At 39.3% G+C, this 46663-nt stretch carries 37 protein-coding genes, 1 tRNA gene and 2 pseudogenes; 17 read left to right on the top strand and 23 right to left on the bottom strand.

Features of this window, described 5'->3' with window-relative positions; genetic code table 11:
• On the top strand, nt 1-2518 hold a 2518-nt coding region (locus tag DSM106972_RS04775; protein ID WP_233787868.1), incomplete at its 5' end, for a PAS domain-containing hybrid sensor histidine kinase/response regulator.
• 44 nt (nt 2519-2562) lie between these two features.
• Here DSM106972_RS04775 and DSM106972_RS04770 read toward each other — a convergent pair.
• The 3 genes from DSM106972_RS04770 to DSM106972_RS04760 form a co-directional block, all read right to left on the bottom strand.
• The gene (locus tag DSM106972_RS04770) at nt 2563-2865 is read right to left on the bottom strand and encodes a hypothetical protein (protein ID WP_325052155.1); all 303 of its coding nucleotides are present in this window, start codon (nt 2863-2865) and stop codon (nt 2563-2565) included.
• 59 nt (nt 2866-2924) lie between these two features.
• Complete coding sequence (locus DSM106972_RS04765) at nt 2925-3248, bottom strand: hypothetical protein (RefSeq protein ID WP_325052148.1); 324 nt, start codon at nt 3246-3248, stop codon at nt 2925-2927.
• A gap of 83 nt (nt 3249-3331) precedes the next feature.
• Nucleotides 3332-3808, bottom strand: a complete 477-nt coding sequence (locus DSM106972_RS04760; RefSeq protein ID WP_233787867.1) for a hypothetical protein — start codon at nt 3806-3808, stop codon at nt 3332-3334.
• 233 nt (nt 3809-4041) lie between these two features.
• Here DSM106972_RS04760 and DSM106972_RS04755 point away from each other — a divergent pair, with 233 nt between their 5' ends.
• From DSM106972_RS04755 to DSM106972_RS54770, 3 genes are all read left to right on the top strand, one after another.
• On the top strand, nt 4042-5865 hold the full coding sequence (locus DSM106972_RS04755) for a hypothetical protein (RefSeq protein ID WP_127079363.1): 1824 nt from the start codon (nt 4042-4044) through the stop codon (nt 5863-5865).
• Between the two features lie 1432 nt (nt 5866-7297).
• Nucleotides 7298-8812, top strand: coding sequence for a group II intron reverse transcriptase/maturase (locus DSM106972_RS04745; protein ID WP_127079361.1), 1515 nt, complete (start codon nt 7298-7300; stop codon nt 8810-8812).
• Nucleotides 8813-8816: 4 nt separating this feature from the next.
• On the top strand, nt 8817-9128 hold the full coding sequence (locus tag DSM106972_RS54770; RefSeq protein WP_325052154.1) for a CTB family bacteriocin: 312 nt from the start codon (nt 8817-8819) through the stop codon (nt 9126-9128).
• A gap of 87 nt (nt 9129-9215) precedes the next feature.
• On the opposite strand, the gene DSM106972_RS04735 is transcribed toward DSM106972_RS54770, so the two are convergent.
• Nucleotides 9216-11513 carry a site-2 protease family protein gene (locus DSM106972_RS04735; RefSeq protein WP_127079359.1) on the bottom strand — a complete coding sequence of 766 codons (2298 nt, stop codon included), beginning with the start codon at nt 11511-11513 and terminating at the stop codon, nt 9216-9218.
• Nucleotides 11514-11851: 338 nt separating this feature from the next.
• Between DSM106972_RS04735 and DSM106972_RS04730 the strand changes: the two genes are divergently transcribed.
• The gene (locus DSM106972_RS04730) at nt 11852-12298 is read left to right on the top strand and encodes a cupin domain-containing protein (RefSeq protein ID WP_127079357.1); all 447 of its coding nucleotides are present in this window, start codon (nt 11852-11854) and stop codon (nt 12296-12298) included.
• Between the two features lie 178 nt (nt 12299-12476).
• On the top strand, nt 12477-12932 hold the full coding sequence (locus DSM106972_RS04725) for a hypothetical protein (protein WP_233787866.1): 456 nt from the start codon (nt 12477-12479) through the stop codon (nt 12930-12932).
• A 564-nt stretch (nt 12933-13496) separates the two neighbouring features.
• Here DSM106972_RS04725 and DSM106972_RS04720 read toward each other — a convergent pair.
• A complete protein-coding gene (locus DSM106972_RS04720) occupies nt 13497-14381 on the bottom strand; it encodes a LysR family transcriptional regulator (protein ID WP_233787583.1) in 885 nt (294 codons plus the stop codon).
• Between the two features lie 125 nt (nt 14382-14506).
• Between DSM106972_RS04720 and DSM106972_RS04715 the strand changes: the two genes are divergently transcribed.
• From DSM106972_RS04715 to DSM106972_RS04705, 4 genes are all read left to right on the top strand, one after another.
• On the top strand, nt 14507-15373 hold the full coding sequence (locus DSM106972_RS04715) for an NAD(P)-dependent oxidoreductase (RefSeq protein WP_127079351.1): 867 nt from the start codon (nt 14507-14509) through the stop codon (nt 15371-15373).
• A 141-nt stretch (nt 15374-15514) separates the two neighbouring features.
• Nucleotides 15515-15641: transfer RNA gene (locus DSM106972_RS51175), tRNA-Phe, on the top strand.
• A 337-nt stretch (nt 15642-15978) separates the two neighbouring features.
• A complete protein-coding gene (locus DSM106972_RS04710; protein WP_127079349.1) occupies nt 15979-16971 on the top strand; it encodes a hypothetical protein in 993 nt (330 codons plus the stop codon).
• 254 nt (nt 16972-17225) lie between these two features.
• A complete protein-coding gene (locus tag DSM106972_RS04705; RefSeq protein ID WP_186538786.1) occupies nt 17226-17987 on the top strand; it encodes a hypothetical protein in 762 nt (253 codons plus the stop codon).
• A gap of 42 nt (nt 17988-18029) precedes the next feature.
• Here DSM106972_RS04705 and DSM106972_RS04700 read toward each other — a convergent pair.
• A pseudogene (locus DSM106972_RS04700) lies at nt 18030-18641 on the bottom strand (IS4 family transposase); the annotation flags it as partial.
• Between the two features lie 391 nt (nt 18642-19032).
• Here DSM106972_RS04700 and DSM106972_RS04695 point away from each other — a divergent pair.
• From DSM106972_RS04695 to DSM106972_RS04685, 3 genes are all read left to right on the top strand, one after another.
• Entirely contained in the window at nt 19033-20154 is a 1122-nt protein-coding gene (locus DSM106972_RS04695; protein WP_127079347.1) for a site-specific integrase, read from the top strand.
• Between the two features lie 219 nt (nt 20155-20373).
• Nucleotides 20374-20562, top strand: a complete 189-nt coding sequence (locus DSM106972_RS04690) for a hypothetical protein (protein ID WP_127079345.1) — start codon at nt 20374-20376, stop codon at nt 20560-20562.
• Between the two features lie 291 nt (nt 20563-20853).
• Nucleotides 20854-21642: a plasmid mobilization protein gene (locus DSM106972_RS04685; protein WP_127079343.1), complete on the top strand. Its 789-nt coding sequence runs from the start codon at nt 20854-20856 to the stop codon at nt 21640-21642.
• A gap of 167 nt (nt 21643-21809) precedes the next feature.
• Here the strand turns inward: DSM106972_RS04685 and DSM106972_RS04680 are convergent, their stop codons facing one another.
• The 11 genes and pseudogenes from DSM106972_RS04680 to DSM106972_RS55670 all read right to left on the bottom strand — a co-directional run.
• A complete protein-coding gene (locus tag DSM106972_RS04680; RefSeq protein ID WP_127079341.1) occupies nt 21810-22490 on the bottom strand; it encodes a hypothetical protein in 681 nt (226 codons plus the stop codon).
• Between the two features lie 72 nt (nt 22491-22562).
• Nucleotides 22563-22925 carry a hypothetical protein gene (locus tag DSM106972_RS04675; protein WP_127079339.1) on the bottom strand — a complete coding sequence of 121 codons (363 nt, stop codon included), beginning with the start codon at nt 22923-22925 and terminating at the stop codon, nt 22563-22565.
• Between the two features lie 569 nt (nt 22926-23494).
• Nucleotides 23495-23767: a hypothetical protein gene (locus DSM106972_RS04670; RefSeq protein ID WP_127079337.1), complete on the bottom strand. Its 273-nt coding sequence runs from the start codon at nt 23765-23767 to the stop codon at nt 23495-23497.
• Between the two features lie 443 nt (nt 23768-24210).
• The gene (locus DSM106972_RS04665; protein WP_127079335.1) at nt 24211-25653 is read right to left on the bottom strand and encodes a VapE domain-containing protein; all 1443 of its coding nucleotides are present in this window, start codon (nt 25651-25653) and stop codon (nt 24211-24213) included.
• Nucleotides 25654-25763: 110 nt separating this feature from the next.
• The gene (locus DSM106972_RS04660; RefSeq protein ID WP_127079333.1) at nt 25764-25976 is read right to left on the bottom strand and encodes a hypothetical protein; all 213 of its coding nucleotides are present in this window, start codon (nt 25974-25976) and stop codon (nt 25764-25766) included.
• Between the two features lie 4 nt (nt 25977-25980).
• Nucleotides 25981-26133, bottom strand: a complete 153-nt coding sequence (locus DSM106972_RS51170; RefSeq protein ID WP_158632767.1) for a plasmid mobilization protein — start codon at nt 26131-26133, stop codon at nt 25981-25983.
• A 136-nt stretch (nt 26134-26269) separates the two neighbouring features.
• On the bottom strand, nt 26270-26467 hold the full coding sequence (locus DSM106972_RS04655) for a hypothetical protein (protein WP_127079331.1): 198 nt from the start codon (nt 26465-26467) through the stop codon (nt 26270-26272).
• A gap of 160 nt (nt 26468-26627) precedes the next feature.
• On the bottom strand, nt 26628-29546 hold the full coding sequence (gcvP, locus tag DSM106972_RS04650) for an aminomethyl-transferring glycine dehydrogenase (protein ID WP_127079329.1): 2919 nt from the start codon (nt 29544-29546) through the stop codon (nt 26628-26630).
• Nucleotides 29547-29704: 158 nt separating this feature from the next.
• The gene (gene gcvH, locus DSM106972_RS04645; protein WP_127079327.1) at nt 29705-30094 is read right to left on the bottom strand and encodes a glycine cleavage system protein GcvH; all 390 of its coding nucleotides are present in this window, start codon (nt 30092-30094) and stop codon (nt 29705-29707) included.
• Between the two features lie 95 nt (nt 30095-30189).
• The gene (gcvT, locus tag DSM106972_RS04640; RefSeq protein ID WP_127079325.1) at nt 30190-31326 is read right to left on the bottom strand and encodes a glycine cleavage system aminomethyltransferase GcvT; all 1137 of its coding nucleotides are present in this window, start codon (nt 31324-31326) and stop codon (nt 30190-30192) included.
• Nucleotides 31327-32242: 916 nt separating this feature from the next.
• Nucleotides 32243-32575, bottom strand: a pseudogene (locus DSM106972_RS55670) (restriction endonuclease subunit S); the annotation flags it as partial.
• Nucleotides 32576-32863: 288 nt separating this feature from the next.
• On the opposite strand from DSM106972_RS55670, the gene DSM106972_RS04630 reads away from it, so the two are divergent.
• The 3 genes from DSM106972_RS04630 to DSM106972_RS04620 all read left to right on the top strand — a co-directional run bounded on the left by DSM106972_RS04630 (nt 32864) and on the right by DSM106972_RS04620 (nt 40067).
• Nucleotides 32864-38275 carry an ATP-binding sensor histidine kinase gene (locus tag DSM106972_RS04630; RefSeq protein WP_127079323.1) on the top strand — a complete coding sequence of 1804 codons (5412 nt, stop codon included), beginning with the start codon at nt 32864-32866 and terminating at the stop codon, nt 38273-38275.
• A 380-nt stretch (nt 38276-38655) separates the two neighbouring features.
• Nucleotides 38656-39291 carry an iron-containing redox enzyme family protein gene (locus tag DSM106972_RS04625; RefSeq protein WP_127079321.1) on the top strand — a complete coding sequence of 212 codons (636 nt, stop codon included), beginning with the start codon at nt 38656-38658 and terminating at the stop codon, nt 39289-39291.
• A gap of 32 nt (nt 39292-39323) precedes the next feature.
• On the top strand, nt 39324-40067 hold the full coding sequence (locus DSM106972_RS04620) for a DUF554 domain-containing protein (RefSeq protein WP_127079319.1): 744 nt from the start codon (nt 39324-39326) through the stop codon (nt 40065-40067).
• 136 nt (nt 40068-40203) lie between these two features.
• Here DSM106972_RS04620 and DSM106972_RS54765 read toward each other — a convergent pair whose 3' ends face one another.
• Nucleotides 40204-40332 carry a hypothetical protein gene (locus DSM106972_RS54765; RefSeq protein WP_267901058.1) on the bottom strand — a complete coding sequence of 43 codons (129 nt, stop codon included), beginning with the start codon at nt 40330-40332 and terminating at the stop codon, nt 40204-40206.
• 2 nt (nt 40333-40334) lie between these two features.
• Here DSM106972_RS54765 and DSM106972_RS04615 point away from each other — a divergent pair, with 2 nt between their 5' ends.
• Entirely contained in the window at nt 40335-40784 is a 450-nt protein-coding gene (locus DSM106972_RS04615) for a DMT family transporter (RefSeq protein WP_186538788.1), read from the top strand.
• 102 nt (nt 40785-40886) lie between these two features.
• On the opposite strand, the gene DSM106972_RS04610 is transcribed toward DSM106972_RS04615, so the two are convergent.
• From DSM106972_RS04610 to DSM106972_RS52460, 5 genes are all read right to left on the bottom strand, one after another.
• Nucleotides 40887-42317, bottom strand: a complete 1431-nt coding sequence (locus DSM106972_RS04610) for a right-handed parallel beta-helix repeat-containing protein (RefSeq protein WP_127079315.1) — start codon at nt 42315-42317, stop codon at nt 40887-40889.
• A gap of 355 nt (nt 42318-42672) precedes the next feature.
• Nucleotides 42673-44265 (bottom strand): B12-binding domain-containing radical SAM protein, encoded by a 1593-nt coding sequence (locus DSM106972_RS04605; RefSeq protein ID WP_127079313.1) that lies wholly within the window; start codon nt 44263-44265, stop codon nt 42673-42675.
• Nucleotides 44266-44560: 295 nt separating this feature from the next.
• Nucleotides 44561-45097, bottom strand: a complete 537-nt coding sequence (locus DSM106972_RS04600) for a Uma2 family endonuclease (RefSeq protein WP_127079311.1) — start codon at nt 45095-45097, stop codon at nt 44561-44563.
• A gap of 684 nt (nt 45098-45781) precedes the next feature.
• Nucleotides 45782-46033 carry a hypothetical protein gene (locus DSM106972_RS04595; RefSeq protein WP_127079309.1) on the bottom strand — a complete coding sequence of 84 codons (252 nt, stop codon included), beginning with the start codon at nt 46031-46033 and terminating at the stop codon, nt 45782-45784.
• Between the two features lie 189 nt (nt 46034-46222).
• Nucleotides 46223-46663 (bottom strand): calcium-binding protein (locus tag DSM106972_RS52460; protein WP_325052147.1); only part of this gene is annotated, 441 nt, incomplete at its 5' end.

The following is a 46663-nucleotide window of genomic DNA, read 5'->3' as shown; positions in this document are numbered from 1 at the left end:
CTTCATATTCAGCGTTTTATTCACCTTGCACGTAGTTACGGTTTTGACATTCAAATTTCCAGGTGCAAGATATGAGTTAATTTACGGCGCCGCAATAGATGTTACCGAGCGTAAAGAAGCAATTGAAGCAGCCGAAGAACAGCGTCTTCTTCTTAAAGCTATAACCGATAACGCTTCTGTTGCTCTGTTTATTATGGACGAACATCAGCACTGTGTGTTTATGAACCCTGCTGCTGAGGAACTTACTGGGTTTTCGTTGCATGAAGTACGAGGTCGGACACTACACAATATTATTCATCATACTCGCCCTGATGGTAGTCATTACCCTCTCGAAGAATGTCCTATTGACCGCGCATTTCCAGAAAATAATCAGGAGCAAGGTGAGGAGGTATTTGTTCACAAGGATGGTCACTTCTACACTGTTGCTTACACTGCCAGCCCAATACGCTCGGCAGGTAAAATTCGTGGGACGGTCATCGAAGTTCAAGATATAAGTGTTCGTAAACGCGCCCTTGAAGAGTTACAAGAAAGTGAAGAACGCTTTCGTACACTCGTGGAGCAAGTACGCGACCATGCTATTTATCGTACAGATACCCTTGGGTGCCCAACAACTTGGAACGAAGGTGTACGACGAGTACTTGGCTTTGAGGAACACGAATTTATTAACCAAGAAATAATACCAATAATTTTTACTCCCGAAGATTTACAAAAAGACATTCCCAAACAAGAATTAGAAGAAGCGAAAACAACAGGAAGCGCAAGCAATGACCGATGGATGCGGCGCCAAGACGGCACGCGAATTTGGATTTCGGGTATGACCTATGGGGTTTATAATGAGAAGGGAGAAATTAGCGGCTATGGTAAGGTGATGCGAGATATGACCGATGCCAAGCGAGCAGAAGAAGCACTAGAAAGAGAGCAAGTACGCTTACGTGCTGTACTCAATAATATTCCTGTCGCCGTTGTACTTGCCGAGGCGCCATCCGGAAAAATTGTCATGGCGAACAAACGTACAGAAGAAATTTTCCGCCATCCAGTATTTTATTCAAATGATTATAATTCCTATCATGAATGGGAAAGCTACCATGCGGACGGACGAAGAACAGAAAGCCATGAGTATCCCCTTGCCAAAGTGTTTGCTACTGGTGAGTCACACCAAAATGAGTATCATTATCAACGTGGCGATGGTACAAGAGCATGGGTTCGGATAATGGGGGCGCCAATTAAAGACCGTGATGGCAACCTGATAGCAGCAGTAGTTGCTATTACAAATATAGATGCAGAAAAGCAAGAGCAGGAGCGGCGAGAGCAACTTCTTGAAACTGAGCGTTCAGCTCGTGCAGAGGCAGAAAGGGTTGGAAAGATGAAAGACGAATTTTTGGCGACACTTTCGCACGAACTTCGCACACCGCTTAATGCAATACTTGGCTGGTCACAAATTATTCGTAAAGGTAATATAGATGCAGCGAGAATGCAGCAAGGATTAGACACGATCCAACGTAACGTTCGCGCGCAGTCACAGCTTATCGAAGACCTTCTGGATATGAGCCGCATTATTTCCGGTAAAATACGGTTAAACGTGCAGCAATTTGATATAAAAAGTGTTATCGAAGCAGCGCTTGAAACAGTACGCTTGTCAGCAGAAGCGAAGGGAGTTCAATTACAAACGGTTTTTGATCAATTTATTGGTGTAATATCAGGAGACCCAGCGCGCTTGCAGCAAATTATTTGGAATCTCCTTGCCAATGCGATTAAATTTACTCCTAGAAACGGGAAAGTGCAAATTGTTTTAGAGCGTGTAGACTCTCGCATGGAAATAAGCGTTATTGACACAGGGTTAGGTATAAAGCCTGAATTTCTGCCGCATGTGTTCGAGCGATTTAGCCAAGCAGACGGGTCAATTACACGAAAACATGGGGGTTTAGGACTTGGGTTATCTATTGTTCGAGGACTTACCGAACTTCACGGTGGTACAGTACGAGTAAAAAGTGATGGCGAAGGAATGGGCACCACGTTTACAGTATCATTACCAATTGCCGCAGTAATACCCAATGTAACAGAACAAAACAAAGCGCATCGTGATATAGCTAATAGTAGCGAAGAGTTTGATGACTTCGAGCAATTAACACTTACTGGGGTAAAAATTCTCGTAGTCGATGACGAACCCGATGCTCGTGAACTGATACGATGTGTACTTGAAGATGCTTCAGCTAATGTTATTACCGCAGGTTCCGCACACGATGCATTAAATTTAATTACACAAGAGGCGCCGGATATATTAATTAGTGACATCGGTATGCCAGACGAAGACGGGTATGAATTTATCCGCAAAATACGCTCACTACCTTCAGAAAAAGGTGGAAAAATACCTGCGGTTGCACTTACCGCTTACGCAAGAGCAGAAGACCGAAAACGCGCAATGATAGCAGGTTATCAAATGTATCTCACCAAACCCGTTGAACCATCAGAACTGCTCGCAGTTATATCAAGCCTCACAAACCTCATCCAAAAAAATTAATTGTAGCACAGGCATCTTGCCTGTGCAGTAAATTAAAATAATACCTATAAAATAGGGTCATCTTCAGGAGGATGCCAACCTACACTTACCCACAAACGGCGAGATTGTTGAATAAACTGACTACCTAAGCGTTCATCATTTAAATCAAGTCGATTACAAGTAGCTCTACCTGTTGGAGTTACACCAATAATTTTTACACCATCCTGTGACCAAATAAAATGCTCAGACCATCGCTGTGTACGAGGATTAAAAAGGGGTTCTTCTTTCTGGGTTTCTGGGTCGATACCGACTGTAAAGTTGTAACGACGCTCATTGCAACGACGACAACATAAAGCTAAATTTTGCACTTTATCAGACCCACCCAGAGATTGCGGGACGATATGATCTACTGTGAAACGGTCAGAATTTATGAATTCTGGAGAGTGACAGTATTCACAGAGGTATTTTGCCCTTTGAGCGATAATTTTTCGGATTGCGTTGGAAACCATCTTGATTCAGCGGCTAAAACGGAATTAGCATAGGTAAAAATCTGTGCTAATTGAGATATACCATCTAACTCTGCTTTTTCTTCTTTCGTTATTAAACCCGACTTGGTTTTCTCCAATAGCTCATCGGAACGAGCTTGAAGTTCATCGGTAAGCCTAAAAAGATTAAGATTATTAACTTTTTCAAGCTTTATGCCTGTCTCTAACCAATATGAAGGCTCTATCATCAATTTTGGATCAATCATAGTTTGAAAATAGAATGCAGTATATATTTATCTTAGCTTTTAGGTTGTGTATGGCGCCAATAAAAAACCCGGTTTCCAAGAGTTTAATTTGTCAACGATGAGCATAAATACTTATTAATGAACCAACCTTTGATTATGCTTCCGACAGAATAAAGAAGAAGTATTAAGGGAAAAAAACTACCGAAATACATACCAGCAAAACCAATTACCCATGAAATAACACCGAGAAACAGCCATAAAATGTTTAGGGGAATTGTTTCTAAATTGGGTTTATAGCGATTTCGGATGAGCCAAAGTTGAGCCAAACCTAATATAAACCCACCCGAAAGTGCTAAAATAGGCAGACTCAATATCAGAATAAGTACTCCTTGTCCTCTCGTATCAGTTTTCATTACATTTAGTATAATAAAGTCATGTAAAAACATTACGATAAACCCAGTTATGCTTGTTGTAAAAAACCATTTATAGGCAACTGCTTTATCTTGAAATTTCCAGAAAAGTGCTGCCCCTTGTAAAATTGCTAATAAGACCCAATAAATCGAATAAATTGCAATCGACATCAGTATATTATTGTAATCAGCTGGGCGCCAGCTAATCGAGTTAAGTAGAAGCCCACTTACAACCAAGCCCATGCAAAGAGTACTTATTAACCCCCAAACAATCACAAATCGATTTATCATTACTTTAAATTTAGCTATACGTACTATTTTTTATAATTAAAACTCACTAAGCTATATAATAGTATGATATTGCCCAGCAACCTGGTTCACGGCGCCTTATTTTTACTACTATATTGATTGAAACGGAAATTTATAGTAAGTCAGTATTAATAGAAGATATCGAACGCTTCAACGAGATAGCAGGTGAATCAAATTATGCTTATTGGCTTTATTGTTTCTTTGGAGCGTTGAAAAAGGGAATTTCTGTAGATTATATATTGGCTGGTTTTAAGTTAGCTTCTAAGTTTCAGCCAGATTATCACTGTTTTCATGATTTGAATGAGGATGCATGGTTCACTGATGAAGCAGTAGAGAGACTGGTTGATATTGGGAATGCGATGAAGTGGGAAGAAAAAAAATATCTATCTATTTGGAAAGACTGTGGAAAGCTTGAAGGGTTGATTGATATGATTTTGCATATTGATTGGCAGCATTACGCTTATGATATAAAAAATGAATATCTATATTTTTATTTGTTCGCCATTGATTTATATTGTGATGATGCTCAGGTTAAGTTACAAAAAGCTAAATGGGAATTTATTCGAGGACAAGTTGATGTAATTGATACTTTACTAAGAGAAGTCGAACCAGAATTTCAGAGTCAAGCGATAAAGGATTTAAAGCAGTATTATTGGCACTGGGATAAAATCCAAGAACTTGAGTTATATTTACCTTATGCACACGTAATGGTGCAACGTTTAGCTCAACCTCCTTTTAGTCAAGAAAGTCATGCTGTTAAAGTTATAATAAGTTTTATTAATTATTTGGACACCAAAGCGCGTGACTTATTCCTCAATGCACCAAATACAAGCTTCTTACATCTTGAACAAGCTTGCCACTTGGACAATAATACTTGGTTAATTGCAGAAGGAATTGAAGCAATTACTAAATATCTCAGCGATTTTAGCCTACAATGCTTTATTAATTATCCCAACAAACTATTCAAAATTGCAAAGTTATTAGGAAGTCTTAGCACTCCCATAAGTGAAAGCATTGTAAAAACGTTCAGCAATCATCCTATTATAACTCAAGATATTACTATATTATCTCTAAAAGATGCCTACGATTTTATTAATAGTCAATGCAACACAAAATTTAGTAATCCCATTCCTCGCAAAATACGAGACTATCTACAAGGAAAACGTTCTTTAAGCGAACAGCAAATAAATCGCGGTTTAGGAGTAATATATAAACAGATACAACTTACTCAGCTTGATATATTAGAAAATCTGACCCTTAATATCTTAAAACGGGAGTTTGACGTTAACCCCAAACAAGAGAATATCAAACACGCACTCTCTATGCTTGGAACTATTCAACGAAACAACCGTTGCTTTAGAAAGTTTTTAAAAGCTTATTGGAACAACCAGCCAAATTATATAATAACTCATCCCCTCACACAAACTTGGTTAAAACAGCATAGCAAAATTAATCTTAATCTATGGACGAAGGGAATTGAATATACAGAACTAGTTGACTTTCGAGGCGCCGTTGAGATTAAGCTAGAAAGCGAACCGTTGGAAGTATTAAAGCTAGGTACTTATGTAGGGACTTGTTTAGGACTTGGAGGAATATGCTCAGACTCCGCAGTTGCCGTACTCCTAGATATAAATAAACAAGTTCTCTATGCTCGAAACAAAGAAGGTATAATAATCGCGCGTCAACTAGTTGCAATTTCCTCTGAAGAAGAACTAGTTTGTTTCTATATATATCCTGATGGAGTTAGCGCTAGTATCAAAAAAATATTTCGCGAATATGACATTAGATTTGCTGAAGCACTTGGTATAAAACTTTATCAAAATTCCATAGGTAGCAACTATAACGTAGAAAACATTATCTCCGAATCATGGTGGGATGATGACGCTTGGGATTTTACAGTCGATTTTTTGGCACAGTAAATTTATTAGTTACACTCAGGAGGTGATATAGCAGTCCTAAATCATTCGTAAAAATTATATAGGACTGCTATAAAGGCGCCTATCATAAATTAGCCATATAGTAAAATTAACCACTCACGTGGCTAACTTTGTACGTTTGCAAACAACAATACCTATTCCAGTACAAATAGGGTATTTGAGGCGCCTGTAACTAATCGACCAATCCAAATGTGAACCAATGGTTCACATTTGAGATATCCAAATTCAATCTAAAATAAATAATATTTCTTGCCCGTCGATATAAATATGTTTAATGCTAGCTTTGTTTGAATTCATAAGTTTACATTGTTATTTTGACGCAAAGAAACAAAAAAACCTGGTTTCGGGAGCAAAATCTTTATTTTTATTACATGATATCAACGTATATTCCAGGTTTCTAAATTTTCAAAATAGCAACTGGTATATACTACTATATCATGGGTATAATCCGCTTCATGCAAAGCACACAACTTATGTATCTAAATTTTAGAAGAGATGTATGAACATGTATAAATTTATATATCTATGAAATTGAAGTTAACTGTATTTTTGATGCTCTCGCGTTCAGACCAAGTAACGGCAGTTAAAGCTATCAGAAAAGAACGCGGTTCTGGGCGCCAGAGATGAGGTCCTCAAACATTTATATTAAACACTTCTCCAACTTTAGTAGGATGCGCTCCTCAACAAAAAGCATTGCCGTAATTCCAGCTTTATTCCGATGTATCTGGACAAGCAAATTTTATATTATGTGGACATGAAAGCAAACAGCTTACTTCGCTGCTTTTCTTTCACATCTAACAAATATACTTAACGGAGATAAAGTAATGAGTAACGAAAGTGCGGTTCGTTTCTAGTGGGAACCCCTAGCAACTAGGGACGTATAACTAGAATATGTTTTGAAAGCCACTTTCAAAATATATAACTGTTCCTTTGATGTGGGTGAGCATAGTAACCGCTGAACAGCAAGTCCCACCCGTTAAGAGATACGTGACTCCCTATCTGCCCAGAGTGACCGAATTCGGTTTTCGGAGGCTAAAGCTGGGAACAGGGCGCAATCAGTTGTAAAACAAGCAGGTGACAACACTGGCGCTAAAGGGGGGATGGCATGGGTAAACAAGTCCTAGAAAAGTGTCTTAACTCAAAGCTACAACCTGAACAAAAGATGTAGACTTCATCCTCTATACTCTCACAGCATCGTTTTCGTAATAGCTGTAATCTCTGAGAAGAGGATAGGCAAAATGGACTGCCCTAAACCATCAAAATAATCAAGGGATGGAACGAATAAAAACGATATAAAGGTCTGTGAGAAGGTCGAACCCACAGTAGGTAGGACGAAGTACGGAACCCCTGTATGTCGGGTAGGATGCGAAGTAACTTTCGCAAGGTGTTCAGAAAACACAACTTGGAGCAGAGCATGATTGGACACGATAGAAATATCAGTGAATCTTGGAAATCACTACCCTGGAAGAAATTCCGGGCGAACATTTTCCGCCTACAAAGAAGAGTGTTCAAAGCGGTTCGAGTTGGTGACATGCGAAAAGCGAAGTCCCTACAAAAACTTATTCTGAAATCCAACGCGGCTAAATTACTGGCTATCCGTCAAGTAACACAGTTAAATGCTGGAAAGAAAACGGCAGGAATAGATGGTAAAAAATCCCTTACATTTAAGGAACGTTTTGAACTTCTTGAACTACTAAAAGCAAAAAGTAATGATTGGAAACACCAAAAGTTACGAGCAATTCCAATCCCTAAAAAAGATGGATTTACTACTCGATTGCTTAAAATTCCTACTATCGCAGATAGAGCTTGGCAATGTCTCGCAAAATTTGTAATAGAACCAGCACATGAAGCACTATTCCATGCAAACAGCTACGGTTTCCGACCAGGACGCTCGGCACATGATGCCCAGAAAATCCTGTTCTTAAACCTCAAATCTGATAGAAATGGAATCAATAAACGAGTCATAGAACTGGATATTGAAAAGTGTTTTGATAGGATTTCACACACCACAATTATGAACAACCTTATAGCCCCAGTGGGCATCAAATCAGGAATTTTTCGCTGTCTAAAAGCAGGAATAAACCCTGAATTTCCAGAACAAGGTACTTGCCAAGGTGGTGTTGTGAGTCCACTCTTAGCTAACATTGCTCTCAATGGAATAGAGGAAATCCACCAATCAGTACGCTATGCAGATGATATGGTCATAATCCTTAAACCTAACGACGATGCAACACAAATACTTGAAAAAATTAGCCAGTTTTTAGAAGCAAGAGGACTAAAGGTAAGTGAAAACAAGACAAAGTTGACCGCTACGACAGATGGATTTGACTTCCTCGGCTGGCACTTTAAAGTGCAAAGCAACGGTAAATTTAGAAGTACCCCCTCAGTGGATAACTATAAAAAGTTCCGTAAGAAGGTAAAAGCTATTGTTAACAACTCGAATTATGGTTCTAAGGTGAAAGCTCTTAAGTTATCACCAATAGTTAGGGGATGGAGAAATTACCATAAGTTCTGTAAAATGGATGGGTCGCGGTTCTCACTATACCATCTACAAAATAGAACATACAAGGTATTTAATAAAGAAGCTAAACAAGACCGATATTCTAGCAAGAAATTACTAGATAAAGCGTTCCCAACGGTTTCTTACTCTGAAAACAAATATGTCAATGTCAAAGGCAATAAATCACCTTTTGATGGAGATTTGGCGTACTGGAGCGAACGTAATAGTAAGCTCTACGACGGAGAAACCTCTAAAGTCTTAAAAAGGCAAAACCATACATGTGGACATTGCGGATTAAAGTTTACAAGCGAAGAACGAGTACACTTACATCATATAGATGGGAATCATAACAATTGGAAAACCAAAAATCTAATTGTTATTCATCAATCCTGTCACCAATATGTTCATATGAGCAAAAACGCAAGTTAAGAATATCGAGAGCTGGATACACGGAAACGGGTACGTCCAGATCGAACAGAGAGGTGCCCCGGATAATACCGGGCATCGACTCTACCTTAATGCAGTTGAATTATCTAATGATGAACTTGATACTGTAGCTGGTGGTTTAGCGATTAGCTTAGGTGATATCGGTGGGTTTGCGTCGGATGCATCAAACACCTTTTCACAAAAGAATTTAACTGTAGGACAACAAACCTTTACTGGCCCCGGTGGTAGCTACACAGCTTCTGTAACTAACCTACAAGAAATTATCAGTACTGCTGGTCAAGCAATTGCTGTTAAATAATAAAAGTTTTCAAACCCTAATCACTTAGGTATAATTTTGCACAGCGCCTATGTTAATTATAGATATAGGCGCCATTTTTTATTACTTTTAATCTTGCCGTGTTTCTTCCCAAACTTGTTCAAGTGCTATTGCCTTTTGTTTATCTGTATTAGCAGCTTTAGAATTTCCTAACTTGCTATGCACTTGACTTCGCAATGCATAAGCGTCATGTAGTTGAGGTTCGAGTTGTATTGCTTTGTTTGCATCAGCTAAGGCGCCTTTGTAATCTTTCAACTGAATACGAACATAACCACGGTTAATATAATTCCAAGCGATTTTAGGCTTAAGTTTAATAACTTCATTATAATCGGCAATGGCGCCTTGATAATCGCGTAACTTTGTTCTAGCTTCTGCCCGTTGATAGTAAATAAAATGAGGTTGATGATTTAGCTTTAATAAATCATCGTATTCTTGTATTTCAGCTTTGATATTGCCTAGTTGAGAATTTAAATAAGCACGGGTAAAACGATGTTGAGTATGATTCGGTTGTAATCGCACAATTTGATTGTAGTCTGCCAAGGCGCCTTTATTGTCTCGCAGTGTTTTAAATGCTTTAGCACGTTTTATGTATGCATTTATATCATTAGGGTTTTTTTGTAATATTGCTGTTGCTTTTTCAATTTCATGCTTCTGCATACTGAGAAAACGTTCGCGTCGCTGCTGTGGTTTCTCGAACATATGTGGAATTTGACTTATAACTGCACGTGGTGATATTGCATACAAAGAACCCGTTAATCCCCCAAGGAGACTACCGCAGTAAAGAAAAATTAAAGAAATTCGCGTTATCCATTTACCCTGTGATTCGTTATAACGTCGAATTATATCTTTAACCAGAAAATTTCTAGTAGCGACAGGTAATTTATTATACCCCAATTCTTGAAAATATATATAAATATTATTAATCAGATTATCTTGATTACTGGGTTTACTCTGTTTAAGCAGTCGCTGTAATTTAGAATTGGCTTTAGCTGCACGAAAGCTCTGAGGTATACTTAAAGATGTTAAAATAACAAATATCAATAATATAGGTTGAGAAATAGAGAGACATCCTAATACAATTAAACCAAATAATTTAAATAAGACATCAATATAAGCAAAGCGTGAAAACACAAGTAAATTTGCTATTTTACCACCATCAAGTGGATAAATAGGCAGTAAATTTATTGAATTTAAACCAATTAACATCCAAGCAGTGTCTTGGACCCAAAATAAATCACTAGTACTACCAGAGATAAAAGCCAAAAAGATTCCCAAAATTAATCCAGGCAAAGGTCCAGCAAGTAAAACCCAGACATTCTGAGCAAGTGTAGTATCATATTTCTGACTTGCTGTTGCAACGGCGCCTAAAAAGGGTAAAAATAACATTGAAGTATCACGATAACCGCATAACTGCATGGCAATTAGGTGTCCAGCTTCGTGTAGCATTATCACCAGCACAAAAATTGCCAAGCGATGTATTTCAAACATGTGCATAAAAGATGCTACAAACAAACCAAAACTTATAAATAGCATCCAAGCACGAAATTTACCATCAACCAGTCCCTTATTCTGACTTTCTGCACGCTTAAACCCTTCAACCTCCAGTTCGACAGGAATATCAACCCGCATTTCAGGATTAGTTTTAGCTGCTAATAAGCGTTGGTTGAGAATTTTTGTAACTTTATGTTTTCCATCAACTAATTTCTTAGCAACTTTCCATGCAACTTGTAATGTAGGACTATATTCTTTTTCTCTAACTAATCGTAGTTTGCCTGCTTTAAATAAATAATCTAAATGTTTCTTGCTAAACTTTTCTAAAGCTGTGGCAAATTTATCAGGAGATAAACCAATTGCAGGTTTTGTTATATTTATTTTTTCGACAGTATCTTGATGTAACTGCCATTGTACCAGAGTTTCTGCTGTGTAAGGATCTTGAATAGTAAAGTTAGGCGTTTCACCAAATACTCCATCAGCTTTACCATTCATCGTCAATAATAAACTACCGTCTTGAAAAAATGTATAAAATTCAATATCAAATAAATTAACAGCTTCCAACGGATAGCGAATTCCTACTTTTGCATACGACTTTAGCGCTTGGTTATACAACAGTATTTCTACCATTGTTGGTGGGTGAATTTGAATTATAGGTTCTACTTGTATATAGCAACACGCTTTAAAACCAAATTCCTCTAGTTCAGAAATGGCGCCTTTAAATAGTTGTTCGAGGTACACTGGTACTTGATTACTATTAATGATATCGTATTTAGGGCGCCGAAAAACAGACTTGAAAATAAACAAAAACGCCACTAAATAGTTGATAGCAGCTAAAAGCACTAAAATAGCGATGGGGTAGAGAATATATTGCATAGCAGTGTTAAAGAGCAAACTATGCTTAGTATTCCCATTTTTATTGTCATTAGATTAACATGTGTTTTTTGATTTCATCAGTAAATATACGAAGTTTAAGAGGAATATAAGCACGGTTCGTATAAACTAGCCAAGCTGCTGTGTTAATTCTTCTCTAGCTTGGTCGCGGCAGTATGTAGTCATATATTCCTGTATAGTTTTTAACTGAGAATGATTATTCTATACAGTTAGGATACCCAGGACTAAAACAAAACTAACGGAGCGGCGCCTGCATAAGTTAATTTTTACGCGCGTGAATTATTTGAGGAGGTCTCAAATTATCTTTATGAGAGTTTGTAATGATAGAAAAAACAGTATCTGATCATGATTCCTATGGTCAACTTGATCAAAAGCCAACAGAACTAATTATTGTACGTCCCGATGCAGAAACGCTCAACAGCCAAAGTTTGCCTGGTTTTGTTGGTATTTGTGCAAGTACAACAGGCGCTCTTAGAATTGCCATGTATTTAACGATTATTCCTCCTGGTGGTATTGCTGAACCACACTTCCACCCAGAGCATGAGACAGCAATTTATTTGCTTAAGGGTCAAGTTGAAATTTGTTATGGGCAAGGACTCAAGCAATGCCAAGTGTGTGAAACTGGGGATTTTATTTTTACTCCCCCTGGTGTTCCGCATCAACCACGGAATTTGAGCGCAACAGAGCCAGTTTATGTGCTAGCCGCGCGCAACGACCCAGATCAAAAAGAGAAAGTTGTACCCTATGACCCAACGTTGGAAACTTAGTTTTGTTAAAGTATTTTACCCTGAAATTATCAGTTCTCTGCATAAGTTGAATTTGCATAAATCTATTAACTATCAACAAGTAAAAACAATCTTGACCTTCGATAAAATCAACAACTGAAGTTTTACATGAATTTCAGGTGTAAGAATATATCAGCTTTCTTAACATTATTAACTACAAATGAGACTTAATATTATGAAGAACAAAGTCATCGCAGCTACACTAGCTTTAAGCACATTCTTTGCTGGAACATTTGCCTTTGCTGGTTCGAGTTATGCTCTACACTCCAGTCCACAAGAATCGGATGTCTCACAAGCGGGACATCGCGATAGTTTTAGCGGTTCGACAGCACATCCAAAAAACGATTCGGGTATTGACGCTGAATCCATTCAACTCATCGCTATACTAGCTTTAAGCGGATTCTTCATTGGAGCATTAGCCTATGTTAGTTCGAGTCATGCTCGAAACTCAAACTCCAATCAACAAGAATCTTTTGCCTATCAAGCGGGACATCGCGATGGTTATTGCGGTTCAAAAGGACGTCCAGAAAACTATCCGGGACAGGAAACTGAATATATGCGAGGTCATCGTTCGGGTTGGTCTGATGGACAAGGACAACCAAGAATAACGTTTTAGCATCAGGGACTTTAACCAGTCCTCAACCCTTATTTAGAGTGCCTCAAATTACCGACACCCCTACATCTGAAGCTACCGTTACCTCACAAGCAACATATAAATACGGTGTAAATCTTGCCATCTTTTATTTAGTACAAATGCCCAAATCTTATAGAACAAGTTTTTCGCGTTTTTATCGCCGTCAAAACTCTAGTTCAGCTAGCATTTTGAATTGTCCGCTCTGCGATTGACGGTAGCCTTTCTTGGAGTAAAATTAGTCTTTGGGATGGAAAAGAGCCAATTTTAAAATGCTTACTTACTGCTGTTCGCCGAATCAGAAATAATTTATTCCACGGTGGTAAATTTCGTGGGAGGCCTTTAAATAGTTGTTCGAGGTATACTGGTACTTGTTTACTATTAATGATATCGTATTTAGGGTGCCGAAAAACAGACTTGAAAATAAACAAAAACGCCACTAAATAGTTGATAGCAGCGAAAAGCACCAAAATAGCGATGGGGTAGAGAATATATTGCATAGCAATGTTAAAGAGCAAACTATGCTTAGTATTCCCATTTTTATTGTCATTAGATTAACATGTGTTTTTTAATTTCATCAGTAAATATACGAACTTTAAGAGGAATATAAGCACGAGAAGGATAAACCAGCCAAGCTGCTGTGTTAAAGTCTGTTGCTGTAACTTGGAAATCTGGAAACAGGTTTAAAAGTTTACCATCAATTACATCTTTATGAATTAGCCAGTGAGGAAGTAACGCTAAACCCATTCCTGCACGCGCACATTGTTGAAGTGCGAGTGCGTTAGAAATGATAGTACGTCCACGAACTGAAATTTCTTTTATATCTGCATCTTTATCCTTAAATATCCATCTTGTTCTAAAACCTGCCAGTGGAAAAAGAAGACAATTATGTTGCTCAACATCGCTTGGAGTTTTCGGTTGTCCCCATTGCTGTAAATAATTTGGACTAGCACAAACCAAATAACGAGTTCGCATCAGTTGTTGAGCAATTAAGGTAGAGTCAGCTAGTTGTCCAAGACGAACAGCAACATCAATTCTTTCGGCAAACAAATCTACAACAGCATCTGTAAGTAAAAGTTCTACTGTCAGTTCTGGATACATTGCTTCAAACTTAGGTAATAAAGGCACAATGCATTTAAGTCCGAATGAGACAGAAGCGGTAACGCGCAGAGTTCCCTTTGGTTGTCCAGAAATATCCTTCGCTGCAATAATTGCCTGTTGCATCTCTTCAACAAGTGGCTCAACTCTTTGAAAATAGGTAATGCCAGCTTCGGTTGGCGCCAGTTGTCGTGTAGTTCTCTGAAATAACCTTACACCAATTTCTGACTCCAAACCCGCAATAGTTCGGGAAACAGAAGATGGGTCAATATTGCGTTCACGTGCGACAGCAGCAAAACTACCCTGTCGCATAACTTCTACAAAAATTTCCAGCACAGATATGTCCATGTATTGAATGATAGGCGATTCATGTAAAAAATGCACGAAAGTAATTCATAAATTGCTCTTTATTGCTGCTTTTGCAGGAGCTACAGTGTTGTCAGTTAGAGGAATTATTTATTATGAGTCAAGTAGCAATGTTAGGAATAGGGGCAATGGGTTCTCGAATGGTAGAAAACCTACTCAATGCCAATTACCAGGTAGTTGTTTATAATCGCACAGAAGATAAAGTCAAACCCTTACAAAAGCTGGGAGCTAGTTATGCAGCAACACCCAGAGAAGCTGCCGAACAAGCGGATATTGTTATTAGCATGGTTACAGACAGTGATGCATCGCGTACAATTTGGTTAGATACAGAAACTGGCGCCATATTAGGACTTCGCAAAGATGCAATTGCGATTGAGTCAAGTACTTTGACTGTTAGTTGGGTGAAAGAATTGGCGCCGTTATTATCGAGTCGTGGCGTAGCATTTCTTGATGCTCCAGTTATTGGTTCTCGTCCCCAAGCGGATGCAAGAAAACTTATATATATAGTTGGAGGTCAAGCAGAAACCTTAAAGCAAGCTGAACATATACTTTTGTCCGCAGGTGGTTTGGTAATTCATCATGTAGGAGATATTGGACAGGGAATGGCAATGAAACTTGCTGTCAATGCACTATTTGGTATTCAGGTCGCAGCATTAGCAGAAGTTATAGGGATGCTAATGAAAAACGGATTAGAGTTAGAAAAAGCAATTCAATGTCTTAGTGAATTACCAGTTATGAGTTTAGCAGCAAAGAACGCGGCGAATTTAATGTTGACAGAGAATCATGCGCCGATGTTTCCTATCGATTTAGCTGAGAAAGATTTTCGCTATGTTATGCAAAGCGCGCGGGAAGTAGATGCTCTAACCCCTGTGTCTACAGCTATTCATAATATTTATTTAGATGCTATTAAGCTTGGGTATGGAGGTAATAATATTACAGGTGTTGCTCGGCTTTTTATTTAAAAGGTAATGGCGCATTGTAGAGACGCGATTTATCACGTCTCTAAATTTATGTAATGCATTCTAGACATTTATATTAAAAGTTGCTTAGGGGAATGAATCAAGGCTAATGTATACTCATAGCACTGAAATATCAAATTTATGTGGTGGATAGCCCAATTGGTAGAGGCACGTAAAATTCCTTGTTCACTTTTTTGCCTTCACAGGACGACAGAATGAGGGTTATCGACTGAAAATCGCGTAGTTGCAGGTTCAAATCCTGCTCCACCACCTTTAATTATGTACTACAATGTAATATTATGTATGCCTAGTGGTATTTTAGAACATCCTCTAACAGTGCAGGCGCCTATAATGTCATTAAGCGTCAGCAACTTGATGACTTGATAGTGGCAATGTTTAATTGGCTACAACTCATTTCTGCCTTGAGTGGACGACCATATTTAACGAGTCGATAACGAAGCTTAAAATTACATCAAAATTACATCGGTTACTGATGTGAGGAACGTTTAATTTTGGTTATAATCTCTTTTCAGAAATTAATTCCTCTCATAGAAAGTGAAAATTACTATCACAACATGAGAGCTACGGCAGGGGCTAAATAAATTGAAATGTCTCAATACAAACACGACCGCTTCTTCAAGTTTTACATCCAATCATTATATAAAACTAAAGGGAATACTCTGCAAAATATCCAAGTCCGTAACGATGAAGACCTGGAAATAGATTTAATGTTCATGGCAGAGCGAGAAAAAGCCGGATGGCTTTCTGAAAACTTAGGTTTATTCGATTTATTAATGCAAGAACATCCCACACTAATTATCGAGCATTATAGTTCGTACTTAGAAGAAACAGATATTGATAAATCGATAACCCGCAAAAATCTGTACTGGTATAGAAAGCAAAAAGAACTGATAGAAGGTGCCAAAACCCAACAGAAATCAGCAAATACTCAAAGATTATCAAAAGAAGCAAAACAACAAATAGAAAATCAAAACCCATTTACTTGGATTATCACGGTAAATTGCAGTGAAAAACTCTTGAAAATGTGTTGCGCTCAAAAGGCAACTGACTTAGGAAAAGGTGTATATCGACTACCACCAATTTTGCGGATGGGAATTGTGATTATTGACCAATTGGAAGATAGTCCACAAACGATATGGTTAAAAATGTTGGGAGGTAGAGAAACAGCGAAAAGTGCTTTTGAATTAATCAAGCAGTTATCACCGGAGCGCAGGGAGAAAAATGATATAATAAACGCATGTATAAAATATTGTGTTTATCTAAAAGACATACCCACCGAGAACTTAACCCCAGAGGATAAAGACTTTATGAGAACAATGGAACAAATCGATGCTTGGTACGAAGCCGAAATGAGCAAGGCTAGGTTAGAAGGCAAAACTGAAGGCAAGACTGAAGGCAAGATTGAGGCAGCAACTAATATAATTGAATTCAAATTTGGGTCATCGGCTCTGACACCACAAATAGCTAGTCAACTCGAAGAGCTAAACAATCAGCAACTTGATGAGTTCATGGTAAGAATGTTTAATTGGCAACAACTTGGTGAGATGGAAGAATGGCTCTCTGGGATCGAAAAAGTCTGAACGCTCACTGCCGTGCTTAACTCCAGATGAGGACATTCTGATCCAAAAGTCCGTTTCGGTAGAGACGCTCCGGTTCCTCGCGTCTCTACAACGAGTCGATAACGAAGCCAAAATTACATCAAAATGACATCGGTTACTGATGTGAGGAAAGTTTAATTTTGGTTATAATCTCTTTCCAGAAATTAATTCCTCTCATAGAAAGTGAAAATAACTGTCACAACATGAAAGCTTTGCTAAGGGCTAAATAAATTGAAATGGCTCAGTACAAACACGACCGCTTCTTTAAGTTTTATATCCAATCATTATATAAAACCAAAGGTGATACTCTGCAAAATATCCAAGTCCGTAACGATGAAGACCTGGAAATAGATTTGATGTTTATGGCAGAGCGAGAAAAAGCCGGGTGGCTTTCTGAAAATTTAGGTTTATTTGACCAGTTAATGCAAGAACACCCAACACTAGTTATCGAGCATTATAGTTCGTACTTAGAAGAAACAGACATTAATAAATCCATAACCCGCAAAAATCTGTACTGGGATAGAAAGCAAAAAGAACTAATAGAAGGCGCCAAAAACAAACTACAATTAACAAGTTCTCAAAGACTGTCGAAAGAAGCAAAACAACAAATTGAAAATCAAAACCCATTTACCTGGATTCTCACGGTAAATTGCAGTGAAAAACTTTTGAGATATTGTAACGCTCAATCAGCAACTGAATATGGTGTAGGTGTATATCGACTTGCTCCAATATTTCGGTTGGGGATTGTGATTATCGACCAATTGGAAGATAGTCCACAAACGATATGGTTAAAAATGTTGGGAGATAGAGAAACTGCGAAAATTGCTTTTGAATCAATCAAGCAGTTATCACCGGAGCGTAGGGAGAAAAATGATATAATAAACGCATGTATAAAATATTGTGTTTATCTAAAAGACATACCCACCGAAAACTTAACCCCAGAGGATAAAGACTTTATGAGAACAATGGAACAAATCGATGCTTGGTATGAAGACTGAAATTCCTTTTATGAACTGGATTGTCTACGCACGCACTTAGCACTATGCACAACTAGTAGCAACAGTTTTAAAAACTTTAAAAGATAACTGCTGTTTAGTAGTACCATTACCTCGATGATGTCGCTTTTTACTCTTAAATTTACAACGAGTTTTTTTCACTACTCTTGGATTACTTCTCTGCTGTGGTGGTGGTATTTCTAAGTCTGAAATTTCCCAAATTAACCAGCTATAGTATATATCAACTAGTTCTAAATCAGTTTTATTTTTAATTTTCTGGAACTCTGGAACCGCGCGCTTCAAAACTTGTAGGCTTCCAGTGAAGCTTAAGCGTAAAGGAGAGATACCAGCAACCGTAGCACTTTGAAACATCAAAGAACGTATACAGTAATGTCCTAGCAACCAACCATAAATTTCCTGAATTACTTCACGAGGGTTTTTAGAGCGTATAGGTGTTTTGCGACCATTCAAATGAACTTTTAATTCATCTAAAGTATTTTCTGCTTCCCAACGTTGATGGTATTCACGTGCTAAAAGCAAAGCTGGAAAAGTCACAACATCCATTAAATCAGTTATCAAACGGTAAACCTTTTCTACTCCATTCTCTTCAACAATATATTCAATTACACGAACTTTCTGTCGAGTGGCGCCCTTTTTATGACCAGGTATAGCAAAACGACTATTAATGTTTAACATATAAACAAAGGACTTACGATTCCAGATTTATCAGAACGCAGCAAAGTAAATAGTTATTAAATTAGGTAAAGGGTATGAGCAACAACATATAAATGTAGCCAACTGTCTCTTTATCAACCTCGATACTTTATGAATAATGGGACGGGCAAGGATGCCCATCCCACAAGATTCATGTTACAAGATTAATTGTTTAATTTTGGGAATTTGGGTTATTCGCTGTATGCTTCCATAGGAAGGCAAGAGCAGACGAAAGTCCTTTGTGCAGGCTCAGGGACGGTACTACAGGCATTTCAGACCCCTTCTAGCAGCCTAAAACAGCCATTTGGTTAGTATATGGTTAGTAAGGTTTGATATGAGTTTCAATGTTGGCATAGGCATAGATAGGGGCAAACTAAGACTAATACTACCTAGGTCATTGCGGGTTAGTTCTAGATACATTAGTACTGGTCTAGTGGATACCCCAGAGAACTACAAAAGAGTACAAGTAGTAGCATGGAGTATAGAAAATGACCTCAGAGGTGGCAAATGTGATATTGACAGCTACAAAACAGCATTCAGACCTACCATAAATACCCTCCAAATGGTGGTTAACTTAGTGGAACTTTGGCAACAGTATGCAGAGTTTAAGCAGTCTCAGGTAGCAGCTACTACTTACCGCAAACACTACCAAGTTAAGTGGTACAACCATATCAAAGCATTACCTAGTCATGACTTATCTGATGCAGTAGCTATCCGAAACCACATAGTTAAGACTAAAACACCTGATACAGCTAAAAGACTACTTACCTACCTTAGTGCCTGTTGTCGATGGGCTATGAAGTCCGAGTTAGTACTTAGTAACCCCTTTGATGGTATGGCATCTGATATAAAAGTACCCAAGTCAGCTAAGGCTATTGACCCCTTTTCTAGGCTAGAAAGAGACTCTATTATAGAAGCATTCTCAGTACATCCTTATCACCATTACTATACCAACTTTGTTAGTTTCCTATTTCTGACTGGTTGCCGACCGGGTGAGGCAGTAGCTTTGAGATGGGATAGGGTTAGCTCTGACTGCTCTGTGATAACCTTTGATACATCCTATGACAGTCAGTTTGATGTTTGGACTGATACCAAGACTCACCGTAGTAGGAAGTTCCCATGTAACCAGGTACTTAGAGAGATATTGTTAAATATCAGACCTAGTAGTTACTCCAGCACTAGTTTAGTGTTCCCTAGACCTAATGGCAAACCTATTAACATGTCTAAGTTTACTCGGAATATCTGGAAAGGTACTAGTAAGTACAAAGGAGTAGTCAGAACACCTCTGGTAGAGCGCTATAGATGCCCTTACAACACCAGACATACTTACATCACTATGGCACTAGAGGCAGGTGTTCCTGTGGCATTACTAGCTAAGTGGGTTGGTAATAGTCCTGAAGTCATTATGAAACACTATGCTGGTACATTAGTATCTATGGATAGTCCTGTAACCTAAAGGTTAGTCGATATAACTACATAACTATCTAGCTATAACTTAGTGATGACTGAGTGCAGCTTAAGCAGGTACTAAATGGCTTTTACTTACCAGAGGTAACTTATCGGAGATAACACACACTTTCGTATACATCCTTGCCAGATAAGGGTTTTAGTTGTATACCTGTTGGTAAATAGGCAGTTAAGATGTTATACTTAAGGAAATGCTTAAATATATGCCATGAATAACTGTCCTGATAAACCCAACCGTAGCATTGACCGCTCCAAGCCTCTGGTATATAAGACACATGGTAACTTAGAACTACATCAAGACATATTCACTACTTACTCAACATATGGTAACTGGATGATAGGCACTGCCAAGGATACTGGTCGAGCTATGGCTATCCTTCTCAATGTTCCGAGATAACCGCTATGTATAACCTATAACAACCCTGGTACTTAGCCGGGGTTTTTTTAATGGCTATAGCTAGCGCGGGTGATGTAGTTAGTTAGAACTAGATACAAAGTAGAACAACTACGAAGTACTAAACACCCCCTCCCCCCCCTATTTGGTACCAATGGCTGTAATACAGTCTGGGTAATACTTTAGATGGCTAACCACAAGGCTAACCACATTGACAGAATAGTTGTATAGCAGTGCCAGAGCGACTTTTCATGGCTAACCATGTTATAATAGTAGCAATAAAAGGAGATGACAATGAGAACTAGAGCAGAGCAGTTAGCCTTCAGAGCAACAGCAGAGGAGAAGCAACAGATATTACGAAATGCTGAAGCTGTTGGTATGAAGTTACAAGACTATTTACTATCTGTAGCAATGGCTAACCCTGTGGCTAACCACATAAACCCAGACACAGTAGGTACTTCCGTGGCTAACCATGAGGGGGAGGGGGTAGTCATAAAAGGTATTGAAGCTCGTACTATTCTGGCAAAAGCAGATAAACAAGATGACACATGGGTACTCTATGAAGGTAAACTCTACATCAAGCATAAGACCTCCAAAGGTACAGTACAGTTAGCTTATGAATGTGATGTACCTGCCAAAGTAGCCATACTACACCCCCTACAAGAGCTACATCGAGTAGCTAAGAAACATACAGCAGTCTGGGATAAACTGAACCAGTTACTTGGTATTGAGCTACTGACAGATAAACAACAGCAATGGTTACAGCAAGAAATAGACAGAGATACCCCTTATAATGTCATTGCTGATGAGGCACTAGACTACATCCAGCAACAACAACCGGAAGTTACCTCACAACTACAGGTTGACCTACCCACTACACCAACCTATACCAAGTACGAGTTTAAAGCAATGTATCCTGAGCTAGCTAGTGCCAAGGCATATGGAGATGCATGTAAACTAGCTAGAACATCTCTAACTACTAAAGACGGCAAAGTCTGGACTAGAAAGGGTACTGGTGACATGTCCGTGTGGTGTATAGTTCTACAAAGTGATATCCGAAAACTGGAAACCCTAACTGTGTAGTACTTTGAGAAGTTCGTCTCTACTTCAAGTCGGAGTGAGCAAATACAGAATAAACCCCAGTGAGTATAAGTACCTACTGGGGTTATTTAGTAGCTGTAAGAGTGCTAACCAAGTGAGTTCTATAATAGAAACCACATCTCCGATGAACACCTAGTTCACATCTGAGCTTACTCCACGGACTTGCTATAAGCTTTCAAAGTACCACCGCCATTAGTTAAGACATCTCGGTATCCATTACCATCTACTATTGCCTGTAACAGGAAGATGTCATCAGTAGTCAGAACTGCACCGTTATAGTCAATGACCTCGGAGTAGTTCTCATCAGTCTTCTTAACTACCTCAGAGTATACCCGTCTGGTCTGAGGGTTATCGAAGTCTTCTAGTAACTGCTCACGGTCAACTAAAGCATCAGTCAGCATGTCATAGAACCAGTACTTAGACTGAAAAGGAGGTCTACCTAGGATACTCACTATCTGGCTATATAACCCCTCCAAACTGTACTCATGACCTTGCCAGTTAAAGCTACTACCGACTATCTGAGTAGCTTCTGAGATAACACCTTGGTACTGGTTTACTAACAAAGCACAGGCTATTCTGAGGTACTCAGTCTGGTAGTCACCTTCATAGCGCTTAAGGTACTCTTGTATCACCCTAGGCTGTACATGACCAGTCTTAAGTTGCCTATCTACTAGCTTACTCAAGTACCGGGTAACTTCCTTAGCTGACTTAGCTGCCTTAGCTTGTTTCTGCTGCTGTTCTAGCCTAGCCTTATCAAGTTCCGCTTGTGCATCTAGCATTCTCTGGGTCTGTTCTTGTACTATCTGCTGTAGTCTGGTTGCTGCATCCATTGTGGTTATCTCCGATAGTTTGTAAAGTTATGTAAAGTACAAGGGTCTCGGTATTATCGAAACCCTGGTAAGTCAGGGTAGCTTTATGGGTAGTTTATCTAACACAGTAAGGTACTCTACTTGGTGGATGTAACAACTACCCTTATGAGCAGTTATATCAGTGTTCTCAGCACTAAATACAGCCTTAGCAGCAGCTAACAAAGTACCATCTGCTAGCTGATACACTACCAAGTCTGGCAGGTTGTTCTGGTAGTCATTCTGGTTAATACCATGCAGTTCTGTATAAACCAAGTCTCTACCATACTGAGATGCAAAATACCCTACTGCTGCTGGTGTACCATCTTCATTTAGATAAAGTTTAGATAAAGAAGGTCTGGATATAACACAAGTCCACCCAAATGTGCTATAATATAGTCTGAAGTTACTGTTATACATTTTAAATACTCTTCCTGGTAAATGCTTAGGTAGTTGGCGCTATCTAGGCATATTGTGCTGTCCTGCTGTCGTTATCTTTAAAATGTCAACTGTCACAGTCAGTACTACCTTAGTCATCCAGACTGGAGTTCTTTGGTTAAACTAATGCTGTCTGGATGGTCATAAGGTAGGTCAACTACACAGTAATAAGTAAGAAGTAAGAAACAGGTAGTTTAGATATGGTGCTTCGCAGTACTTGAATATGCCCCAGAGTATTGATATTACTACATCCTGACCTAGGAACAACTACCCCAGTACCGCGCAAGTCTTCTGCCAGTGCTTCCCTGTAGGTTATCAGAAATAAGGTTTACTTAACTATTGAACACTCGGAATAAGCTACCCTTATTATGGATAGTGCTTCAGTAACCACAGCATGTAATAGTACATTCCGAAGTACAGTAATATTCTCTGACTAAAGTAAGTACAGCTATTTAAAACAGTTCCAGCATAGGATAGTTCATTCCAGAACACCCCTAAGTCATCTCTAGAGTTATCAGTGAGTACTTCGTAGTATTAGTATTACTAAGTAGTTATATGGTTATACCGGGTAGTAACCTACGAAGTAATGCTGACTGTTGAGTAGTTCTAGTGATGTAGTACACCATTACCTGTTCCTTGCTACCATCTCCTTCTTCTTCTTTAGAGGTCATGCTTGACTTGCTTATCACTGTCTCTAGTTTCCCCTTAACTGTGTACTCAAGTAGTTCTAGTAATGACTTAGCTGTACCAGAAGCATCGGATAGTGTTACCTTAACCCCTAGCTGTCTTACTGTTTCTACTCCAATGTCTCTAACTACTGCCATAAGACTGACTAAGTTTACCCTAACTTCTTAGGTCTGTTACCTTATAATGTTACCTGCCATCTTAAGATGTTACCTTTTCTCTCAGGATGTTACCTTTTCTGAGGTAAATGTTACCTTTAGGGTAACAGCTACAACCCTTACTGTATCTACATCCTAGCTAAATGTTACCTTGTTACCTCAAAAAGTGACCTAGTTACCTGTGTATATAGAGTAGGTAACTGTATAGTGTATTTAGTTGTTAGATAGTTTTCTGTATATTTAAGGTAACAAGGTAACATTCTCCTGTAACCCTTACTATGACTAGGGTGTAGCTGTTACCTCTGAGGTAACATTTGAGGTAACATTCAAGGAAAAGGTAACAGAAAAGGTAACAACCTAAAGTAAACCCCAGTAAGTCTAAGTACCTACCAGGGTTATTCAAGGATATTTAAAAGTCAATAGTACTAAACTTCTTTGCTAGACTTCCAAGCATCTCTCCAGTACATCCAGGTAGTACCGGAATACTCAGTAGGTACTGGCTTGCTTGCAGTCTTGAGGCAGTACATTTTAGCTGTACTAGTGCCTACTCGGACTACTTTCTGGTCATATCCAAGCTGTTTAAGGCTTAATAGAATAGCTTTCTTGTTCTTACTTTGGCTTTCAGGTGACAGTAGCAGCGCTTTCATTATGTCTACTAACTTGAATGCTACTTCTTTGCTACCATCCACTGTTACCTCTGTGAGTACCGCTTCTAGTTGCTCTGTCCATGCTCCGGATACAGTATAGTCCTTGTTTCTTTCTTCAGATGCCTTAGTCATTTCACTATCAGCCCACCAGCTAGCACCAGAGATGAACTTGTGATATGCGCTAGCCAGAATAGCTTCTCGGTTAACTTTTAACCAGTCATTGTTAATAGGTCTTTCATCACAGTCAATAAACCACTGTCTACGACTGCCTGTGGGGTCTCTGAGTACTTCATTACTGTTACAAGTACCACCAAATACCACATGTCTTTGATGGTCTTTAGGTGAGCGCTCATACAAAGCTCTGTAAGTATCCTTAAGTTTGGTGAGAAATGCTTTCAACTCTTCAGTATCTTTCTTACCTGTAATAGCCTCCATCTCACCCATCTCGACTATCCAAGACCTGCCCAGTTGTCGTTTAACTTCAGTACCATCTGTGGAGTTATCTAAGTCTAGAAAGTAGTCCCCGCCTAGTATTCTGAAGCAAGTAGACTTACCTATACCCTGCCCACCTTTGAGAACTAGGGCATTATCTACCTGACAACCTGGTTGTATTGCTCTGGCAACAGCAGCTATGAGCCACTTCTCTACCATCATTTGGGATAGTTCATCAGTGGTACCAAACAAGATACTGGCTAACTGTGACCACTCTGGCATTACTTCGGGGTATTGTTTGGCATAGTTTTCTAGTTGCTTTCTGACAGGGTTAAAACCATAACACTCTAACAGTACATCAAGCTTTCTGTTGTAGACTGTTTCTGATATGGGAGATAGTAAACCTAAACTAGTCTCTAACCTGTCTAGTAGCTTCTCTGAGGTGTTAACTGTGCCATTAAAGTAGATATCACCAGTCCACTCATTGCGGTCTAGTTTGTTGTGATAAGCAGCTTTGAATACTTCCCAGAATACATAACCTGACTGCTTACCAGCTTTCAGAATAGCACTCTTAGCTTGTTTAATGACTGCATTCTGCTCACGAGCATCTTTGTTGTCATAGCGGCTACTACCAAGTACTTGTAAATGTAATATGTCGATGCATCTAATAGCTTTCAATAGCTTGTCTAAGTCATTGCCAGCACTGAAAGTATCAGTATCATCAATGAAGTCTATTTCGGCATTGACATTTGAGTTGTAGTTAGCTACATTGTTATTAGAAATATCCATTTGAGTTGGTTCCTTGAATGGTGTATATAAGTAAATAACTAAGCCCTTTGGTGTTTGCCGCACTGGAGGGCTTTTAAGTTTGTTCTGTCAGTATTGGTTAACCTAGGTAGTTAACCAGGGAATGCGATATCTTTAAGTACTTCCTCTGAGGCGCTATCGAGTTCTGATGGTTTAACTTCAATAACCCGACCATCCCAGAGATGTACTAGCCAGAGTTGGGTATTTGTGAAACTTAGGTAAGTCTTTCTGCCCCTCCAAGTTACTTTCTCAATGTCCAGATGGGCTACTGTTATGTCAGGTGTGAGTTTAACTTGATATGTCATAGGGTCAACCTACATTAGACTTAATATCAGCATTGAGGCATACATACCGAATGTAGTTAGATAGTGTCATACCTAGCTTGTTAGCCCGTCTTTGTAACCACTCATGCTCATCTTCTGTGACTCTGGCATTGATGTGTTTGGGTCTTGTTTCTTTCATGTGTATTCCTATGTCTTACATTATTAAAGTGTCAATGGTAGCTGGTGATGTGATGGCTACCGTCAGGGTTATTACTTATTAATACATAGTATTGTAGCACTATTCCGGAAAGTTTGCAACATTACTTGGTACAGTTCTACAAAGTACCATCTATATCGAAACTAGTAGTATCGTTACTAGACTTAGGTAATGACCGGGTATACTCCAATGCTATACTGCGAACTAGTGTACTAACGGGGATGGTTTTATTAGCTGCTATTTGGGTAAGTTCCGCTAGTTCATCGGTACTTAAACGGATGTATAGTTTATATGTTCTAGGTGTGACTTTAGGCATAACTGTACTACTAGTGGTATCTATAAATAAACTGTCAACATCTTAGATGTAGTAAAACCCTAGCTAACTCCGTGTCAACTAGGGTAAACTAAAGGCAAAATGGTTAGTAAATGGTTAGTAAATAGGGTTTATTGGAATGCCCTAAGTACCGGAAACACCGTTATTCGCTGTATGCTTCCATAGGAAGGCAAGAGCAGACGAAGTTTCTATCGCCAAATGCTGCGTCGATGCGACTGACGCTGACCCAGAATTTATTATCGCGTGTCCACGGCGCCGGATATGCGGCTTGTTCTCTGGTATATGGATGTGTCCAGTCACCGGATATTAAGCTTTCGGCGGTGTGAGGGGCATTTTTCAAGAGGTTGTCTTGAATATCCATTTTCCCAGATTCAATTTCGGCAATTTCTTGGCGAATGGAAATTAATGCATCACAGAAACGGTCGATTTCTTCTTTTGATTCGCTTTCGGTTGGTTCTACCATGATGGTACCAGCAACAGGCCATGATACGGTGGGTGCATGGAAACCGTAGTCCATTAAGCGTTTAGCTAGGTCATCAATGTCGATGTTGGCGGATTTTTTCAACGCGCGCAAATCTAAGATACACTCGTGGGCGACATAACCGTTACTACCTTTATAAAGTACTGGGTAGTGGTTTTCTAACCGTTTGGCGATGTAGTTGGCGTTGAGAATTGCAATTTTGGTAGCTTCGGTTAAACCTTTGGCGCCCATCATTACAATATACATCCAAGAAATTACTAAGATGCTGGCACTACCCCAAGGTGCAGCAGAAACGGCGCCTATTTTGGAGTGATGAGAAGAGAGTGCTGAGTGCTGAGTGGGGTTAGAAATATCTACAATAGCGTGTCCTGGGAGGAAGGGGACTAGGTGTGAGGCAACACCGATAGGACCCATACCAGGGCCACCACCACCGTGAGGTATGCAGAAGGTTTTGTGTAGGTTTAAGTGGCAAACGTCGGCGCCTATATCTCCAGGACGGCAAAGTCCGACTTGAGCATTCATGTTGGCGCCGTCCATATATACCTGTCCACCATGAGAATGAACGATGCCACAAATATCTTTGATAGCTTCCTCAAATACACCGTGGGTAGATGGGTATGTCACCATCAAGGCAGAAAGGTTATTGCTATGCTTTTCGGCTTTTGCTTTGAGGTCGGCAACATCAATATTACCATCTTTATCGCACGCAACACCTACTACTTTCATTCCACACATTACTGCACTTGCTGGGTTAGTTCCATGTGCAGACTCTGGAATTAAACAAATATTACGATGACCTTCGTTGCGTGATTCGTGATACTGACGAATTACTAAAAGTCCCGCATATTCACCTTGTGAACCTGCGTTTGGTTGCAGAGATATTCCAGCAAAACCAGTAATTTCAGCTAACCACTCTTCAAGCTGTTCAAATAAAATTTGATACCCGCGCGTTTGTGATTTTGGTGCAAATGGGTGAATATTACCAAATTCTGCCCAAGTTACAGGTATCATTTCCGCTGTCGCGTTTAGCTTCATCGTACATGAACCTAAAGGAATCATCGATGTTGTTAATGATAAATCTTTGGTTTCAAGTTTATGAATATAACGCAGTAACTCAGTTTCGGAGTGATAGCGGTTGAAGACTGGGTGGGTTAGGTAGGGAGTACGATTTTGGATTTTGGATTTTGGATTTTGGATTTCTAGAGAGGGGGTGGTGGGAGAACCTCCGAAAATTTGTAGTAAATCTATTAAATCAGCTTCGGTGGTTGTTTCGTCGAGGGAAATACCTACTGCTGTATCGTCATAGATTCTCAAGTTGATTTTTTTGGCTTCGCTTCTATTTAAAATATCTTCTAACTTTTGGTTTCCTAGTTCAACCTTTAATGTGTCGAAGACATCGAGAGAAACTATTTTATAGCCTAATTGCTTGAGTGCTTGAGCTAATGTTAAGGTTTTTTGATGGATATCTAAGGCAATTTGTCTTAATCCATCGGCGCCATGATACACAGCATACATCCCAGCAATAACAGCTAGTAATACTTGTGCTGTACAAATATTACTAGTAGCTTTATCACGACGGATGTGCTGTTCGCGTGTTTGTAGTGCTAAACGTAACGCTGTATTACCACGAGCATCTTTCGATACTCCAACAATTCTACCTGGGACTTGCCGTTTATATTCTTCTTTAGTAGCAAAATATGCTGCGTGTGGACCACCATAGCCAAGGGGAACTCCGAAACGTTGGGTACTACCAACAACGATATCGGCGCCAAATTCTCCTGGAGGTGTTAGTAAACACAAGCTCATAATATCAGCAGCAACCGTAACGAGGGCGCCTGTTTTATGTGCTTGTTCACAGAAGGTGCTGTAATCGTAAATTGTGCCGTCGGTAGCGGGGTATTGTAAAACGGCGCCGAATATAGCTTGCTCGAAATCAAAAGTACGATGGTCTCCAATAAGAATTTCGATACCCAAGGGTCTGGCACGTGTCTGTAACACGTCGATTGTTTGGGGATGGCAATCTTGAGACACAAAGAAAGTATTTGCCTTGTTTTTACAAATACCGTAACTCATAGTCATTGCTTCGGCAGCAGCAGTACCCTCATCGAGTAGCGAAGCATTGGCAATTTCCAAACCAGTGAGGTCGATAATCATTGTTTGGAAATTTAATAGTGCTTCGAGGCGCCCTTGAGCAATTTCAGGCTGGTAAGGAGTATAAGCTGTATACCAACCAGGATTTTCGAGAATATTACGTAAAATTACAGGAGGAGTAATGCAATTAGAATACCCCATACCGATATACGAACGGTAAACCTGATTGTGCAAAGCTATTTCCTTCAACTGAGCTAAAGCAGCGTATTCACTCTTAGCTTCTGAAAGATTAAGCTCCCTTTTAAGTTGAATTGCCTGCGGCACACTTTTATCAATCAGTTCATTTAGACTAGAAAGTCCCATAACTTCCAGCATATGACGAACCTGACCATCAGACGGTCCAATGTGTCGAACTTGAAAATTGTTCGATTGACTCTTTTTTCCCAGCGGTAGATTAGTTGATTTAGGCTGTGGAGCGGAAATTACCACAATATGGTCTCCAGACGTGACTATTTAATATTTTGCAACATCTGTATTTGTAACGTCATATTTTTTTTAGTTAGGAGTTAGGAGTTAGGAATTAGGAGTTGGGAGTAATCAACAAATACTTATTAATTCCTCACTCCTCACTCCTCACTCCTAACTCCCTATTCTCCTTCGACTTGGGCGCGATATTCGTCTGCTGTCATTGCGTCTTCAACTTCGCTTTCGTCCTGGACACGAATTTTTAACAGCCAACTTTCTCCATAAGGGTCATCGCCTATTTGCTCCGGCGCCTCAATTAAGGCATCATTACGTTCGAGGACGGTACCAGTAATAGGTGCATTTAGGTCTTCAACGGCTTTTACAGACTCAACAGTACCAAAGCTGTCACCTTTAGTAACAGTTTCTCCAACGTCTGGCAATTCCAAAAATACAATGTCCCCTAACTGGTCAACAGCAAATGCTGTAATACCAACAGTGGCAATATCTCCATCTAGCCTCACATACTCATGAGTATCTAGGTATCTCAAATTGTCGGGGTATTCAAAGCCCATATCAAATCCTCTAAGTATAGTTAGGAATTAGGAGTTAGGAGTTAGGAGTTGGAAATTTAATTCCTCACTCCTCACTCCTCACTCCTAACTAATTACTAATTAGTCAATCGTGATTTTGAACGATAAAAGGGACGTTTGACAACAACTGCGGGATAAGTTTTACCACGAATATCTACATTTAGGGTTTGACCGATTGAAGATAATTCAGTGGGAACGTATGCTAAAGCAATGGGATAACCAAGTGTGGGTGATAAAGTACCGCTTGTAATTTCCCCAACTATTTTACCTTCGGATAATACTTGGTAAGCATGACGCGCAATATTACGTCCCTGCATTTGTAACCCTACCAGGCGCCGTTTTACACCTTCTGCTTTTTGTTGTTCCAATACCGAACGTCCAATAAAGTCACCTTTTGTATCTAAATGAACTAACCAACCTAACCCAGCTTCTAAGGGTGTAGTTGTATCATCTATATCTTGTCCATACAGTGCCATTGCCGCTTCAAGACGTAGGGTATCACGGGCGCCAAGTCCACAAGGAGCGGCGCCAGCTTGAATTAAATTTTGCCATAATTGGGTGCCGGCATCAGGGTCGAGCATAATTTCAAACCCATCTTCACCCGTATAACCAGTTCGGGCAATAAAAGCGGGTTGGTCTAGGATATTAGCTTCAATATGTCCAAAAGCTTTAATAGGGGAAAGGTCTTGGTTTACAAAGGGTTGTAGTAAAGCAACACTCGATGGGCCCTGAAGCGCAATTAGAATTTTTTGAGACGATACGTCTTGGAACTTTATTTGATTAGTATCAAGATTGTTTAGTAACCATTCTTTATCTTTAGCACAGGTAGCAGCGTTGACAATTAACACACCTCGTTGTTCCCCCGTACTAGTTTCACCTTGGTAGTAAAAAATAATGTCATCGATGATACCACCTTGAGGATTCAACAATACACTATACTGCGCTTGACCAGATTGGAGACGGATGAAATCAGAAGGCGCCAGTTTTTGTAGCTGTGAGACTAAATCTTTACCTTCGAGAGTAAACTTACCCATATGGGATATATCAAAAATGCCCGCCTTATTTCTAACCGCTTCATGTTCAGCAGTAATACCGCTAAACTGTAAAGGCATATCCCAACCACCAAAACCAGTAAACCTAGCTTTGAGTTCCTGGGCAAAAGCATACAACGGAGTACGCGCGAGAATTTCGAGGTCTTCTTTCGGATTAGCCACGGGTAATTTTACTTATAGTAGGTCAATATCTCTTATCCTAATGTCCTCTGTCATGCACAGGTAGAAGCATCTTTAAGTAGTACATTTGGACGGGCAAGGATGCCCATCCCACAAGACAAACCTTCTGTGTCATGCTGAGGTACGAAGCATCTTAGAGTGTCATGCTGAGGTACGAAGCATCTTAGATTGTCATGCTGAGGTACGAAGCATCTTAGAGGGTCTTCTGCGTTCCTAGCTTTAATTTCACCTCGTAAGTTAAATATAAAGCGTGTTTCGCATGATGCATCTAAGGGAGATACAAACAAGTGTTGTTCTGATAGAGTAGGCCAATTACCTTTTTGTTCTGCACCATATCCTGTTTTAGATAAAGGATTAGGGGCAGGATAACAAGCAACTATATTGTTGTAAGAAACAGTTTCTATTGCCGTGCAATGGTCTTAAGGTTTAACATGTTCAATATGGCAATAACAATGCTTGCTCGAAGCCACGAAACTGAGTCAGGGTAAGATTTTTGAGTTGCATATCTACATTATTGCGTGGAGGCGCCCGCTGATTGCTGCTTCTATTAAAGCAGTACGACGTTCATAAAGCAATTTAATTTTACTATTAATGGTGTTTATTAATTCATCCAACTTTGAAGTTATGAATTCAACATGTAGTTGCTTGGTATTAGCTGTTGAGATATAAGTAAAATTATTATGTTTTGAGTGAGATTGAAGATAGACTCTTGTATCATTATTGACAGTATAATTAATGACGCGGCGCCTTTCTATTAGGATTTCTAGGATTTTTTTTTAGCTACTATTAACGCATTAAGTTTGTCTGTTTCGCAATCAAGATAATTAGCAATGTTGTTTTATAAAGCAATTGAAAGCAACCAAAGCTCAAAGTTTTGTAAATCATAAGTTGCCAATTCTTAAAATGTTGTACCTTTTTCTAGCACTAGAAGTTCTTGCTTTCTTGCTAGTAGTTGATAATAAAAATAATCAGTATTAATATCTTTTGATTTAGGTACAAGTGCTTTGCAGCTTTGATTTGTACAAAGTTCGACACCAGCTAATGCTACATTTCCAATGTTTGCGCGAGATGTTAATATAATACTGCCGACTTGTGCAAGTTTAGCTGCACAGTTATCAAAAGCTTGTTGCGTTATTTTACGCTTTGTGTTGAAGATAAATTTTCCTTTTGCAGTTTTAATATCTTCTGGTGTAGCCCAATAAATATTACCGTTCCAATATGAAATTTTAAAAGTAGATGGCGTTACACCATTTCATCTTTTTCGGCGCCTACAGCAGGTTGAAGCTGTACTAGCCCCATACTATGTAGATAAAATGTACTGAATTGCTCTAATTCTACAGGAACTGACGAAGTAATTACCTCTAGAAACTCACGGTTTTCGATTACTGTAAGTTCCCGGTCATGATGAAAACATTTATGAAGTTTTCATGAAGAAAGTTTATTGGCGTAAAAACTGGTAAGCGTCTGGGAACACTAGCTTTAAGAAGCAAAAACAAACTTTCACTATAATATAAGTATAATGATAACTATAAGCTTAGACCCTGTGATTCCCGGATATAAAATTAGCTCTCAACTGTATGCAGGCTCCAGAACTAGAGTGTATCGAGCTATCCGAGAGCAAGACACACTTGCTGTAGTTATTAAACTGCTGGCATCTGAATACCCAAGCTTCAACGAATTACTGCAATTTCGCAATCAATATACCATTAGCAAAAATCTCAACCTGGACGGTATTGTTCGTCCTTTATTATTAGAAGCTTATAGGAACGGTTATATTTTGGTGATGGAAGATAAGGGAGAAATCTCTTTACGAGAGTACATAAAAACTACTACCCTCTCACTGGTCGAATTTTTGGCGACTGCTATTCAATTAACGAATATTCTCCACGATTTACACCAAAACCGTGTTATCCACAAAGACATCAAACCCGCAAATATCCTGATTCATCCCCAAACAAAACAAGTTAAACTGATAGATTTTAGTATTGCTTCTCTGTTGCCCAAAGAAACTCAAGAAATTAAAAGTCCTAATATTTTAGAAGGAACCCTCGCTTATATTTCACCTGAACAAACAGGTAGGATGAACCGAGGGATAGACTACCGCAGCGATTTTTATTCTTTGGGAGTAACATTTTATGAATTATTAACAGGAGAATTACCATTTACATCGAATGACCCTATGGAATTAGTACATTCTCATATTGCTATAATGCCTTCAGGGTTGGGGAATGGGGAAAAGACTCCAGAAGTACTTTCAGATATTGTGATGAAGTTAATGGCAAAAAACGCCGAAGATAGATATCAGAGTGCTTTAGGATTGAAATATGACTTAGAGAATTGTCTATATCAACTAAAAGAAACTGGCAAAATTATATATTTTGAAATTGCCCAGAGAGATGTACGCGACCGCTTTCTCATCCCCGAAAAACTTTATGGGCGAGAAAAAAAAGTTGCAACCTTGCTAGAAGCTTTTGAGCGCGTTGCTAATGGCACATCTGATACTTTATGTTATGCCCGAAGGGCTGAAATGATGCTGGTGGCGGGATTTTCTGGAATTGGGAAAACGGCGGTAGTTAATGAAGTCCACAAACCAATTACCCGTCAGCAGGGATATTTTATCAAAGGCAAATTTGACCAGTTTAATCGCAACATTCCTTTATCCGCTTTTGTGCAAGCCTTTCGTGACTTGATGGGACAACTGCTGAGTGAAAGCGACGCCCAACTAGCAACATGGCGAACCAAAATTATCGCCGCAGTTGGCGTTCAGGGGCAAGTGATTGTGGAGGTGATACCTGAACTAGAGCGAATTATTGGACAACAACCACTAGTCCCCGAACTCTCTGGAAGTGCAGCACAAAATCGCTTCAACTTACTATTTCAAAAATTCATCCAAGTGTTTACCACAAAAGAACATCCCCTGGTGATGTTCCTAGATGACTTGCAATGGGCAGATTCAGCTTCCCTTAATTTGCTGCAATTATTGATGGGTGAAGCTGGTTGTGGATACTTGCTAAATCTGGGAGCCTATCGAGACAATGAAGTGTTTCCAGCACATCCCTTAATGCTGACATTGGAACATATCCAGAAAGCAGGAGCGGTAGTCAATACCATTACCCTGGAACCTTTGGGGGAAATTACGGTAAATCAGTTGCTGGCAGATACCTTGAATTGTACCGAGGAACTAGCTCAACCTTTAACACGGTTGGTGTATCAAAAAACCAAAGGGAATCCCTTTTTTACCACCCAGTTTCTCAAAGCTTTACACGAGGATGGTTGGATTAAATTCCAGTTTGACCTAGGGTACTGGCAATGCGATATGGCGGCAGTGCGACAGTTAGCATTGACCGATGATGTGGTGGAGTTTATGGCATTGCAGTTACAGAAACTGTCGGTGGAGACGCAGGCAGTTTTGAAGTTAGCGGCTTGTATTGGCAACCAATTTGATTTGAATACTCTGGCTATCATTTCCGAACAATCTGCTGTTGATGCGGCAAGCAACCTTTGGAAAGCCTTACAAGAAGGGCTGATTCTGCCAGAAAGTCAAGTGTACAAATTTTATCTTAATCATGATGAGGCAGATGCAAATACTAACAAAATTGAAAATTTAGCCTATCGGTTTTTGCACGACCGCGTCCAACAAGCCGCCTATTCTCTGATTGCTGATAACCAAAAACAGGCAACTCATCTTAAAATCGGTCAACTCTTACTCAAGAAAATACCTGCAACAGAGCGAGATAAAAAAATCTTTGATATTGTTAATCAATTAAATTACGGCGTTCAAATAATTACGGAACTGGCGGAACAGGAAGAACTTGCTTGGTTAAATTTATCTGCTGGCTCTAAAGCGAGAGCCTCGACTGCTTACACGGCTGCAACCGAATATGCAACCTTTGGAATTAAATTATTAAAAGTAGATTGTTGGCGCCAGTATCAGTTGGCATTAGAATTGCACAATCTAGGAGCAGAAGCTGCTTATTTAGCTGGCAATTTTGAATTGATGGCGGAATTTATTCAAAAAGTTTTAGATTGCGTTAGCGATCCATTGGATAAAATCAAAGTGCATGAAGTGCAAATTCAAGCCTATGGCGCCCAAAATAAGGCAAAAGAAGCGGTTCAACTTGGAAAAGAAATTCTGAAGTTATTAGGGGTTGAATTCCCTGAAAATATTAGCAGTTCTGACATACAGGCAGAACTTAATCAAATTGCGTCTCTGCTTGCGGATAAGCCAATTGAAGATTTAATTAATCTGCCTCTGATGACGGATAAAAAATGTTTGGCAGCAATGAGAATTTTATCCAACATTACGACTCTTGCCTATCAAGCAGCTCCGGACTTATACCCTCTCGTGCCATTAAAGCAAGTGAGTCTGTCTCTTCAATACGGTAATTCTCCCCAGTCAGCTTTTGGTTACGTAGGTTATGGTATTATCCTATGCGGATTAGTTGAAGATATTGAGTCTGGCTATCGATTTGGTCAATTATCGATTGAGCTTTTAAGTCACTTTGATACCAAAGAAGTGACTTCAAAAGTGATGAACGGATTTAATTGTCTCGTTAGGCATTGGAAGGAACATACTCGAGAAACCGTACAATCTCTCTGGGAAGGTTATTCAATTGGGTTAGAAACAGGAGATTTAGAATTTGCGGGGATTAACATCCGTTATTACAATACTCATTTATATTTCCTCGGTCAAGAGCTTAATACCTTAGCCGAAGAGATGCGAACATATACCCAGGCACTCCAGCTTCTTAAGCAAGAAAGGATTGCTCACCACAATGAAATTCAAAGGCAAAGAATTCTAAATTTATTGGGAGAGGTTGATGATGTTTGTTGTTTGAAAGGTGAAGCTTACGATGAAGAGGTCATGCTCCCCATCAGTATTGAAAGCAATGATATGTTTGCACTACTGGAATTTTATTTTACTAAGTTTCAACTCAGCTATCTGTTTGGCAAGTACGAGCTAGCTCGGGGATACGCTGCCCAATTAGAGCAGTATGCTCCCGGTGGTCTGGCAATGGTTATTTCTCGGCAATGCAATTTTTACATGTCTCTGGCAAACCTTGGAATCTTTTTAGAAGTCGATCAAGATACACAAACACAGCTTCTCAAACAAGTCATAGATAACCAAGAAAAAATGCAACTATGGGCAAACCATTGCCCAATAAATGTTTTACACCAATATTATTTAGTAGAAGCGGAAAAATACCGGGTTTTAAATAAGAATTATGAAGCAGGAGATTTGTACGACCACGCCATAGCCAAAGCCAAGGAAAACAGCTACATCCTTGAAGAAGCCCTAGCTTCGGAACTTGCTGCCAAATTCTACCTCAACTTGGGCAAGGAAAAAATTGCCGCAGGCTACATGCAAGAAGCTTACTACTGCTACGCCCGTTGGGGAGCTAAAGCCAAAACTGATGATTTAGAACAGCACTACCCCCATTTACTTCGCCCGATTCTCCAGCCAGTTACGCAGCAGAGCCTGAATTCTCTGGAGACTTTGGCCTCAATTGCCAATATATCAATTCATGGTTCTACAAAAACCAGTCGTTCTTCCAGTACGAGCATTAATACCATTCTCGATTTTACGACTATTATCAAAGCCTCTCAAAGCCTGTCTAGTACTATTCAATTAGATAAACTCATCCATCAACTCACCCAGATTCTTTTGCAACACTCAGGAGGAAATCGCTGTGTTTTAATTATGCCCAACCAGGTAGGCGAGTTGCAAATTGTAGCTAATGCGACACCAAATATCGTAGAACTGCGTTCTGAACCACTTAAAGGTAGTAATAAATTGCCTGTCAAGCTGATACAGTATGTCAAAAACACTCAAAAAGTGGTAATGATTGACGATCTTAAAACCGATCTGCCTATCATTGATGATTATTTAATTCAGCGCCGACCAAAGAGCGTGTTGTGTTTGCCAATTCTCAATCAGGGTCAGTTAATTGGGATTCTATATTTGAAGAATCTCACAACCAGTGGAGTGTTTACTAGTGATCGCATCCTGAGTCTGAACTTCCTCTGCACTCAAGCGGCGATTTCCTTAGAAAATGCTCGACTTTATCAACAAGCTCAAACCTATGCCCAGCAACTTGAACAATCGCAACTCCAGATTATCCAAAGTGAAAAAATGGCATCTTTGGGCAACTTGGTAGCAGGTGTTGCCCATGAAATCAACAACCCCATTGGCTTCCTCAATGGCAGCATCAACAATGCTAAAGAATATGTTCAAGATTTACTCGACTATCTCACACTGTATCAGCAATATCATCCTGATGCAGCGGCGCCTGTTCAAGACAAGGCAGAGGAAATTGACCTAGAATTTCTCAGTGAGGACTTGCTAAGGTTACTAGATTCTATGGAAGGCGCGACCGAGCGCATTAAAGGCATCAGCACCAGTTTGCGTACCTTCTCCCGTGCTGATACTGAAAATAAAGTCAGTACTAATATCCATGATGGAATTGATAGTACCTTGCTAATCCTTAAATATCGACTTAAAGCCAATGATTTTCGCCCTGCCATTCAAGTAACTCAAGACTATGGTCAGCTATCACTCATTAAATGCTTTCCTGGGCAGTTAAACCAAGTGTTTATGAATATTTTAGCCAATGCTATTGATATGTTTGATGAGATGGCAAAAACTCAACCCCCTCAAGAAATCACTGCCTGTCCGCAACAAATTACAATTCACACCGCGATGGTTGAGAACCAAGTTCAAATTCGTATCCGGGATAATGGTAAGGGCATGACCGAAGATGTTAAAGCGAGAATTTTTGACCATTTATTTACAACTAAACCTGTAGGAAAAGGTACGGGATTGGGATTGGCCATCGCCCAACAAATTGTGGTGGAAAAACATGGTGGTCGCTTAAACGTGCAATCTGAGGTGGGTAGAGGGACTGAGTTCTTGATACAGCTTCCTATTTAGTTCAAAATTACTTAAACATTTTTAGGCAGAAACAAGCTTTAAAGCCATTCAGGATAAGGAAAATAGACTTATTTACAAGTAATAAATTGTTTCATCAAGATGAGGCAATTTATTTTTTGGCTATTTATTGAAACCAAGATAGATCAAATCGGCAAATCAATATAAAGTTTGTGATGATTAATTGTAAAAAACATATATAATCTCATTGTTTACACTATTGCTCAAAAAGAGTTTATATTCAATTTTTAAGTGTTAATACTCTTTTTAAAAATATTGTTTTTCAAATATTATGTTTGTAGAAAAAATTTAGTTTTCTATTATCAAATTTTTAAAACAACTCCAGTACAAGTTACAGCCAAAAAATCAAAGGAGCTACAATAATGATGTTGTTATCAATAGAAAATATTGAAGATACACTGCGGTCAAAATTTTGCAAGCAAGTAGTCGATAAAGGAATTAATGATGCAGCTAAGTTTTTGCAGCGATGGTTATATCTTTCTAGCCAAGTAACACGATTGCATGGAGCCGCATTAGCTCGTATAAGTATTCCAGACATTCAGTATTTATTAGCAGAAATTGCTTACGGTGAGTGTGGGTCTGGAAATAAAGACAAAATTCACAGCAAATTACTGACTAACTTAATTAATAAATCTCCTTTTTCTTGCTTCATTAATCAAGGATTAGATAGATATTTTATACAGTTATTTGAAGAAACAGTCCTTGAATTATCCCAGATGAGTCAGGATGAAGCTATTGGGTTTATTGTCGGATTGGAAGCTCCTGCTTACCAGATTTTACAACTGCTAAGACAAGCTTTAGTAGATGTTGACATTTCTGAAATAGACGTTATAATGTCTGATTATTTTGTGATTCATGATGCTGTAGAAAAAGAACATCAAGAATCAGGTCATCAAGCTATGGAAATTATTATGGATAGTGGATTTGACTTAAGTAAAATTCGTAAGGGCGGAGACCAAGCAATTAATTTTTTAATTAAGATGGTAGGTGATGCTTAGTAGCTCCATCATCAACAGGATAAATCTGACTCATGACACTCGATTTTTGGGCAAAGACAAACGGTACTTGGATAAACGCCATTAGTGTTATTTTGGGTACTACTGCTGGTATGCTCTTGAAACACCACCTTCCCTTAAGAATGCAACGCATCATTACCCAAGGAGTAGCGTTGATTACCCTGTTTATCGGGTTCCACATGGCTGGTAGTCTGTTGCAAATCAAAAACAGTCGAGTTGATGGGGTAGTGTTAGGGCTACTAGCCATCATCATCGGCGGACTTTTGGGCGAATGGTGGCAACTAGAAGATAGACTTTATAGTGTAGGAGAGTTTTTGAAAGCGTGCTTTCAAAAAAGTGGCTCTTTTACAGAGGGGTTTGTTGCTGGTAGTTTACTGTTTTGTGTCGGACCAATGACTTTGATCGGTAGCCTCAACAACGGTTTAACTGGTAATAACACTTTGCTAGTGTTGAAAGCTGCAATGGATGGTATGACTTCCATCGCTCTTAGCAGTAGCTTTGGCATCGGAGTTGGATTTTCATCTTTAGTAATTGTGATTTACCAAGGCGGTGTCTCACTCTTAGCTGGATTTTTAGTTCAATCTCTACCAGACCCAACTCACAATCCTCACTTATTGATGACCGCTGGTGTGGGTGGTTTAACAATTGTAGGGCTGGGATGTAACTTATTAGAAGTGTCCCGGATTAGAGTAGCCTCTTTTCTACCAGCCTTGGTCATCGCACCACTTCTCTATTTTTTTATGGCGATACCAAAATAATCCCCCTTTTTGCTGCTCCTAATTATTTCAATTTCTTAATAAATTGAGCTAGAGAATTGATATTAAACAAGAAAGTTCTCTTCAAGAGCAAGCTAGTAACTTTAACAGGTGAGTAAAATGTTTGGATGAAATGCTACTATTTCCTCTGCGCCTTGGCGCCTTCTGCAATGCAATTAGATGGCTCTCGTTGCCCCCAGTTTGCGACATCGGGTAAACTTGTTTGGAGCAGAGTTTCTGCTTTCTCGCTGTAAACAAAAGCACTCAATTATGTTTACTCGGTTCGTTTTGTTTATTTTAGTCGCGCTTGGCGGAGCAGGGCTTGCCATCCAGATGGCTTGGAACGCACGTCTACGAGCATCAATCGGCTCTCCGGTTCTCACTACAATTGTATCAGTGTTCGTAACTCTCCTTTCATTAACTTTAGTGTGGGTTAGCGGCGCCACACCTCGTGGCTCTATCCCAGCGTTTAACTCTCTTCCCCAATGGGCTTGGTTTGGTGGGATATTTGCTGCTTACTATCTTGTCGCGTCTCTAATCGCAATCCCTAAATTAGGCACTGCAGTAGTTTTTTCTTTAGTGATTGCTGGACAGATGGTTGCAGCGCTCATTCTCGATTCTACTGGTGCGTTTGGTGTCGCCCAAATTTCCCTTAGCCTATATCGTATTTTAGGAACGGTTTTATTGCTAATTGGTGTAATTCTTATTCAAAAACATTAAACCCATTTGCAGTATAAATTAGCTGAAGCGATAAGAAAAGATGCAACCTGATGAGAAAGAATATATGTAAGAACGATTTCACAAAGCCACTAATTAATTAGTTCATCCAGCACGGTACTCGTAGGCGCCTATATCATTACCTTGAGAACGAGTAACACCATCTTTATCTTTGTTTGCGTAGGCGCCTATTCCAAGAAAACCTGCATTAATAGCTGGTGAAGAGGCTAATAAATGAAAGTCATTCCCCGAAAGATTGACGAATTGAGCATCTCCAGTAATGTTGTTATTACTTTGTAAGTTCGTCAATGTTCCCTGAGTTTGGTAGAGTTCTTTAAAGCCATTGGTGAATAAGTTATTGCTTAGGGTAACGTTGTCTGTATCACCAATAAATCCATTACGGTAGGTGCTGTTAGCGAAAATATTGTTGCGGATTGTAATATTACTCGCTTTCTTACCACCATAATTGTCTATGCCAGCAATATTAAAGGCTTGAACGTTGTTTACAAAAGTATTGTGCAGAATTTCAACATCACGCACATTTGAGTTAATGGTAATTCCGCTGCCACCATTAACACCTAGTTTTCCATTACCATAAACTACGTTATTGTAAACGCGGATATCATATACATCTCCTTGTCCTGGAACTTCGTCTGCAATTGCAATTGCGTCTGCGGTGTTTGCATAAACAGTATTGTTGTAGACGCTAATATTGAACATCGTGGCACGGTTGCCATCAAGGTAAATCCCTGGTCCACCGTTGTAACCTTGGGGTGTTCCAGATACTAGAGCTTGAGCAGTGACAGTGTTACCGTGAACTGAGCCGTTGCGAGAACCAACTTTGATGTCAATACCTTCTCTTTTTCCTTCTTTCACAGTGTTATTGGCAACTTCAAATCCATTTACACCCCAAACACTCAAAGATTCTTGAGTACCTTGGTCATTGCTTGTTTTCCAATTCCAGTTAGCTCGCTCTATAGTGTTGTTGAGAATCTTAATGTTAGAGTTAGTAACTTCAGCTTCACCTCCATCGTAGTAAGTATCAGGGAGAACGATAATTCCTGATGCGCCTGTCTGGTAAGTGTAATTGTTTTGCACAATCATATTGTTGGCATCGCGCAGTGAAATTCCAGCCCAAGAAGTATTTTCAATCCGAAATCCATCAATAGTCCAATAGCCTTTACCTGCCGATTGAATTACACCTTCTCTAAAACCACCTTGGTTTGGGTCTGGGTCGCGTAAAGTAACGGCGCCCGACGCTTTGAGTGTAATATTGCCAAGAGTAGAATTACCTGATTTACCAAGAGTAATTAACTCTGTGTAAACACCTGACTCTACTTGGATTGTGTCACCAGCTTTGATGGGAGAGTCCGATGATGTCGCATGATTGATACTTCTCCAAGGACTATTCAAAGTACCAGAATTAGTGTCTAAACCGTTTGTTGCAACGTAGTAAGTCATTCCTGAAGAAGCAGAAGTCGCTAACGGATTCATTGCGTCAGGGGATGTTACTGAAACTCTTGTTGCTTGTGTCATAGGGTATAATCTAACTCACGTGTGTTGTCTTTAGGCGCCAGTTTCGTGCAGGAGTGAGAAATAGTGAGCAGACTGGTGCGCCTAAAAATAAAGGCATTGGGGCAATTAGCAAGCGTATTTTTCATCTCCAACGCTCACCATACAACGGTACGAATTATTACTAATGAAAATACCTTCCGTTTTTATTTTCAAGCCCGCTTATGACAGTTTGTAGATTGTAACCCTCACTCAGTTGGCGCCAAATTTTTTGATTGAGAATATAGATTCTGCAATTCCAATAAATTGAATAACCGAATGAACGTGGCGCCACTTTTTATCTATTACTATTAATAAAAAGCTTACAGGCGCCGTTGAGTTATATATTAGCTATAGCTTGTTCTCGTTCAAGTGGAATTTGAGCTTCAGTTGCGTTTAAGAACTGCGCTACTTGCTGCTCAATTTCTTGTTTAACAATTTGGCGATACTCGACAAAATGCTCAATTTGGGCACATACTGATAAATAACTACTTACACCTCCTGGATTGTAACGGTACATATTCCAAAGATTGGGCCAGAACTTCCATCGAGTTTTGCGAAGGATACCCTGTCGCCAACAAATAGTTAACAGGGCGCGAATTGTTACCCAATTTATCGGTTTTTTTGCTCGTTTACCTTTATCAGGATATGTTGCCTCTCCAAGAATTCGGTAGTGGCGATAAGCACGTTCGAGAAACTTAGTAGGGTCGTATAACTGCCAAAATGCTTCCACATATTCATGCCCAATGTCTTCTAAGGGACGGGTAGGCACAAAGTTCATCAAAGTGGTTTGGTTGATATTGGCAGACTTACTACGAAGTCTTCCTTCCTTCTCTAAGCGATGCCAAAGTGCTGTGTCGGGTAATGCTTGCAACATACTGAACAGTGCCGTGGGAATTGATGTTTGTTCCACAAATTGTACAATTCTCGCTCCTGCTCCTGCTTTTTCGCCATCGAAACCAATAATGAAACCCGCCATAACTCTTAAACCAGAACGAGCAATTGCGTTTACTGCTTCACTCAAGGAATCCCTGGTATTTTGGTGCTTTTGAGTTAACGTTAAACTAGCTTCATCTGGTGTCTCAATGCCCAGAAACACAGAGCCAAAATTGCATTGCACCATCAAATCCATCAATTCCTGGTCGTTTGCCAAATCTACTGAGGCTTCCGTAGCAAAGGAAAAAGGATACTGATAATTTACCATCCAAGGTTTTAATTCCTTAAGGAACAGTTTAACGTTGCGTTTATTACCAATAAAATTATCATCTACCATAAAAATACTACGCCGCCAACCTAACTCATAAAGGCGTTCTAGTTCCTTAATTAGTTGCTCCGGCGCCTTTGTACGGGGTTTACGACCGTAAAGGACAATGATATCACAGAACTCGCACTGAAAAGGACAACCGCGAGAAAACTGCACCGACATTTCTGCATAGGCATCAAATTCCAGCAGGTCAAATCGAGGAACTGGGGTGTGGGTTACATCTGGTCTTTCCCCATTAGCACGAAAAATTCCAGATTTTTCACCTCTTGCTAGCGCTTCTACAAATAAAGGTAAAGTAATTTCCCCTTCATCTAGAATCAAATAATCTGCCCCAACATCTGTCACTTCATGAGGTAACGCAGTTGCATAGGGACCACCCACCGCTACAGATTTTCCCCTGCGTTTAGCTTCCTTAATCTGGGCTAATAAATCATCTTTTTGCACAATCATCGCAGATAAAATCACTAAATCAGCCCAATCCCATTGTTCTCCAGTGACTTTGTTGACATTACGATCTACTAGCTTAAATTTCCATTCTTGGGGCAAAATTGCAGCCACAGTCACTAACCCCAAAGGTGGTAACATAGCTTTACGATCTAGCAAAGCTAGAGTTTTCTCAAAAGACCAGAAGCTTTTGGGAAAGCAAGGATACAGAAGTAAAACGTTCATTAGAACCTCTAAATAACTGCGCTTCCCTTTTGGGACATCGCTTATATCAAAAAACCTAGGTTAAATGCAAGAACCGGCACATCCCATATTTGGTGTTTCCTGTCAATCCCTAAATCCTAGACGTTATAAATATAACAGTATAAGGGATGAGGCGCCGAATATAATAAAAATCGGCTTTCTTTGTTGAAATTTGTAATAAAAATAACCATTTTGCCAAGAAACCCAGTTTCTTAACACTAATTACTGTCTATAAATATTAATAGCTTTCTTTCGGTATCTAGTTATTCAAAATAAACTAAGCTAACAATTGATCTACAGCAATATTAAACCCTATTAAAACCTTTTGTGTACAGGCTGTTTGACCATATGTAAACATTAAACCTTGATTTTCGGTGATTATCATTACCCATTTACTTTCAGGATAAACTAACCAAACTTCCTCTCCACCAGATTCTAAATACTCCTGCGCTTTCAATAAAACTTCTTCTGCTATATCTGTAGGTGAGACAATTTCGGCACATAAAGGAAAGCTTTGAGGCAAAGTCGGAACGTTTCCATATTTAGCCACAAGGTCAGGTGTAAGATAAGCTACATCAGGAGAGCGTCCTTGTTTTTTAGTACGGCAAGGCACATCTGTGTAAACTTCTCCCCCTTGTCCGCTAGACTCTTTATAATCTTGCCAGCAGCTACCAAGACGTAACTGAATTTTTCCGTGTCTTAACGTCATACCCTCTTTTTCTATAAGTTGACCATCTACCCATTCTGTTTTATCATGAGGATTGGTCATAAAATCCTCTAAAGAAAAATATTCAGGCTTGATAACAGTTATCATGGTGTAGGCTTCCTTATGTAATCACATAGCTTAATTATTAACTATATTATTGAGTATCAACAAGCAAAGCCTTATTTTGGAAGTAATGCATAAAATCACGGCGCCGAATAGTGATGTGGGTAGAGTTACATGTAACGTCTCTACGATGTACGGGTAATTAATCGAACATGATTATAACTAATCAAGCAATCCAAATGTGAACCATTGGTTCACATTATTGAAATAGCTAACATAAAGCTTGGCGCCTGCACTAGCAATTCCTATCTCGTATCTATGGTTTACAAAAAACAGTAAAAATACGGTTATACCATTTTTAAGTGAAGATGCACATTATTATTCTTAGCTCCCCCCTTATTAAGGCTACCGTGTACACACAAGTCTCTAAAAGTTACTTTTCTTCTCTTTACTTTGCGGTTAATTTTTTAACGAACCGCTAAGGACGCTGCATAAGCAAAGAGAAAGAATGTAAGGGTAATGAAAAGATGTGTGTACACCGTAGCCTTATTAAGGGGGCTGGGGGGATTTAATTAGTTGCAGCTTTATATTAAATTGGTATTAGAGTTCAAAGCTACAAATAGAGAGAATTAATATACAAGCTTTAGAGTGTCACTTTAGTCATGGTTAAAATCATGACTTTTGATACTTCCTGTTAAGGGCAGAAACTTTGAAAATTGTAACATAGCGTCAACAAAGCAGCAAATAGCATTTGCTGCTGTCAAAAAGGGTATCTTGACCGTCTCCACGATTGAAGAGGTAAGTATCAGCGCCTCCTCGACCATCTAAATAATCTGTTCCGACACCACCTTTAATAGTGTTGTTGAGATTTGTACCTTCCAAAGTTTGGGTAAGGTAAGTTATTCCGCTTCCACCTTCGCCTAATATATCGAGAATGCGGTAGCGTTGTGCTAATAGTTGCCCAGTTTGCAACAATTCCATGCAACTATTTACTTTCAACAGAGTTTTTTATTTACTATAGCTCCTCTCAATTGAATTTCGAAAATTCCCAAGTTCTCTGTGTCTCTGTGGTGAAATAAGCTATCAAGAAGTCGGTGCGTCAAAGCAGATGATTTTTCGTTTTATTCAAGATTGTAACCCCTTTGACGCACCCTACTCTTATTTCCCATGTCAACTTATAGCATTCCAAAGTTGCTGTTCATTCCAAGTTGCTCCATCACTAAATCTAATTCTCTCAACTCCTAAGTTGGGTCTAAGGGTATCAACTTGATTTTTGAGAATAACAGAGTCAGAGATACCACTACCAAAAGAAATCCTTAAATCATCACTTGTACCTAGGCGGGTAACAATAACATTAGTTGATGTTAAACCTGTACCTGAAAACACAAGTTGGTCTATGCTAACGTCGTTACTGTTATCGTAGAGAGTATCTTGACCATCTCCACGATTAAATAGGTAAGTATCGGCACCACCTCGACCATCAAGATAATCTGTTCCAAGACCACCTCTAATTATGTTGTTAAGATTTGTGCCTTCTAAGGTGTCATTAGAAGCGGCGCCCTGTGTTAAATAAGCATTCCAAAGTTGGTCTTCATTCCAAGTTACTCCATT

The sequence above is a fragment of the Dulcicalothrix desertica PCC 7102 genome (assembly GCF_003991905.1).
Lineage (GTDB): Bacteria > Cyanobacteriota > Cyanobacteriia > Cyanobacteriales > Nostocaceae > Dulcicalothrix > Dulcicalothrix desertica.
Note: the sequence above shows the minus strand (reverse complement) of the source record. Positions and strands in the feature narration are given on the sequence as shown.

Coding starts and splice junctions, on each gene's coding strand:
- DSM106972_RS04695 (WP_127079347.1), top strand. CDS start 19,033: ATGAGTTTCAATGTTGGCATAGGCATAGATAGGGGCAAACTAAGACTA.
- DSM106972_RS04610 (WP_127079315.1), bottom strand. CDS start 42,317: ATGACACAAGCAACAAGAGTTTCAGTAACATCCCCTGACGCAATGAAT.
- DSM106972_RS04710 (WP_127079349.1), top strand. CDS start 15,979: ATGTCTCAATACAAACACGACCGCTTCTTCAAGTTTTACATCCAATCA.
- DSM106972_RS04680 (WP_127079341.1), bottom strand. CDS start 22,490: ATGGATGCAGCAACCAGACTACAGCAGATAGTACAAGAACAGACCCAG.
- DSM106972_RS04745 (WP_127079361.1), top strand. CDS start 7,298: ATGATTGGACACGATAGAAATATCAGTGAATCTTGGAAATCACTACCC.
- DSM106972_RS51170 (WP_158632767.1), bottom strand. CDS start 26,133: ATGAAAGAAACAAGACCCAAACACATCAATGCCAGAGTCACAGAAGAT.
- DSM106972_RS04600 (WP_127079311.1), bottom strand. CDS start 45,097: ATGATAACTGTTATCAAGCCTGAATATTTTTCTTTAGAGGATTTTATG.
- DSM106972_RS04670 (WP_127079337.1), bottom strand. CDS start 23,767: ATGGCAGTAGTTAGAGACATTGGAGTAGAAACAGTAAGACAGCTAGGG.
- DSM106972_RS04675 (WP_127079339.1), bottom strand. CDS start 22,925: ATGTATAACAGTAACTTCAGACTATATTATAGCACATTTGGGTGGACT.
- gcvH (WP_127079327.1), bottom strand. CDS start 30,094: ATGGGCTTTGAATACCCCGACAATTTGAGATACCTAGATACTCATGAG.
- DSM106972_RS04690 (WP_127079345.1), top strand. CDS start 20,374: ATGAATAACTGTCCTGATAAACCCAACCGTAGCATTGACCGCTCCAAG.
- DSM106972_RS04735 (WP_127079359.1), bottom strand. CDS start 11,513: ATGCAATATATTCTCTACCCCATCGCTATTTTAGTGCTTTTAGCTGCT.
- DSM106972_RS04620 (WP_127079319.1), top strand. CDS start 39,324: ATGACACTCGATTTTTGGGCAAAGACAAACGGTACTTGGATAAACGCC.
- DSM106972_RS04660 (WP_127079333.1), bottom strand. CDS start 25,976: ATGACATATCAAGTTAAACTCACACCTGACATAACAGTAGCCCATCTG.
- DSM106972_RS04595 (WP_127079309.1), bottom strand. CDS start 46,033: ATGGAATTGTTGCAAACTGGGCAACTATTAGCACAACGCTACCGCATT.
- DSM106972_RS04765 (WP_325052148.1), bottom strand. CDS start 3,248: ATGATTGATCCAAAATTGATGATAGAGCCTTCATATTGGTTAGAGACA.
- DSM106972_RS04605 (WP_127079313.1), bottom strand. CDS start 44,265: ATGAACGTTTTACTTCTGTATCCTTGCTTTCCCAAAAGCTTCTGGTCT.
- DSM106972_RS04630 (WP_127079323.1), top strand. CDS start 32,864: ATGATAACTATAAGCTTAGACCCTGTGATTCCCGGATATAAAATTAGC.
- DSM106972_RS04730 (WP_127079357.1), top strand. CDS start 11,852: ATGATAGAAAAAACAGTATCTGATCATGATTCCTATGGTCAACTTGAT.
- DSM106972_RS04725 (WP_233787866.1), top strand. CDS start 12,477: ATGAGACTTAATATTATGAAGAACAAAGTCATCGCAGCTACACTAGCT.
- DSM106972_RS04665 (WP_127079335.1), bottom strand. CDS start 25,653: ATGGATATTTCTAATAACAATGTAGCTAACTACAACTCAAATGTCAAT.
- DSM106972_RS04760 (WP_233787867.1), bottom strand. CDS start 3,808: ATGTCGATTGCAATTTATTCGATTTATTGGGTCTTATTAGCAATTTTA.
- DSM106972_RS04705 (WP_186538786.1), top strand. CDS start 17,226: ATGGCTCAGTACAAACACGACCGCTTCTTTAAGTTTTATATCCAATCA.
- DSM106972_RS04615 (WP_186538788.1), top strand. CDS start 40,335: ATGTTTACTCGGTTCGTTTTGTTTATTTTAGTCGCGCTTGGCGGAGCA.
- DSM106972_RS04715 (WP_127079351.1), top strand. CDS start 14,507: ATGAGTCAAGTAGCAATGTTAGGAATAGGGGCAATGGGTTCTCGAATG.
- DSM106972_RS04685 (WP_127079343.1), top strand. CDS start 20,854: ATGAGAACTAGAGCAGAGCAGTTAGCCTTCAGAGCAACAGCAGAGGAG.
- DSM106972_RS04625 (WP_127079321.1), top strand. CDS start 38,656: ATGATGTTGTTATCAATAGAAAATATTGAAGATACACTGCGGTCAAAA.
- DSM106972_RS04655 (WP_127079331.1), bottom strand. CDS start 26,467: ATGCCTAAAGTCACACCTAGAACATATAAACTATACATCCGTTTAAGT.